Source organism: Achromobacter colocynthidis, assembly GCF_057334535.1.
The window spans coordinates 47,491-102,781 of record NZ_JBHFIZ010000013.1; the positions used below are offsets into that span (position 1 = coordinate 47,491).

Here is a 55,291-nt window from a genome sequence, read left to right on the forward strand (position 1 = left end):
CGCCCGCCCCGTCAAGGGCGAAACGCGGGGCGCGCCGGATTCATCGCGGCGTCACGCGCACCGCGGTGAGCAAGCCTATCACGCAAAGCGTGGCCTGCTCACCGTCATAGGCGTGCACTTCAACCTGGCAGATGGACAAACGCTTGCCAGGCTTGACGACGCGGCCGCTGGCCACATAGCGGTCGCCCTTGGCGGGCGCCAGGAAGTTCATCTTGAACTCCGAGGTCAGCACGTCTTCGCCCGGCCCAAACAGCGTGTAGGCGGCATAACCGCCCGCGCTGTCGGCGATCGTGGTGGAAATGCCGGCGTGCAGAAAGCCGTTTTGCTGGCAGAGATCAGCCCGGTAAGGCAGCACGATGTCCACCCTGCCCGGCTCCACCACGTCCAGCGCGGCGCCCAGCAAGCGCATGACGCTTTGCCGGTCGAAGCTGGCCTTGACCCGCGCGGCGGGGTCAGTCGGCGCCTGGGGTTCGCTCATTGTTGTGCGCTCATCTCAGTCTTGCTCGCGCTTGACCAGGTTGACGATGCTGGAGAAGTCCAGCTTGCCCGAGCCGCCCGAGCTGTGCAGCGAATACAGGTTGCGCGCCAGTTCTCCCAGCGGAATGGACGCGCGTGCCGACAGCGCCGCTTCAGCGGCCAGGCCCAGGTCCTTCAACATCAGGTCCACGCCGAAGCCGCCGGCATAGCCCTTGGAGGCGGGTGCGTGATCCATTACGCCCGGCCACGGGTTGTAGAGTTCGGTGGCCCAGTTGCGGCCCGAGCTCTTGGCGATGATGTCGGACAGCACCTTCGGATCCAGCCCGTTGGCCACGCCCAGCGCCAGCGCTTCGGACGTACCGGCCATCAGAATGCCCAAGAGCATGTTGTTGCAGATCTTGGCCACTTGGCCCGCGCCCGCCGGGCCGGCGTGGAAAATGTTCTTGCCCATTTTCTCGAGCACGGGGCGCGCGCGCGCCAGCGCTTCCGCCTGCCCGCCAACGATGAAGGTCAACGTACCCGCTGCCGCGCCGCCGGTGCCACCCGAGACGGGCGCGTCGATCATGGTGATGCCGCGCACCTCGGCAGCCTGCGCCACCTTGCGCGCCGAATCCGGCGCGATGGTGCTGCATTCGATGACCAGCGCGCTGGACGAGATCTTGCCCAGCAGGTCTTCGCCCAGGTACAGCCCTTCCACGTGCTTGCTGGCCGGCAGCATGGACACGACGACGTCGGCGCCCTTGACGGCTTCCGACGCCGAAGCGGCGGCGCGCGCACCGGCATCGGTCAACAACTTGACGGCTGCCGGGACCAGGTCAAAGACGGTGAGGTCATGGCCGGCCTTGACCAGATTCAATGCCATGGGCGCGCCCATGTTGCCCAAACCGATAAACGCGATACTGCTCATGATGTTTTGTCTCCTGTTGCTATTGCTATAGGTATGGATTCATCGTGACCTGCATGACGGGTGCCGGGGCTATATGCGTCAGCGCCCTTCCTGGCCCAGATCGGCCAACGGATGCGCCTCGCCCTCGGGCCAGGGTTCTTCGAAAAACTTCTGTACCCAGGCGTCGGTGGCCATATCCATGACGGCGGGATTCCAGCGTGGATTCTTGTCCTTGTCGATCAGCAAGGCGCGAATGCCTTCGGCGAAATCGCCATGGGCGGTGCATGCCAGCGCGGCGATGTACTCGGTACGGAACACGTCGTCCAGCGAGCGCAGACGCGTACGTTGCTGCAAGGCGAAAGCCAGGCGCACCGAACCCGGCGAACCGGCCAGCATGGTGGATGCCGCGCGCGCCAGCCAGGGGTCGGCGTGATCTTTCAGCAGCGCCAGTTCTTCGTAGATCTCGTCCAGGCGGTTGCCGTTGCACAGGTTGTTGATCAGGAAGGAATGCTGGCGCAGATGGCCGGGGTCCAGCGGCGTCTGCGGCTCCAGCGCGGGCAACGCGCGGCGCAGCAGTCCGTCATTGATAGACCGCGGCGCCAAGGCTTCTTCCGATGCGCCCGCCGCCAGCCCGGCCCAGGGCTGCTCTTCCAGCGACGCCAGCAACTTGGGCCAGTCCGCGTGATTCAGGCGGAAGTCCGCCAGGCCCGCGAAGAAGGCGTCTGCCGTATTCATCTGGGCGCCGGTCAGCGCCAGGAACAGGCCAATGCGGCCCGGCATGCGGTTCAGCAGCCAACTGCCGCCCACGTCCGGAAACAGGCCGATCGACACTTCCGGCATCGCCAACCGCGAACTTTCGCTGACCACGCGATGGCTGGCGCCCATCATCAAACCGATGCCGCCGCCCATGACGATGCCATGGCCCCAGCACAGCACGGGCTTCGGGTAGGTATGGATGCGGTAGTCCAGGCGGTACTCGTGCTCGAAGAAGCGGCGCGCGTAGGCGTTGCTCCAGCCACTCTTGCCGGGGTTCTCGCCCATGCTGCGGTACAGGCCGTGCAGGTCGCCGCCCGCGCAGAACGCCTTTTCGCCAGCGCCTTGCAACACCACCAGCGCCACGCCGGGGTCTCGCGCCCATTCGTCCAGGCGCGCCGCCAGCAAGTCCACCATTTCCAGCGACAAGCCGTTCAGCGTCTGCGGCGCGTTCAGCGTTGCAATGCCGAACCGCACGCCATTCGTGGCGCTTCTCTCTTCGAACAACACCGGTGCATTCATCTTATGTCGGCTCCTTTTTCCAACAATTGGCGGGCAATGATCACGCGCATGATCTCGTTGGTGCCCTCCAGAATCTGATGAACGCGAGTATCGCGCACCAAGCGCTCCAAGGGATAGTCCTTCAAGTAGCCGTAGCCGCCGTGTATCTGTTGCGCATCCAGGCAGATCTGAAAGCCCATGTCGGTGGCGAAGCGCTTGGCCATGGCGCAATAGGTGGCCGCATCCGGCGCGCCGGCATCCAGCTTGCACGCGGCCAGGCGCACCATCTGGCGTGCCGCGACCAGGTGGGTAGCCATGTCCGCCAGCTTGAATTGCAGGGCCTGGAATTCCGCCAGGCGGCGGTTGAACTGGCGGCGTTCGTCCATGTAGCGGCGCGCGGCGTCCAGCGCGCCCTGGGCCGCGCCCACCGAGCAGGTGCCGATATTGATGCGGCCGCCGTCCAGCCCTTTCATGGCGATCTTGAAGCCTTCGCCTTCCTGGCCCAGCAGGTTGCCGGCCGGCACGCGCACGTTCTCGAACGTGATGGGGCGCGTGGACTGGCTGTTCCAGCCCATTTTTTCTTCCTTGCGACCGTAGCTGATACCCGGGGTGTCGGCGGGCACCGCGAATGCGCTGATGCCGCTTGCGCCTTCGCCGCCGGTACGCGCCATGACCACCAGCAGGTCGGTGTCGCCCCCGCCCGAAATAAAGGCCTTGGCGCCGTTCAGCACGTAATCGTCACCATCGCGCTGCGCGCGCGTGGACAGGGACGCGGCGTCGGACCCCGCGCCGGGTTCGGTCAGGCAGTACGACGCCAGTTTCTGGCCGCTGGCCAACAACGGGCCCCAGGCCTCGCGCAAGGCGGGTTGCCCCCATTTGCCGACCATCCAGGTCGCCATGTTGTGGATGGTCAGGAAGGCCGTGGTCGACGGGTCCACCGCGGCCATTTCCTCGAACACCAGGGTGGCGTCCAGGCGCGGCAGGCCCAGGCCGCCGATGTCTTCGCTGGCATAGATGGCGCAAAAGCCCATCTCGCCCGCCCGCGCGAAGGCCTCGCAGGGAAAGATGCCCTCGGCGTCCCAGCGCGCGGCATGGGGGGCCAGTTCACCCTCTGCGTAGTCGCGGGCGGCCTGCGCAAACGCGCGCTGCTCGTCGGTCAGTTCCAAGTCCACAGCCTGTCTCCTGATGGTGTCGGTGTTATCTGTTGGCGTTGCGGGTGGTCTCGTGAACGCCCGCCGGTCGATTTTGGCATGACGTTAACGTAAACGTAAATATGAAACCGCGTTTATGTTACGCCCGATGGCCGGGCGGGATTTGTCTTATTGATGACAATGTCAGCCAGGGCGGACCGCCCACGCGCGTGGGCAGCGCCGGGCCAATTACAGCAGCCCGATTACAGCAAGCCGGCAGGCCGCACCCGGCCGTTCTTGGCCGTCTTGGCGCGCCGGTGTTCGGCGCGGCGGCGGCGCGATTCCTTCGGGTCGAAGCTCAGGCCGCGATAGATTTCAACGCGGTCCCCCTCGGCCAACCTGGACTGCGGTTCGGTGGCCTTGCCGAAAAACCCCACGCCCCGCTCCCAGGGCTGCACCACGGGAAACGCCTGCGCGAACCCGCTGGCCGCCAACGCGTCGGACACGGTGGCGCCCTCGGGCACGCGCAGTTCGCGCAGCCACACGTGGCCCGGCAAGGCATAGCAGACGCTGACGTTGATCAGCGCGGCCACGGAGGGCTCATTCGCCATACTTGGCCTGCGCCCGCTTGGTGAAGGAATCAATGAAGCTGGTGGCGATACGGTTGAAGACGGGCCCCACCACCATTTCCAGCGCACGGTTCGAAAATGCGTACTCCATGGTGAACAGGACCTTGCAGGCGTCTTCCGCCAAGGGTTGGAATTCCCAATGCCCGATCAGGCTGGAAAAAGGCCCATCCACCAGTTCCAGGTCGATCCGGTCGGGATAGACGTGGGTGTTGCGCGTGGTGAAGCGCTGCTTCATGCCCGCAAAACTGATCAGGATAGAGGCCTGCATGCCGTGTTCATCGCGGCTTTGCACCTCGGCCCCGCCGCACCACGGCATGAACTCGGGGTACTTCTCCACGTCGGCAACCAGGTCGAACATCTGGGCGGCGCTGTAAGGCACCAGGACGGATCGTTGTACTTTGTGCATCGACTATCGCAAATGGCTAGAATGGCAAGATTTTACCGGCACCGCGCACCATGAGCCTAATGAGGCGCTTCGCAGCGAGCAAATTGGCGTTATCAGCAAAAAAGGCGTTATGAGCATTATCGACAACCGCAAGGCCTCGCACGACTATTTCATTGAAGACCGCTACGAAGCCGGCCTTGTCCTGCAAGGCTGGGAAGTCAAAGCGATCCGTGACGGCCGCGTGCAGCTAAAGGAAAGCTACGTCATCGTACGCGATGGCGAACTGTACCTGCTGGGCATGCACGTCAGCCCGCTGCCCACCGCCTCCACCCATATCCACCCCGACGCCATGCGCACGCGCAAGCTGCTGCTCAAGGCCGAGGAAATCAGCAAGCTCATCGGCAAGGTCGAGCAGCGCGGCTACACGCTGGTGCCGCTGAACCTGCACTACAAGAACGGGCGCATCAAGCTGGACTTCGCGCTGGGCCGTGGCAAGAAGCTGTTCGACAAGCGCGATACCGCGCGCGAAAAAGACTGGCAGCGTGAAAAAGAACGCATCATGAAGCACGACACGCGCGCCCCGCGTAAAGACAAAGACGATTGAACCAGTCAGGTTGAACGAGGGCGGTTGAACGAGTCCGCCTCAACAAGGGCGTTTGAACCAGGGCGATCGGTTCAGGCCGCCGCCGGCAAACGGTCGGCCGGCTCGCCCGGCCCGACGATGCGGTTGCGCCCCGCCTCCTTGGCTCTATAAAGCTTGCGGTCGGCGCGTTCAAAAAACACCTGCAAGTTTTCGCCGGGCACCCATTCGGCCACGCCCGCACTGAACGTATAGGAAATGGTGCTGCCGCCATGCGCGCAAGGCGTGCGCCGCACGGAATCCAGCAGCCGGGCCGCCACGTCCATGACCGCGTCACCGCGCATGTCCGGAAACAACACGCCGAACTCCTCGCCGCCCACGCGGCCGACATGGTCACCCGTGCGCAACGTGGCTGTGGCCAGCAAGCCGAAATGGCGCAGCACGGCGTCGCCCGCCACGTGGCCATGCGTGTCGTTGATGCGCTTGAAATAATCGACATCCAGCAGCAGCAAGGTCAAGGGACGGCGCGTGCGCAGCGCCTGCGCGCAATAGCGCTCGGCCTGCATCCACCACGCCTTGCGCGACATCAACCCCGTCAGGAAGTCCGTGTTCGCCTCTTGCTCGCGGTCCGCCAGCATGCGGTCGTGGATGATCATGATGGTGCCCAACGTCAGGCAAGGCATGATCAGCACGCCCAGAGTCAGGAAGGCGATGTTCCAGGCGCTGGGTTCCAGCAACGGCAGCGGCAGCGCCAGGTCCAGCAGATAGACCGCGGCCCGCAACGCGCAAAGCGCCGCGGAAATAACCGACACCGCCCACACGAAGCGGTAGCTGTAGCGAGAACGGTGCGACGGCATGTTGCGCTGGACCGTGACGGCCACCGCCAGCAGAAAGCCCATTTGCAGCAGCGACATCACCACGATGCGTGGCCCGACCCGCCAATCCACATAGGTGTAGGCCAGCAACACCACCAGCGCCAGCAGGCAAGCCAGCGTCATCAGGTGCTTGGGCACGCTTAAGCCCAACAGCCGCCGCACGCCCGAGTAATACGAGAACAACGCAAGCCCGACCGCCGCGTTCGGCACCACCACCGACAACCACCAGGGCGCCGACGTGTTCTGAAGCGCAAACGTAAAAAACGCCAACAGCGTGAGCAAGTTGGCGCGTATGGTTTCGCGGATGCCGGCCATGCCGCTGCGAGCCAGCGACCCCAGCACGCAGAGCGATAGCACCCCCGCCAGTGCTGCTATCAAAAGCAAATTAACGGGAGCGATCATGGGCGGCGCGCCGCGAAGCGCGGGGTCAGGTGTTGCGCGTGGCTTTCACGATGGTCATGGCCGAGGCGATCATGCCGCCCACGTCCGACATATTGGCCGGCAGGATCAGCGTGTTGCCTTCCTTAGCCACATTGGCGAACGCTTCGACGTAGCGCTCGGCCACCTTCAGGTTGACGGCTTCCATGCCGCCCGGCTGACGCACGGCGTCGGCCACCTGCGTAATCGCCTTGGCGGTGGCTTCGGCAATGGCCAGCACCGCGGCGGCCTCACCTTGCGCCTGGTTGATCTGCGCCTGCTTCTCGCCTTCCGAACGGGCGATGGCGGCTTCGCGTTCGCCGGTGGCGATGTTGATCTGTTCCTGGCGGCGGCCTTCCGAGGCCGCGATCAGCGCGCGCTTTTCACGTTCGGCGGTAATTTGCGCCTGCATCGAACGCAGGATCTCGTTGGGCGGCGTCAAGTCCTTGATCTCGTAGCGCAGCACCTTCACGCCCCAGTTCAGCGCGGCTTCGTCCAGCGACGACACGATGTTGCTGTTGATGGAATCGCGCTCTTCAAAGGTGCGGTCCAGTTCCATCTTGCCGATGACCGAACGCAAGGTGGTTTGCGCCAACTGCGTGATGGCCGAGATGTAGTTCGACGAACCGTACGACGCGCGCATCGGGTCGGTCACCTGGAAGTACAGCACGCCATCCACCTGCAATTGCGTGTTGTCGCGCGTGATGCAAACCTGGCTGGGCACGTCCAGCGGAATTTCCTTCAGCGAATGCTTGTAGGACACGCGCTCGATGAAGGGGATGACAAAGCCCGCGCCGGGCGACAGTACGCGGTCGAACTTACCCAGGCGCTCGACCACCCAAGCATGCTGTTGGGGCACGATGGCAATCGACTTGATGACGATCAGGACCGCCAGCGCGACAACAACGAGCAGGACGATAGTGGATGTATCGATCATGATTTGGAACCTCTTCTGGAGTAAATGCGATGGCGCTCCGGCCGGTGACCTGGAACGCCTTGCGGACCGCGCATGGCGCGATCCGGTTCTACCTAGCCGTACCCGGCGCGCCCAGGGGCGTCAGCACCAGGGTCGAGCCGCGCAGTTCGGTAATGATGTATTCGCCGGCGGTGGGCGTTTGCCCCGGCGCCAGTTCGGCCTGCCAATGGGCGCCGCGATACCAGACGCGGGTGGTGCCGTGTTCGGACCAGGACTCCACCGAAACCGTCTGGCCGATATCCAGATTCACGTCGGCGTTGCGCGCGGAATTGACTTCACGTTTTTTCAGCACACGCGTCTTGCGCAACACCAGCAAGCCCAGCAGCAACACCACGCCGCACGCCACCAATTGCCATTCCAGGCCACTGCCGAACCAGGCGGCGGCCCCGGCGGCTGCCAGGCCCAAGGCCACCAGCAGCAGATAGAAAGTACCCGTCGCCAATTCCCCAATAAGGGCCAGCGCGGCCAGTCCCAGCCAGATCCACATAGTTGTAATGCCGCCCGAAAGGATGAGTCGTGTGCGGATTGTACGTATTTCCGGGACGCAACGGTAAGGCAGCCGCCATCAAGAAAGTTTGCGCTGGATTATGATGTGCCCTGACGCGCCGATCCCACCCGGATTGCCCGCGTCGGCCTATTCCAAGCACACCTATCCATGACCGCTGCAATATCCCCTGCCCTGCCCGTCTTGATCCTGCACACCGGCGATCCGGAAGACATGCTTAAAAGCCAGTTCGGCGGCTATGCCGAACAATTGAAAGAAGCGGCCGGACTGGCCGCCGACGCCGTCGAAATCGTCTCCGTACACGAGGGCCAGCGGCCCCAGCCCCCCGCCCACTACCGCGCCGCGCTGATCACGGGTTCGCCCGCCATGGTCACGGACAAGGAACCCTGGAGCGAAGACACCGCCGCCTGGCTGCGCGACGCCGCTGCCGCTGAACTACCCATGTTCGGCGTGTGCTACGGCCACCAGTTGCTGGCGTATGCGCTGGGCGGCAAGGTGGGCTACAACCCGGCGGGCCGCGAAGTCGGCACGCAAACCGTCGAACTGCTGCCCACCGCCTCCGGCGACAAGCTGCTGGCCGGCCTGCCCCGCACCTTCCCCGCGCAAATGCTGCATGCCCAGACCGTGCTGCAACCGCCCCCCGGCTCGGCCGTGCTGGCTCGCTCGGACCTGGACGAGCACCAGATGATCCGCATCGGCCGCAACGTCTTTTCCACCCAGTTCCATCCCGAATTCGGCCCTGATTTTGTGCGCGCCCACCTGGACCGCTACAGTCGCCGTTACGCCGCTGAAAACCTGGACATGCCCGACTTGACGGCAAACGTGCGTGCGACCCCCGTGGCGGGCGGGCTGCTGCGCCGTTTCCTGGACGCCTACGCGCCCGCCTGAACGGCCGCGCGCAACATCCGGAGTGCGGGGCTGGACGGCACCTGAGACCATGAACCTAAAGCGCAATCCATTACGCGCATGTCAGGAGTCATCGATGAGCCCCGCCGCAGCCCCCTCGAGCACACAGCAAGCCACCGCCGCCTTGTTAAGCAAGCAACACGCCAGCGTGGTCGAACGCGCCTGCCGCGCCCTGGAGGCCGAGCAGCCGCCCGACCTGACCACGCTGGCCGAACAGGCCGGCATGAGCCGCTTTCACTTTCACCGCGTCTTCAAGGCGGCCACGGGGATTACGCCCAAGGCCTACGCCAACGCGCTGCGCGCCGCCCGGGCGCGCCAACAACTGGAAAGCAGCGCCAGCGTCACCGACGCCATGTACGACGCCGGCTTCAACTCCAGCGGACGGTTCTACGAAGCCGCCCCCGCCATCCTGGGCATGACCCCCACCGCCTTTCGAAAGAACGGCGCGGGCATCGACATCCGTTTCGCCGTGGCGCAATGTTCGCTGGGCGCGCTGTTGGTGGCGGCCACGGGCACGGGCATCTGCGACATATCGCTGGACGCCGACCCCGAACAATTGGTTCGCAACCTGCAAGACCGCTTCAAGGCCGCGCGCCTGATCGGCGCGGACGCTGAATTTGAAACCTGGGTGGCCGCCGTGGTGAGCTTCGTCGAAGACCCGTCGCGCGGGCTGGACCTGCCGCTGGACGTGCGCGGCACCGCCTTTCAGCGCCGTGTGTGGGAAGCGCTGCGCGACATTCCGGTGGGCACGACGGCCACGTACACGCAGGTGGCCGAACGCATCGGCGCGCCCCGCGCCGTACGCGCGGTGGCCCGCGCCTGCGCCACCAACAACATCGCCCTGGCCATTCCGTGCCACCGCGTGGTGCGCACCGACGGGTCGATGGCGGGTTACCGCTGGGGCATCGACCGCAAGCGCGAATTGATCGCGCGTGAATTGAAAGCGGCCTAGTACACGCCCGCTCTTCGCGCCCCGTTCTCCGCGCCCACAAGCAAAAACCCCGCGTCCTGATCGGACGCGGGGTTTTTTGTTGGAACCGCCAGCCGCTTATTGCTTGGCCAGGCGCTGCCAGGTGTCGACAACGGTATCCGGGTTGAGCGACATCGACAGGATGCCCTCGTCCTTCAACCATTGCGCGAAGTCCGGGTGGTCGCTGGGGCCTTGGCCGCAGATACCCACGTACTTGTTGGCGGCAAGGCAAGCCTTGATCGCGCGGCGCAGCATGAACTTCACGGCTTCGTCGCGTTCGTCGAAGTCGGCGGCCAAGAGCTCCATGCCGGAATCGCGGTCCAGACCCAGGGTGAGCTGGGTCATGTCGTTGGAACCGATCGAGAAGCCGTCGAAGAATTGCAGGAATTCGTCGGCCAGGATGGCGTTGGACGGCACTTCGCACATCATGATCAGCTTCAGGCCATTTTCACCGCGAGCCAGGCCGTGCTTGGCCAGCAGGTTCACAACCTTTTCGGCCTGACCCAGCGTGCGCACGAACGGCACCATGATTTCAACGTTGGTCAGGCCCATGTCGTCGCGGACCTTCTTCAGCGCTTCGCATTCCATGCGGAAGCACTCGGCGAAGTCCTCGGCGATGTAGCGCGATGCGCCACGGAAGCCCAGCATGGGGTTCTCTTCCTCGGGCTCGTAGCGCGAACCGCCCACCAGCTTGCGGTATTCGTTGGACTTGAAGTCCGACATGCGCACGATGACCGGCTTGGGGTAGAACGCGGCGGCAATCGTCGCCACGCCTTCCGCCATCTTCTCGACGAAGAACGCACGCGGGCTGGCGTGCCCACGGGCGGCCGATTCCACGGCCTTCTTCAGTTCGCCGTCCACGTTCGGGTAGTCCAGGACTGCCTTCGGGTGGATGCCGATGTTGTTGTTGATGATGAATTCCAGGCGCGCCAGACCGACGCCGCCGTTTGGAATCTGCGCGAAGTCGAACGCCAGTTGCGGGTTGCCCACGTTCATCATGATCTTCAGATCGATGGCGGGCATTTCGCCGCGGCGCACTTCTTCCACTTCGGTTTCGATCAGGCCGTCATAGATGCGGCCTTCGTCGCCTTCCGCGCAAGACACGGTCACGGCCTGGCCTTCCTTCAGCAGGTCGGTGGCGTTACCGCAACCCACCACCGCCGGAATGCCCAGTTCGCGCGCGATGATCGCGGCGTGGCAGGTACGCCCGCCACGGTTCGTCACGATGGCCGCGGCACGCTTCATCACGGGTTCCCAGTTGGGATCCGTCATGTCGGTGACCAGCACGTCGCCCGGCTGGACCTTGTCCATGTCGGAGATGTCGCCCACGACGCGGACGGGGCCGGCGCCGATCTTCTGGCCGATTGCGCGGCCGGTGATCAGGACCTGGCCGGTAGCCTTCAGGCGGTAGCGTTGCTGCACATCGTTCACGCCCTGCTGCGACTTCACCGTTTCCGGGCGCGCTTGCAGGATGTAGATCTTGCCGTCGACACCATCACGGCCCCATTCGATGTCCATCGGGCGCTTGTAGTGCTGTTCGATGATGACGGCGTAGCGGGCCAGTTCATTGACCTCGTCGTCGGTCAGCGAATAGCGGTTGCGCTCGGACACGGGCACGTCCACGGTACGCACGGCGCGGCCTTCCGGACGCTCGGGGTCGAATTCCATCTTGATCAGCTTGGAGCCGATGCGGCGGCCAACGATGGGGAACTTGCCTTGGGCCAGCGTGGGCTTGAAGACGTAGAACTCGTCGGGGTTGACCGCGCCTTGCACCACGGTTTCGCCCAGGCCGTACGACGACGTGATGAACACGACGTCTTCAAAGCCGGATTCGGTGTCGATGGTGAACATGACGCCGGCGCTGCCCTTGTCGGAACGCACCATGCGCTGGATGCCGGCCGACAGGGCCACATCGGCGTGGGCGTAGCCCTTGTGCACGCGATAGGAGATGGCGCGGTCGTTGTACAGCGACGCGAACACGTGGCGGATCTTGTCCAGCACGTCGTCGATGCCCACGACGTTCAGGAAGGTTTCCTGCTGGCCGGCGAAGGACGCGTCGGGCAGGTCTTCCGCCGTGGCGGACGAGCGCACGGCAAACGAGCCCTTGCCGTCAGCGTCGAGCTTGGCAAAGGCTGCACGGATTTGTGCTTCGAATTCAGCCGAGAACGGCGCTTCGACGATCCATTGGCGGATCTGCGCGCCGGCGTTGGCCAGCTCGCGCACGTCTTCGGGGTTCAGCGTGGTCAGGCGTTCAGCAATGCGCTGATCCAGGCCCGAGGCCTTCAGGAAATCGCGGAAGGCGTCGGCGGTCGTGGCAAAGCCGCCCGGTACGCGGACACCCGCGCCAGACAGCTGGCTGATCATTTCGCCTAGTGATGCGTTCTTGCCTCCTACCGAGTCCACGTCCGTCATGCGGAGCTGCTCGAACAAAACAACATACGACATTGAAGTCACCTTTTACAATGGAATGAAAGCGAGTTAGGTCAAAGCACGAATCGGCGGAAATTTCCGCTTTTTCACACGCTGACCAAACTGGCCTTGGACCGCCCTTGGGGTGACTTATAGGGGCCTGATTGTACTCGGTGGAGTACCCTCGGCTATCTGACTGGTTGGAATTTTTTACACATGACATCTACCCCGATCGCACGCACGGTATACATCGTTTCCGACAGTACCGGCATCACCGCCGAGACCTTCAGCCAGTCGGTGCTGTCGCAGTTCGAAGAGGTGGAATTCAAGCCTATCCGACTGCCTTTTGTCGACACGCTTGAGAAGGCGGCCGAGGTCGCCATGCGCATCGACCGCAGCGCGCTTGAAGCCGGCGTGCCGCCCATTGTGTTCAGCACCTTGGTCAACCCCGAGATCCTGGCGCGTGTTCGCCAGGCGAACGGCATTTTCATGGACCTGTTCGGTACCTTCGTCAGCCATATTGAACAGGCGCTGGGCTTGAAGTCCAGCCATTCCATCGGCCGCTCGCACATGCAGGCCAATTCGGAAAAATACCGCAACCGCATCGACGCCATCAACTTCAGCCTGGCGCATGACGACGGCCAGTTCGTCAATCAACTGGACCAGGCCGACGTCATTCTGGTGGGCGTGTCCCGCTGTGGCAAGACGCCCACCAGCCTGTACCTGGCCATGCAATACGCCATCAAGGCGGCCAACTTCCCGCTGACGCCCGATGACTTCGAGCGCGGCACCCTGCCCTCGACCATCGCGCCGCACCGCGGCAAGCTGTTTGGGCTGTCCATCCAGCCCGAACGCCTGGCCGAAGTCCGCAACGAACGCCGCCCCAACAGCCGCTATTCGCAACTTGAGCAGTGCCGTTACGAAGTGGCGGAAGCTGAACGGATGATGCGCCGCGAAGGCATTTCGTGGCTGTCCAGCACCACCAAGTCGATCGAAGAGATCGCCACGACGGTGCTGCAGGAAGTGGGGCTGGATCGGGGCTGAACGGGTGAGCGGGCTGCCCGCTCATCGCCTTACAGGCCTGGCACTCGCTCGGGGCTGGCGGCCCCCCAATAGTGCAGGCCGCGCATTTCGTTTTCCGCCAATTCGGGCGGATCAACCAAGTGCATCGACAAATTGCCCACGGCTCCCGTGGCGCCATACACCTCGGCCATGACCCGGATATAGCGCGTCTGGCCGGGGTCCAGCATGAAGCTCACGCCGTCGCCGGTCCAGTACAGGTTGGTGACGACGTAGCTGCCGGCAGGCCGATCAACAAAGAAAAAGGCGCCCGGCTTGTTGCGCCCGACCACTTCGCCATTGACGCGCATCTTCTGCTGCGCGGCTGCCAGATTGGTCGGCTGCGGCTGATAGAAATAGATGCGGCCATTACCCTGCGCGATAGGCGGGATGCTGCCTTGCAGCGCTTCGTACTTGCCCCCGGCGCAACCCGCCAGCACGGTCACGATGGCGGCTGCCGCCAAGCCCTTGAACCACGATTTCATTGACGCATCTCCACGGGCAAAGTCACAGGACGGGTAAGCGGCAGGTATGCGCTTTCGCCCGGCAAGTAAAAACCGAGCAGTCGGCCGGACGAGGCAACCAGATAGGCCTCGCCCTGACGCCGGGTTTGAATCGTGAACAAGCCGTCCTGGGCGCGGTAGACGTCGCCCTGCGGCAAGGCGCCCACACGGCGCCATTGCGAGCCCGACCGCAGCGTTACGCTGCTTTCGTTTGGCAACGACGCAATGACCATCCTGGACAGTTGAATCGTGTAGACGGGGTCTGCCGCCGCCACGGGAACCATGCCGATCTTCTGCGTGCTGACCGACATGCATCCCGCCAGCGCGACGACGCAAGACGCCAGCATCAAGCCTTGCGCCCCACGCGCAAAGCGCGCACGAAATCTATGAAACAGCGATGACGCCATAGCCACCTCGGATTTGCAAAGCGTGAAGTATATGAGTACGACAGACTTTTACAAAACATGCCGCCTCGCGACAGTTTCCGTAACGGCGGTGCGGGATGGCGCCTTGTCAGCGCGCCTGGTCAGCGCGCCTTATCAACGGCCTGGGGCGGCCAACGCCTGACGACGTTGCTCGAACAGGCACACGGCGGCGGCCGCGCCAACATTCAGCGACTCCACGGCGTCCATGTGATGCGGGATGCAGACTTTAAGGCTGGCCGCGGCCAGCAGCGCTGGCGCCACGCCTTGGCCTTCATGCCCGAAGACCCATGCGCACCGTTGCGGCAGGCTTCCTGAATACAGGTTTTGCGCGCCGTCCAGGGCCGTGGCCACCAAGGGCACCCGCAACTGCGCAAGCAGATCGGTCAGATCAACGTGCTCGTGAATAGACAGCGAAAAATGGGCGCCCTGCCCGCTGCGCAAGACTTTCGGCGACCAGGCGGCGGCCGTGCCGGTTGCCAGGAACACGCGCTTCACACCGGCGGCCGCACAGGTGCGCAACAAGGTGCCGACGTTGCCGGGGTCCTGGATACGATCGAACAGCACACAGTTTTCTTCCACGGTGGCCGGCATGTCCAGAATGGGCGGGGTCACCAGAAACGCCACGCCCTGCCCGCTTTCCACACTGGCCAAGGACTGCATCAGCCGAGCATCCAGGGCCAGGCAGCGCGACTCGGGCACGGCAGCCGCAAGCGCGGCGATGTCGGGCTGGGACAGGCGATCAACGTCGAAAATTGCTTGATCGGGCGCGCCATGGTGCTGCAACCAGGCTTGGCACAGGTGCACGCCATCAAGCAGGACGGGCGCGCCGCGCTTGCCTGCCGTACCGGCCAGCTTGGCCAGGGCCTTGACGGCTGGGTTCTCGCGAGAACTGATGTGCTTCATGACACCAGGCCGAATGCCTTGATGGGCGCGAAACTGCGCCGATGTTCGGCGCAGGGGCCATGTTCACGCAGCATCTGCAAGTGCAGCGCGGTGCCGTAGCCCTTGTGCTGGTCGAACGCATATTGGGGATACAAGCTATGCAGGCGCAGCAGATCGGCGTCGCGCGCCGTCTTGGCCAGAATGGACGCCGCCGAAATGGCGGGCACCAGCGCATCGCCCTTGATGACGGTTTGTACCGTGCAGCCCAGCTTGGGCGCCTGGTTGCCATCCACCAGCGCAAGCTGCGCCGGTATGGACAGCCCCTGCACTGCCCGCTGCATCGCCAGCATGGTGGCGCGCAGAATATTCAGGGTGTCGATCTCTTCTACGCTGGCGCTGGCAACGCACCAGGCCAAGGCGTATTCCTGGATCTCAAGCGCCAGGGCTTCGCGGGTGGCCGCCTTGAGCACCTTGGAATCCGCCAGCCCGTCGATGGGGCGCGCGGGGTTCAGGATCACCGCCGCCGCATAGACGGCGCCCGCCAAGGGGCCACGGCCCGCCTCGTCAACGCCGGCCGTCACCATGGCGGGCTGCACCGGGGCCGCGAACAGGTCAGGCTGCTCCACCCGCCACCTCCAGGATCGCCTGGGCAGCCAGGGCCGGCGTATCGCGCAGCAATTCCTGGTGCATGGCGGTAAAGCGGGCCTCAACACGGGCAATCAACGCATCGTCGGTCAACGACGCCCACGTCGCCTCCGCCAGTTTTTCCGGCGTGGCATCGTCTTGCAGCAATTCGGGTACCGCGAAGTCGCGCAGCAGCACGTTGGGCAGGCCCACCCAAGGCAGATATGGCCGTTGCTGCCCCGACTTCCAGGTCATGATGCGGCGCATCCACGGCGACAACACGTAGGAAATCACCATGGGCCGCTTGTACAGCGCCGTTTCCAGCGTGGCGGTGCCGCTGGCCACCAACACGGCATTGGCCGCTTCCATGACGGACCACGCCACCGGCGCCTTGCGATCGCCGCCAGCGCCGTGCAGATCATCAGCGGTAATGCAGCGCAAGCCGGGCACCGGGTGCTCGGCCAGAATCGCCTGGAATTCGGCGCGCCGCTGGTCGTTGACCATGGGCACGACGCATTGCAAGGCAGGATCTTTTTTCAGCAGCAATTGCGCCGCTTGAAGAAAGCGCGGCGCCAGCAGGCGGATCTCGGATGACCGGCTACCCGGCAGGATCGCCAGCACGCGCGCGTTCGGATCGATGCCCAGGCGGGCGCGCGCGGCGGCGCGGTCCGGCTGCATGGGAATGGCGCCGGCAAGCGGATGGCCCACATAGGTCACCGGAATGTTTTCCTTCCGGTAGATCTCTTCCTCGAACGGGAACAGCACCAGCATGTGCGACACCGACTCGCGGATCTTGTGGATGCGCTCGTAGCGCCACGCCCAGATGGACGGCCCCACGAAATGCACCGTGGGCGTACCGGCCAGACGCAGTTGATGCTCCAGCCGCAAATTGAAATCAGGCGCGTCGATGCCCACGAACACCTTGGGCGGCTCGGCCAGCCAGCGTCGTTTGACGTCGCGATAAGTGGACAGCAAGCTGGGCAGGCGCTTCAGTGCATCGACGTAGCCGAACACGGTCAGCGCATGCATGGGATGCCAGGTATCGAATTCGCGCGCCTGCATCTGCGGCCCGCCTATGCCTTCGCAGCGCACGCCAGCGTCACGCGCTTGCAGACCGGCAATGATACGACCGGCCAGCAAGTCGCCCGAAGGCTCGCCGGCCACCATGCCGATCCGCGTGTTCATGGACGAATGATGCCGCGCGACGCGACTTCCAGAAAATCAAGCATCGTTTGCAGGTGCTCGGCCGCTTCGGGAATTTCTTGTTGGCGCTTGTGCAATTCGGCACGCGCGGCGTCCAGCGGCAAACCCCGGCGATAGATGATCTTGTAGGCTTCGCGCAGTGCCGAAATCATCACCGGCGTGAACCCGCGACGCTTCAGGCCTTCGACGTTGACGCCCACCGGCCGGCACGGATTGCCCGCTGCCAGCACGAACGGCGGCGAATCCTGCATCAGCGAGCTGTTGCCGCCGGTCATCGTGTGGGCACCCACGCGCGCGAACTGGTGCACGCCGGTCAGGCCACCGATGATGGCCCAATCGCCCACATGCACGTGTCCGCCCAACTGCACCGAGTTGGCCAGGATCGTGTGGCTGCCCACGTGGCAATCGTGTGCAACGTGCACGTATGCCATGATCCAGTTGTCACTGCCCAGCGTCGTCTCACCGCCATCCTGCACGGTGCCCGTGTTCAGCGTGACAAATTCGCGCACGGTATTGCGGTCACCGATCGTCAAGCGCGTTTTTTCGCCCGCATACTTCTTGTCTTGCGGCATGCCGCCGATCGAGCAGTAGCGATAAAAGCGGTTGTCGCGCCCGATGGTGGTCACACCATCAATCATGCAGTACGGACCAATTTCGGTCCCGGCGCCGATGGTGACGTCTGGCCCCACCACGGCGAACGGGCCGATCACGGCGCTCGGGTCGATTTTTGCCGCCGGGTCAACGACCGCGGTAGGGTGGATGTTTCCTGCCATTTACTCTTCCAGGCTACGAATCGCGCACATCAGTTTGGCGGACGCCACTTCTTGTCCATCAACCGTTGCACGCGCAGCGTACTTACAGATGCTGCGGCTCAGGCGTTCGGCTTCGACTTCAATGCGCAGTTGATCGCCAGGCACCACGGGGCGGCGGAAGCGCGCGCCATCGACGCCGACCAGGTAGTAGGCGGTCTTGGAGCTATCGCACTTGAGCCCGCCGTTTTCGTCGGTAAACGAGAACAGCGCCGAGGCTTGGGCCATGGCTTCCACGATGAGCACGCCCGGCATCACCGGATGGTGGGGAAAGTGGCCGTTGAAAAACGGTTCATTGATCGAGACATTCTTGATGGCGACGATAGACTTGCCGGGCACCATTTCAACGACACGATCAATCAGCAGCATCGGATAACGATGCGGCAGCCTCTCCATGATCCCCTTGATGTCGAGTTCCATTTTTCTATGCTTTCCTGCGAGATGAAATTATTTTGGCGCGTGCACGCCGAGGCGGCAATCGCGCCCCTTAATCTTTTTCCAGCGTGCGCACGCGGCGGCGCAGTTGCGCCAACTGTTGTATCACGGCGGCGTTGCGCTGCCATTCTCCATGCTCGGCATACGGGAACACGCCCGTATAGCGGCCTGGCTTGTTAATGCTGGAGGTGACCGCCGTGCCACCTGAAATGTGCACGTCGTCGCCCAAGGTCAAATGGCCGGATAGCATCGCGGCGCCGCCGATGGTGCAGCGTTCGCCGATGGTCGTGGACCCCGCGATGCCGACGCATGCCGCTACCGCGGTGTGCGCGCCGATGCGCACGTTGTGCGCCACCATGATCTGGTTGTCCAGCTTGACGCCATCGGACACCACGGTGTCGTCCAGGGCTCCCCGGTCGATGGTGGTGTTGGCCCCGATTTCGACATCGTTACCCACGGACACGCCACCCAACTGGGGAATCTTGCCCCAAGCGCCCTGCCCCAGCGTCGGGTCCGGCGCAAAGCCAAAACCGTCCGCGCCCAGCACGGCGCCGCTGTGGATGATGGCCCGTTCGCCAACCTTCACGCCTTCGTAAAGGGTGACGTGTGCGTGCAGGCGGCTGCCCGCGCCAATGGACGAACCCACCCCAACAACGCAGCCTGGCCCAAGAATGGTGTCGCGACCGATGCGCGCACCCGCTTCCACCACGCAATTGGGGCCAATACGCACACCCTCTTCGAGGACGGCATCAGGCGCCACAACGGCGGAAGGATGCGTGGACCCCGGCAGCGCCGGCCGACGCGCGGCGTCGAACCATTGCGCCACGCGGGCGTACAGCAGATAGGGATGTTTGCAGACCACCAGCGCAAAGGGAGGCCGAACGGCCCCCTCGGCTTCCAGCGCTTCGGCCACGTCTGCCGAGACGATGACCGCCCCCGCCTGCGTGGACCCCAGTTGACTCTGGTAGCGCGGGTTGGCCAGGAAAGTAATTTCCTGGCTACCAGCCGAAGACAAGGTCCCGATACCGCGGACCTTGAAGGGTTCTACGCCGGGAGGCGCGCTGATGCGCCAGTCCATACCCTGGGTATTGGCGGCGCTCAACAGTGCTTCAAGGGTCGGCGCGCGAGCAAGATCCAGTAAAACCGGCATGGTGCGACGGGTACTGCTTACTTGCCCAGGCTCTGAATCACCTTGTCGGTGATGTCGATGCGCGGGTTGACCGTCACGGCGTCCTGGATGATCAGGTCGTAGCTTTCTTGCTCGGCGATGCGCTTGATGGCCTCGTTGGCCTTCGTGACGATGCCCGAGAATTCTTCATTGCGACGGCGATTGAAGTCTTCCTGGAATTCACGACGCTTGCGTTGCAGGTCGGTATCCAGGTTGGACAGTTCGCGCTGGCGCTTCACACGATCCGACTCCGACAGAACCGGCGCGTCCTTGTCGAACTTCTCGGCTTGCGAACGCAGGCTGTTGTTCAGGCGCTGGAGTTCGTCGTCGCGCTTCTTGAATTCGGCTTCGATCTTGCTTTGCGCCGTCTTGGCCGGACCCGATTCACGCAGAATCCGTTCAGTGTTGACGAAGCCGATCTTGGTGTTTTGAGCCTGCGCGGGAATCGCAGCAGCCGAACCGAGAATGAGCGCACCCACCAGGGCAATGGAGCCGCCCAGCTTGCCACGGCGCTTGGCGCGCGGCGTATTCGATGATTTAAGTGCGAAATCAGACATCATGAAAATCTCACCTTCCGTAAGGCAAAGCCAAAGTGTGTATTGTGCCACTAAACAGCAAGGGAGCCGGCCCATGGGGCCCCTCCCTTGTTTTCAAGCGTAACGGCGCGCTTAGAATCCGGTACCGATCTGGAACTGGAAGCTTTGCTTGTCGTCGCCCTGCTTGGAGTTAAGCGGACGGGCGTAAGACAACTGCAACGGCCCCATCGGCGACTGCCACGACAGGCCGATACCTGCCGAGAAACGCCAGCCGCAAGGATCTTCGACCTCGGTATTGTCGCGGCCGCGGGTGCAGCTCAGACCACTGCCGGCAGCAACCTGGCCCGCGTCGCTGAAGATGAACCAGCGCAGCGTACGGTCCTTGCTGGCGCCCGGGAACGGCAGATACAACTGGGCGTTGGCCACGATACGGCGCGTGCCGCCCAGATAGTCGCCCGTGAGCGTATCGCGCGGACCCAGCGACGACCCTTCGTAGCCGCGAACGGTGCCGATACCGCCGGCATAGACGTTCTTGATGACCGGGTAGTCCTTGCTGCCGTAGCTGCGGCCCCAATCCACCATGCCGTTCAAGGCCAGCGTGTAGGAACCGCCCAAGGGCACGAAGTACTGCTGCTGACCCGTCAGCATGGTGTATTGCAGGTCCACCGTGGACACGTCGGCCTTCAGGCGCGTGTACGAACCGCTCGTGGGCGCCAGGGCGCTGTCTCGGGTGTCCTTGGACCAGCCGGTGCTGAAGATGACCGAGTTGGTCGAATCGCCGTACTGCCCCACGAAGTCCTTGTAGGCCTGCGGCGAATTCGTGAACAGGTCGATCTGGTTGTGCTCGAAGTTCGCGCCCAGGAAGATCCGGTCGTACTCGGAAATCGGAATACCGAAGTTCATGCCCAGGCCGATGGCCTTGACGCGGTAGTCACCGTCGTTGTTGTTCCAGGGCTCGGTCACGCGGTAGTACGCGGACGTGGTGCGGCTGATGCCGTCCTTGGTCCAGTACGGATCGGTGTGCGACAGCACGATCGCGCGGTTCGTCTTGCTGGTGTTCAACTGCAGCGTCAGGTTGGTGCCGCTGCCGAATACGTTGTCTTCGCTGATACCGGCCGACAGAATCGCCTTTTCAGACGAGCCGTAGCCCACGCCCAGGTTGATCATGCCGGTAGGCTTTTCCTTCACGTCGACGTTCACGTCGACCTGGTCGGGCGAGCCCGGAACCGGATCGGTCTTGACGTTGACGTCGCTGAAGTAGCCCAGGCGGTCGACACGGTCGCGCGAGGTCTTGATGTCTTTCGCGTCATACCAGGCGGCTTCCTGCTGGCGCATTTCGCGGCGCACGACTTCGTCGCGCGTGCGGGTGTTGCCGCCGATCTGGATGCGGCGCACATAAACACGGCGGCTCGGATCGACGTAGAACGTCAGGTCGGCTTCGTGCTTGGCGCGATCCAGTTGCGGGTTCGGGTTGACGTTGGCAAACGCGTAGCCCAGTTCACCCAGGTAATCGGTAATGGCCTTGGCGGAATCGTTGGCCTTGGCGGCCGAGAAGGTCTCGTCCGGCTTGACCTGCACCAGCGCGTTGATTTCCTTGTCCAGGCCCAGCAGGTTGCCGGCCAGCTTCACGCTGCGCACCTTGTAGGGCTCGCCTTCGTGAACGGTAATCGTGATGCGGATATCTTTGCGGTCGGGTGAAATCGTGACCTGCGGGGGCTCGACCGAGAACTCCAGGTAACCCTGGTCCAGGTAGAACGAGCGCAGGCGTTCCAGATCGCCTTCGAGCTTTTCGCGGGAATACTTGTCGGTATCGGTGTACCAGGTCAGCCAGCCCGGCGTCGTCAGCTTGAATTCGTCGAGCAGATCGCTTTCCGAAAAAGCCTTGTTGCCGACGAAGCGGATTTCCTGGATGCGGGCGACATCGCCTTCGAACACGTCGAAGCTCACGCCAACGCGGTTGCGCGGCAACGGCGTCACGGTGGACGTGACTTCAACGCCGTACTTGCCCTTGGACAGGTATTGCTGCTTCAGTTCGTATTCCGCGCGCTCAAGCATGGAGCGGTCGAAAATGCGGCCTTCGGCAAAACCGACCTGCCCCAACGACGTGGTGATCGCCTTGGAGTCGAATTCGCGCATGCCGTTGAAATTGACGGAGGCGATGGTCGGCCGTTCCTGCACCACGACCACAACCACGTTGTTGTCCGTCTGGATCTGGACGTCGGTGAAAAAGCCCGTGCCGTAAAGGCGGCGGATGGCCTCGGTCGCTTCTTCTTCGGTGAATTTCTCGCCCACTTTCACGGGGAGATAACCGAAGACGGTGCCGGCGTCAGTCCGTTGAATCCCTTCTACGCGGATATCCCGCACGACAAAAGGGTCGAAGGCTTGGGCCATGGCCGGCAGCATTAATGCGGCGATGAGACCCGGCAGTACACCCTTTTTGTGATGAAACATCCGGCGAAAAGACATCCTTGACTATCCTCGGTCGTGCAAATGGCGGGGGATTTTATGCTAAATCGCGATTAGGTGAATAAACGCGTGAAATCGTTAAACAGCGCAAGCCCCATAAGGCCTGCCAATAAACCTATGCCGGCGCGCTGTCCAATATCGATCCACCTCGCTGGCGGCGGGCTACCCCGCACAATTTCGACGAGATAGTACAGCAGATGGCCGCCATCAAGCATAGGAATGGGAAGCAAATTTAATACACCCAAGCTGATACTGATCAACGCAATATAGGCGATATACGCAACAATGCCGATTCTGGCGGTCTGGCCGGCATAGTCCGCGATAGTGACCGGACCGCTGACATTGCGCCACGAGACATCGCCCGTAACCATGCGGCCCATCATGCGCAGCGAAAACCAGGCCGTGTCCCAGGTGCGCACCGCACCCAGCCACACGCTTTCGAACAAGCCATAGCGCACGGTCACCATGGGCACGTCGCCGCCCAACTGGACGCCCAGCCGGCCGATTTCCTGGCCGTTCACCACTTCGGGGCGCGGCGTGACATTCAGCGAAATATTGGCGCCATCGCGCAGCAAGGTCAGCGTCAGCGTCTGGCCGGCGCTTTGCTGGATCTGCTTGATGACCGAGCCCGTTTCCGGCGTGGGTTGGCCGTTGATGGCGACGATGGTGTCACCGGTGCGCAGCCCGGCTGCCTGGCCTTCGCCGCCGTCGTTGACGGCGCGCACGCCAGGCTTGGGCTGAGCCAGGCGGATACCGGCCGCGGCAAGCGGGTCGCCGGCGGAAGGGTCCATGGCGTTGGGCGGCAAGTTCAGTTCACGTTGCTGGACCGAGCCCGACGGGGTGCTGACTTCAACCAGCGCGCGGCCACCGGTGGACAGGACGTCCATCAGGCGCCAGCGCGCGTCCGACCACGACGCGACTTCCTGGCCATCAATGGCAAGGATGCGGTCGCCAGCCAGCAGGCCGGCCTGCGCGGCAGGCGATTCAGCGGTGGGTTGGGCGATGATGGCCTGCGGTTCGTCCGTACCGGCCATGTTCAGCCCGGCATACAGGAAGACCGCAAGGATCAGGTTGAATAGCGGGCCGGCCGCGACGATGGCGATGCGCTGGCCAACCGGCTTGTTGTTGAATGCGCTGGCGGCCTCGGCCGGCGTGGCGCCGGCGGGCGCTTCGTCTTGCATCTTGACGTAGCCGCCCAGCGGCAAGGCGGACACGGCCCATTCCGTGCCATGCTTGTCCGTGCGGCGCAGAATGACCTTGCCGAACCCCAACGAGAAACGCAGCACTTTCACGCCGCACAGGCGGGCCACCCAATAGTGTCCCAGCTCATGGAAGGTGATCAGTGAGCCAAGCGCTACCGCAAAGGCCAGCAGGGTGAAAAGCATGGGGATCGGGATCTAGGGAATCAGAAGCAAGCGGGGCCAGCCGTCAGGCCAGCCCAAGGTTACCTGCGAAGGTGCGCGCATCAGCGTCCAGCGCCAGCACTTCGTCAAGACTGTTGAGCGTAACAGATGCTTGCCCCGCCTGCCACTCCAGGGTGGCTTCGATCACGCGCGCGATCCAGGTGTAGGGAAGACGGCCGTCCAAAAACGCCGCAACGGCGACTTCATTGGCGGCGTTGAGCGCAACGCAGGCGCCCTGCCCGGCCCGCAAGGCGTCAAAGGACAAGGCCAGACAAGGAAACCGAGCCAGATCGGGCTTTTCGAAATCCAGGCGACCCAGGCGGGTCAGATCCAACGGCCCGACGCCGCTTTCCAGACGTTCAGGAAAGCCCAGCCCGTAGGCAATGGGGGTACGCATGTCGGGCTGGCCCAACTGTGCCAGCACGGAGCCATCGTCGTACTCAACCATGGAATGCACGACGCTTTGCGGGTGCACCACTACTTCGATTCGGTCGGCGGGCATGGCGAACAGCCAATGCGCCTCGATCACTTCCAGCCCCTTGTTGAGCATGGTCGCCGAGTCCACCGAGATCTTGCGGCCCATGCTCCAGTTCGGGTGGGCGCAGGCTTGAGCGGGGGTCACATCGTGCAGGTCTTCGAGATCGCGCCCGCGGAACGGGCCACCGGAGGCCGTTAGCAACAGGCGGCGTACGCCCGGCGCGGGCGCGTCAGGCGCCTGGGCCCGCCCGCCGTGAGGCAGACACTGGAAAATGGCATTGTGTTCGCTATCGATGGGAAGCAGTTCCGCGCCGTTGTCGCGCACGGCCCGCATGAAGAGCGAGCCCGCGGCGACCAGCGCTTCCTTGTTGGCCAGCAACACGCGCTTGCCGCTACGCGCGGCGGCAAGCGCGGCGGGTAAGCCGGCCGCGCCCACGATGGCCGCCATGACCGAATCGCACTGCGGGTCCGCCGCCGTATCGGCCAGCGCCTGCGCGCCCACACGGATGTCGGGCATGGGCTGCGCGCCCGTCCAGGCGGCGATGAATCGCTTGCGGGCGGCCGCATCCGGCACCACGACCACGGCGGCGCGGCTGGCCAGGGCCTGCTCAGCCAGACGCTCCATCCGGCTGTGGGCGGACAGCGCGTAAACCCCCAGGCGTTCAGGGTGGCGGGCAATCACATCCAGCGTGCTTTCACCGATCGATCCGGTCGACCCGAGCACGACGACGCGTTGAAAAACCGTCAAAACAGCACTCCAGACAAAATTAGCGCAAACGGCGCGACGGGAAGAATCGCGTCGATTCGGTCATACACCCCACCGTGGCCGGGCAGCAGCGTGCTGGAATCCTTGCGACCCGCGCGGCGCTTGAGCAGCGATTCGAACAGGTCGCCCACGATGGACACCACGCCCAGCAACGCGGCAATGGGCAAGGCCAGCCAGAAGCTCCAGCGCTCCACCAGCGCGTGGCCAAACGAGCCGGCCCACAAGCTGGACAGCCCGATCCAGACCACCGCGCCCAGCACTCCGGCAATGGCGCCTTCGATGGTCTTGCCCGGACTGACCCTAGGGGCGAGCTTACGCTTACCGAAGGCGCGGCCGGCGAAATACGCGGCAATATCAGCCACCCAGACCAGCGCCAGCAGCGACACCACAAAGCCCGCGCCGCGCGCGACAAACATCTGCGCCAGCACGGCCCAGGCGGCAAAGGCGGCGGGTACGGAAAAGACGGACCAACCCAGGCTGGCGGGCGGCGCATCGGAACGGCCGCGAATCACGGCGGTAACGCCGCCGAACAGCCAGACGGCGGCGACGGCGGGCACCACATAGCGCAGCACCCAGGCCGGATCGCGCCAACCCACGCCACCACCGGCAAGCCAGGCCGAGGCAAGCGCCAGCATGCCGGCGAACAGCAGCACGGCGACGCCGATGGAAATCAAGGGGGACGGAGGCTGGGGCAGCGTCAGGCGCAGCCATTCCCAGTTGGCGCAGGCGGCGGCCAAGGCCAGCAAGGCGACAAACCACCAGGGGTTGGCGCTGATCATCGCGGCGGCCAGAATGGCCAACAGAATGACGGCGGTAACGATACGCTGGCCCAACATATGACGGTCTCCTCGTGTGCTGCTCTGGAAAGACGCGCTTGTCGCCGTCTGCTTACTGCGCGCCGCTTTCGTTGACTTGCGCGCTGGTGCGGCCGAAGCGGCGTTCGCGGGTGCGATACCAGTCAAAAGCCGCTTGCAGCTCGGCGGCGCCAAAATCCGGCCAATAGCGGTCCGTGAAGTAGAACTCCGCGTAAGCCATCTGCCAGATCAGGAAATTGGAAATGCGCTGCTCACCGCCGGTGCGGATGAACAGATCGGGCTCGGGCGCCCACGACATCGACAGATGCCGAGCCAGGCGCTCTTCATTGACTTGCTCGGGGTGGGACGCAAGCTCGGGTTCGGCTGCCAGCATCGCGCGGGTGGCCTGAAGAATGTCCCAGCGTCCGCCGTAGTTGGCGGCAACCGTCAGATGCAGGCGGTCGTTGTGCGCGGTACGTGCCTGCGCGGCCATGATCAGCTCTTGCAGGCGGGGTTCGAAGGCGCTCAGGTCGCCAATGACATGCAAGCGCACGCCCTGCTCGTCCAGCTTGCCGATCTCGCGCTCCAGCGCCTGCACGAACAGGCGCATCAACAGCGAGACTTCTTCGGCGGGCCGGCGCCAGTTTTCGGAACTGAAGGCGAACAACGTCAGGTAGCGCACCCCGGCGCGCCCACAGGCCTCGACCACGCGACGCACGGCCTGCACGCCCTTGGCATGGCCGGCAGTGCGAGGCAGCAGCCGCCGCGTAGCCCATCGCCCGTTGCCATCCATGATGATGGCGACGTGTTCGGGTATGTCGCGAGTATCGGGAACCGCCTGGGTCGAACTGGTTGCCATGGGTGTGGGGCTGCGCGGAAGGCCGGCGAAAATCAGAAATACGGGAGAAAAACCTGCGCCGTCGTTCCATTGCTGCATAGCGGTGCTGCGAAGCAATGGTAAGGACGGCGCATAGGCAAGAAAATCCTGACGCCGGGGAAAACGGGCTATCCGTCTACCCCGAAACAATCACGGATTATACGGTCATGATTTCTGCTTCTTTCTGGACGACCATCTTGTCGATGTCCGTCACGGCACGATCGGTCAGCTTTTGGACATCGTCCTGGGCGCGACGCTCGTCGTCCTCGGAGATCTCCTTGTCCTTGACCAGCTTCTTCAACGCTTCGTTCGCTTCACGGCGCAGGTTGCGCACGGCGATCTTGGCGTCTTCGCCTTCGCTGCGCACGACCTTGGTCAGGTCACGGCGGCGCTCTTCGGTCAGGGCGGGCATCGGCACGCGGATGGTGTCGCCCATCGAGATCGGGTTCAGACCCAGATCCGATTCACGGATAGCCTTTTCAATCGGGCCGGCCATTTGCTTTTCGTAGGGCTGCACGCTGATGGTGCGGGCGTCCACGAGGTTGACGTTGGCGACCTGACCGACCGGCACGGGCGAACCGTAGTAGTCGACCTGTACGTGGTCCAGGATGCCGGTGTGGGCGCGGCCCGTCCGGATCTTGCCCAGGTTGATCTTGAGCGTATCAAGCGACTTGGCCATCCTGGCTTCGGCGGATTTGCGGATTTCTGCTGCGCTCATGGAATTTCCTTTTCTTTAAACGTGTACCAACGTGCCTTCGTCTTCGCCGCTGACCACTCGCTTGAGCGCGCCGGACTTATTGATCGAAAACACTTTGATCGGCAGTTTCTGGTCACGGCACAACGCGAAGGCCGTGGCGTCCATGACTTCCAGACGGCGCACGATCGCTTCATCGAAGCTGATGCGCGAATAGCGCGTCGCGGTGGGATCCTTGTTGGGATCCGCACTGTAGATGCCGTCCACTTTGGTGGCTTTCAACACGATCTCCGCGCCGATTTCGGCGCCACGCAAGGCGGCGGCGGTGTCGGTCGTGAAGAAGGGGTTGCCCGTGCCCGCCGCGAAGATGACGACCTTGCCCTCTTCGAGGTAGCGCAAAGCCTTCGGGCGGATGTAGGGTTCGACGACCTGATCGATGTTCAGGGCGGATTGTACGCGGGTGTCGATACCCTTGTGCTTGAGTGCGTCTTGCAACGCAAGCGCGTTCATGATGGTGGCCATCATGCCCATGTAGTCGGCGGTGGCGCGGTCCATGCCCTGCGCACCCGGGGCGACGCCACGGAAAATGTTACCTCCGCCAATGACGATGGCCAGTTCGACGCCGGTGGCGGCGACTTCGGCGATCTCATCGGTCATGCGGACGATGGTGGAACGGTTGATGCCAAAAGCATCCTCGCCCATCAGCGCCTCGCCGGAAAGTTTGAGAAGAACCCGTTTGTATGCTCTGCTGCTCATAGGTGATATCCCGAAGAACAATCCGACGAAAGTGTAAGACAAGAATGAGGGAACCCCCTCAATGCCGCGGATTCGCCCTCTGCCCAGGAGGTTTTCCCCCATGGACCGGCCCCGCGGCGTAAAAAGGCCGGACTAGAATTTAATCTAGTGCCGGCCTTTAAGCACTACCCCTGACGGTTAGGCTGCGCCGGCGGCGGCAGCGGCAACCTCAGCGGCAAAGTCGCTGGTCTTCTTCTCGATACCTTCGCCGACAACAAACAGCACGAACTTGCTGATCGAAGCGCCATTGGCCTTCAGATGCTGTTCGACCGTGTGCTTGTCGTTCTTGACGAAAGGTTGCGACAGCAGGGTCACTTCCTTCAAGAACTTGGCGACCGAACCTTCAACCATCTTGGCGACGATGTCAGCCGGCTTGCCGGATTCGGCAGCCTTCTGCTCGGCAACCGAGCGCTCGGCGGCGATGTCGGCCGGGTTCACGCCGTCGGCGTTCAGGGCCTTGGGCTTGGTGGCGGCGATGTGCATCGCCAGGTCCTTGCCCACTTCCTCGGCGCCGGAGTATTCCACCAGCACGCCGATCTTGCCGCCGTGCACGTAGCTTGCCAGCGCGTTCGGCGTCTCGATGCGCTCGAAACGGCGGATCGAGATGTTTTCGCCGATCTTGCCGATCAGGGCGGTACGGGTCGTTTCAACGGTGCCTTCACCGAACGGCAGGGCCGACAGAGCGGCGACGTCGGCCGGGTTCTGCGTGGCGACCAGTTCAGCCAGCTTGTTCACGAAGCCGACGAAGTCGTCGTTCTTGGCGACGAAGTCGGTTTCGCAGTTGATTTCAACGACGGCGCCTTGCTTGGCATCGGCGGAGATGAACAGACCGATCAGGCCTTCGGCGGTGACGCGGGCAGCGGCCTTGCTGGCCTTGTTGCCCAGCTTGACGCGCAGGATTTCCTCGGCGCGAACCAGGTCGCCTTCGGCTTCCGTCAAGGCCTTCTTGCACTCCATCATGGGCGCGTCGGTCTTCTCGCGCAGTTCCTTGACCAGGGCAGCGGTAATTTCAGCCATGTTTGCTCCAAATTTTGCTAAGACACGCCCCGGCTCGCCGGGGCAGTGATTTGATTCGATGGGACGCCCGCCAGTGGCGGGCCAGGAAGATGGGAGCCCACCTTCGCAGTGCCGGCGAGGCGGGAGCGGTTCTGTTTCAAAAGCCGCTCCCGGACACTAACCGCCGGACATGACAGCAGGCTTAGGCCTGGTTGTCCTGCACTTCGACGAACTCTTCCTGACCTTCACCCAGCTCTTCGACCAGACCGTTCATGTTCTGTTCGCGGCCTTCCAGCACGGCGTCGGCGATGCCCTTGGCGTACAGCGCGATGGCCTTGGCCGAGTCATCGTTACCCGGGATGACGTAGTCGATGCCGTCGGGCGAGTGGTTGGTGTCAACCACGGCGACCACGGGGATACCCAGCGTCTTGGCTTCGGCGATGGCAATCTTGTGGTAGCCGACGTCGATGACGAACATGGCGTCAGGCAGACCGTTCATGTCCTTGATGCCGCCGATCGACTTGTTCAGCTTGTCCAGTTCGCGTTGGAACAGCAGGCCTTCCTTCTTGATCATGCGCTCGGCGCCGCCTTCGGCAACGACGACTTCCATGTCCTTCAGGCGCTTGACCGAGGTCTTGACCGTCTTGAAGTTGGTCAGCATGCCGCCGAGCCAGCGGGCGTCGACGAAGGGCATGCCGCAACGAGCGGCTTCGGAGGCGACCAGCTCGCGAGCAGCGCGCTTGGTGCCGACAAACAGGATGTTGCCGCCGCGAGCAGCCAACTGCTTCACGAACTTGGTGGCTTCCTGGTACTTATCAACCGTCTTTTCCAGGTTGATGATGTGAATCTTGTTGCGGTGACCGAAGATGTACGGAGCCATCTTGGGGTTCCAGTAACGGGTTTGGTGACCAAAGTGGACACCCGCTTCCAGCATTTCGCGCATCAAAGACATGTAATTCTCCAAGGGTTGATTTCTTGCGCCGCACCTGCATCAGCCTCTGGCTGACACCCTGGGTGGTGAGACGCGCGATTTCCCGCAACACGCGGGATGGACAAAATTTTAACCGGGCCGACCGATCACTGCCGCAATAAAACTACTGCTTCCGCGATAAACCCAGACGACCGACACAACAGGAACCCTGCACCGCACACTTGCTCATGCTTGTTCTACACAAGCAGGCGCTGAGCCAGACACTCCAGGAGATTCCTGGAAGTTTCCGGGGTTCAGCGCACCCGGACTTGTTTTGTTGGCAGCGAAATCCAGCTCTTCACATTCAGGCTTGACGCCCTCTTGCGCATCAGGCCACCAGGGCATTTCTTCAAAAAACCCGAAGGTTTTCAAGAACTTAATCTGGCGCCCATACCGAACCTGCATCGCCGCTCAAAAACATGACCGGGCTTACAAGCACGCCGTGCCCCAGCTTTGTTGGCCTTGACTGATCCACACAAATCCTGCCCGTACCTTAAAACTCCGCGTGCTCTTTTCAGTACCTGGCAACCTGCCCGATTTCGCTCCACAACCTTCGCTTGCGGTGAAACTTCAGGGCTTGCTACCGATCTCATGAAAAGTCCACTCGGGGCACAAAGAGACTGGCGAAATCCATGTGGTCCGTTTTCGACCACCTTTGCCAGGATCGGCTCTTGCCGTAACCCGATTGCTCCCCAAAATTTTAGGGAAGCCTATAATTCTACTATTCTTTCAAGCAGACATTCAAGCGAGAGATCGTCAAGTTACTCCATGGGCACAATTACCAATCCGGCCGACCTGGCCAAGATGCGCGCCGCCTGCCAGGACGCCGCCAAAGTTCTCGATTTCATCACTCCCTACGTGAAGCCGGGTGTCACCACCGGAGAGCTGGACCGCCTCTGCCTGGAATACCTGACTGACGAATTGAAGGTCAAGTCCGCCACGGTGGGCTACGCCCCGCCCGGCTACCCGCCCTTCACCGGCGCCATCTGTACGTCGGTGAACCACCAGGTCTGCCACGGCATTCCGGGCGACAAGGTGCTGAAAAACGGGGACTCGCTCAATATCGACGTCACCATCATCAAGGATGGCTGGTTCGGCGACACCAGCCGCATGTACGCCGTGGGCGAACAGTCCATCTTGTCGCGCCGCCTGACCGAGATCACCTTCGAATGCATGTGGAAGGGAATCCAGCAGGTGAAGAACGGCGCCACCCTGGGCGACGTGGGCAACGCCATCCAGAAGCATGCGGAATCCAACGGCTTTTCGGTGGTGCGCGAATTCTGCGGCCACGGCATCGGCCAGCGTTTTCATGAAGATCCGCAGGTGCTGCATTATGGCAAGCCCGGGACGGGCGTGAAATTGGTGACGGGTATGTTGTTCACCATCGAACCCATGATCAACGCCGGCCGCCGCGAAATTCGCCAGCTTGCCGATGGCTGGACGGTCGTGACCCGCGACCACAGCCTGTCGGCGCAGTGGGAACATGCCGTCTGCGTCACCGATACCGGCTATGAAGTGCTGACGCTGTCGCCCGGCATGCCGCAACCGCCGGCTTTCATCAAAGAGCCCATCGTCATTCCCGCCGTGTAAGGCTCCGCCGCCCGCCCATGACCGCCGAATTCCTCAGTTCCCTGCGTGAACGCATTCAGCAAGCCCGACGCGCCGCGGTAACCCAGTTCCGCGAACACGAGCGGCCGGACACGTTGCTGTCCGAATTGCGGCGCATCGTGGACGCCGCGCTGCGCGACCTGGTCAAGCATTGCCCGCTGCCCTTGGGCGCCACGCTGGCGGCGGTGGGCGGTTATGGCCGGGGCGAGCTGTATCCGCATTCCGACGTCGATCTGCTGATTCTGCTGCCGCACGCCCCCACGCCCGAAGAGGAATCGGCCATTGAACGGCTGGTGGCCTCGTTGTGGGACCTGGGCCTGGAGCCGGGCCACAGCGTACGCACTATTGAAGACTGCGAACGCGAGGCCGATGCCGACATCACCGTGGAAACGGCGCTGCTGGAATCGCGCTGGCTGGCGGGCAGCCGCATCCTGATGCGCAAGTTCGACGCCGCCACGAAGTCGCGGCTGGATCCCCGCGCCTTCTTCCGCGCCAAGCGGGTCGAGATGCAGCAGCGCCATGCGCGCTATCACGACACGCCCTACGCGCTGGAACCGAATTGCAAGGAATCGCCCGGCGGCTTGCGCGACCTGCAAGTCATTCTATGGATGGCGCGTGCCGCGGGCTTCGGCAATAGCTGGCGCTCGGTGGCGCAAGCGGGCTTGCTGACGTCTTCCGAAGCGCGCGACCTGCGCAAGGCGGAACAGGCCTTCAAGCGCTTGCGCATTGAACTGCACCTGCTGTCGAAGCGCCGAGAAGACCGCGTGCTGTTCGATCTGCAACCGGCGCTGGCCGAGGTCTACGGCATCCACGCCACCGCCACCCGGCGCGGCAGCGAACTGCTGATGCAGCGCTATTACTGGGCTGCGCGCCTGGTGACGCAGTTGAACGGCATTCTGGTGCAGAACATCGAAGAGCGGCTGTTCCCCCGCCCCGATAGCGATGCGCGCGACATCGACGACGACTTCCGCAACCTGCGCGACCGCCTGGACATCATTCGCGACGACGGCTTCGAACGTAATCCCACCCTGCTGCTGCGCGCCTTCCTGGTGATGCAGCAACACCCCGAGCTCACCGGCATGTCGGCGCGCACGCTGCGCGCCATCTGGCATTCGCGCCATCGCATCGACGCGCAGTTCCGCCGCAACCCGGTCAACCGCAAGCTGTTCTTGCAGATCCTGCAGCAGCCGCGCGGCATCGTGCACGAGCTGCGCCGCATGACCATGCTGAACATCCTGCCCCGCTACCTGCCGGTGTTCCGCCGCATCGTGGGCCAGATGCAGCACGACCTGTTCCACGCCTACACGGTGGACCAGCACACGCTGGCCGTGGTGCGCAACCTGCGCCGCTTCACCATGCCCGAGCACGCCCAGGAATACCCGTTGGCCAGCCAATTGATTGCAGGGCTGGACCGACACTGGCTGCTATACGTGGCGGCGCTGTTTCACGACATCGCCAAGGGCCGGGGCGGCGACCACTCCGAACTGGGCGCCCGCGAAGTGCGCAAGTTCGCGCAAGACCACGGCATGGATCCCGAAGACGCCAAGCTGGTGGAGTTCCTGGTGCGCCAGCATTTGCTGATGTCGGCCGTGGCGCAAAAGCGCGACTTGTCCGACCCGGCGGTGGTGCAGGAATTTGCCGCCACCGTCAAAGACGAACGCCATCTGACGGCGCTCTATCTGCTGACGGTGGCCGACATCCGCGGCACCAGCCCCAAGGTCTGGAACGCCTGGAAGGGCAAGCTGCTGGAAGACCTGTACAAGCTGACCCTGGCCGCGCTGGGCGGCGCCCATGCGGACGCCCACACGGTGCTGACCGAGCGCAAGGAAGAAGCGGCCCGCCTGACGCGCCGGGCCGGCCTGCGCGACGACGCCCGCGAAGCCTTCTGGAACCAGTTGGACGTGGCCTACTTCCTGCGCCACGACGCCTCGGACATCGCCTGGCACACGCGCCACCTGTATCACCAGGTGGCGCCTACGCAGGCGGTGGTCAGGGCGCGCCCCACCGAGCAAGGCGAAGGCCTGCAGATCATGGTCTACACGCGCGACGCGCCGGACCTGTTCGTGGCGATCTGCGGGTACTTCGACGCCAAGAACCTGTCCATTCAGGACGCGCGCATCCACACCACGCGCCACGGCTGGGCGCTGGACAGCTTTATCGTGCTGCTGCCCGAAGGCGCCAGCGATCTGCGCGCCCAGGCCACGCTGGTGGAACACGAACTGGCCGAGCGCCTGAAAGACCCGCACGCGGCCGCCCAGGCGCAGCCCAGCCGTGGCGGTTACTACGGCCGCAACCGGCAGTCGCGTGTGTCGCGCGTGTTCCCGGTCATGCCGCAAGCCGAGCTGCAGCCGGACGAGCGCAGCACGTCGTGGCGCCTGTCCGTTACCGCCACTGACCGCCCCGGCCTGCTGCACGCACTGGCGCGCGTATTCGCCCAGCACGAGATCAACCTGCTGATGGCCAAGATCATGACGCTGGGCGACCGCGTGGAAGACGTGTTCATCGTGGATGGCTCGGCGCTGGCGCGCCCCCGCATCCAGATGCAGTTTGAACGCGACATCCTTGACGCGCTGGCCGGCGACGAGGCGCAACAACGGGTGGCCTGATCGCGTGGCTTGATTGGGTGGCTTGAATGGGTGGATTGACCGGGTGGATTGACCGGGTGGCTTGATCAGGGGCTCCTGATCGGGCCGCCCGATCAGGTCACCAACCCTCGCCCGAAGCGCATACAATCCGGGTTTTCGGCCAGGCGATACCCGCTCCCATGCAGCTCAACGACTATCTGCGCGTCTTCGGTGGCAGCTTCTTTTTTGCGCTGGCCACGCTGCTGCCCTTTTTGAACCCCCCCGCCATTGCGCCCATCTTCCTGTCGCTGACCGAGGGCGCCTCGTCGGCCACGCGCGTGGTGCTGGCCAAACGGGTGGCGGTCAACGTCTGCCTGATGCTGATCGTGGCCATGGTGGCCGGCAACGTGCTGCTCAGCTTCTTCGGCATTTCCTTGTCGATCGTGCGCGTGGGCGGCGGCATGCTGGTGATTGCCAGCGCCTGGCGGCTGGTGAATTCGCCCGACGCCGACACCGAGCGCGTGGCGCGCATGGCCGAATCGTTCACCCCCGAAATGGCGAAGGCGCGCGCGTTCTACCCGCTGACGTTTCCCATCAGTTGCGGCCCCGGTTCCATTGCCGCGGCCATCACCGTGGGCGTGTCCTTGCGCGACCAGAACCACGTGCTGAGCCTGGTGCGGCTGGGCGGTTCCATCCCGGGCATCATCGCGGTGTCCCTGACCCTTTATGTCTGCCTGCGCTTCGCCGCGCAGATGCTGCACCGTCTGGGCGACAACGGCACGGCCGTGTTCATGCGCTTGTCGGCGTTCATCATGCTGTGCCTGGGCGTGCAGATCTTCTGGGAAGGCGCGCGCGACCTGATGCTGGGTTTGTTGACGCAGGTGATGCAACCAATTCCGGTTCCCAAGGCCTAAGCGTTGGCCGGGCCGCGCGCCCGCATCGATCAATCTCAAAACAAGTTAAAAATGACTACCCGCTCTGAACGCCTGCTTCGCCTGATTGCCCTGCTTTGCTTCGGCGCCGTTGGCGTTGCCCTGATTTCCCAACACGTCTTCGACATGCCGCCCTGCGCGTGGTGCGTGCTGCAACGCTTGATCTACCTGGTGATTGGCGTGGTGGCGCTGGTTGGTGGCTTTGGCGGCGGCCGGGTGCTGACTCGCATCGCCGGCGCGCTGGCGGCACTGCTGTCGCTGTCCGGCGTGGTGGCGGCCTGGTACCAATACAGCGTGGCGGCCAACATGCTGTCGTGCGACCAGACGTTTGCCGACCGCTTCATGACCGGCATCGGCCTGGAAGGCAACGTACCGTGGCTGTTCGGCATTTTCGCCACCTGCATGGACGCCAAGGTGCCGGTGCTGGGCATCGAATATGCCTTGTGGAGCCTGGCGCTCTTCGTGGTCTTGTTCTTCATGGCGCTGCCCGTCGTCTTCGGCCGCGCCCGAGCCTGAATCCAAACGCGGACGCGCGCCTGACAACACCGCGCCGGTTGCGCCGCTTAAGGCGGCGCGGCCACGCGGAGGTCTACTCAAGCTGTGACTACCCTGAAATACCTGACCGGCTATCCGGAACCCCTGCTCGTCCAGGCCCAAACGCTGCTTGAGCGCGGCAAGCTGGGCGCCGCCCTGCTGTCGCGTTACCCGGATGGCCCGCACGATGTCCGCACCGACCGCGCGCTGTACCAGTACGTGACGGACCTGAAGAACACCTATCTGCGCAACGGCGACCTGATCAATAAAGTTGCCTACGACAGCAAGATCCATGTGATTCAGCATGCCCTGGGCCAGCACACCTACATCTCGCGCGTGCAGGGCGGCAAGCTGCGCGCCAAGCACGAGATCCGGGTGGCGACGCTGTTCAAGACCGTGCCGGCCGAATTCCTGAAGATGATCACCGTGCACGAGTTGGCGCATCTGAAAGAGAAGGACCACAACAAGGCCTTCTACAACCTGTGCCTGCGCATGGAACCGCACTATCACCAATACGAATTCGACCTGCGGCTCTACCTGACGCACCTGGAGGCCACGCGCGAATCTTTGTGGGCGCCCAAGGGCTGACTGGCCGCCGCCCCTGCGTGAATCTTCGGTATGATGGCCCCGCGCGCGATGCCTCGCACGCCATCGAACTTACGCCGAATCCGGCCACGTCCCCACTACCATGACGCTTTCGTCCAACATGACCGAGGGCGCCGCCCTGCTGGCGCAACTGCGCGCCGTGGTCGGCCCCGCCCATGTACTGACCAGCGATTCGGCCACGCGCCGCTTTTGCAGGGGCCATCGCACCGGCGAAGGCAAAGTCCTTGCCGTGGTGCGGCCGGGCACGTTGTTGGAACAGTGGCGCGTGTTGCAGGCCGTGGTGCAATCCGGCCGCATCGTCATCATGCAGGCGGCCAACACGGGGCTGACCGGGGGCTCTACGCCAGACGGCGATCACTACGACCGCGACATCGTCCTGATCAACACGCTGCGCATTCCGGGCATTCAGCTTATCCGCGATGGCAAGCAGGTGGTTTGCCTGCCCGGCGCCACGCTGGATCGCCTGGAACAGGCGCTGGCGCCGCTGGGGCGTGAGCCGCATTCGGTGATCGGGTCGTCTTGCATCGGCGCGTCCGTGTTGGGCGGGGTGTGCAATAACTCGGGCGGCGCCTTGATGCGGCGCGGCCCTGCCTACACCGAACTGGCCCTGTACGCGCGCGTGGACGACGACGGCTCGTTAAGCCTGGTGAACCACTTGGGCATTGAACTGGGCGCAACGCCCGAAGACATCCTGACCCGCTTGCAGGCCGGGCAATATGGCCCGGCCGACATCCGCGATGACGCGGGCGCCGCGTCGGATCCGCGCTATGCGCAGCACGTGCGCCAAATCGACGAACCCACGCCGGCCCGCTTCAATGCGGACCCGTCGCGCCTGTTCGAGGCCTCGGGTTCCGCCGGCCGCGTCTGCCTGTTCGCCGTGCGCCTGGATACGTTTGAACGCGAACCCAGCACCGTCTTTTATATCGGCAGCAACCAACCCGACGATCTGACGGCCGTGCGCCGGCAATTGTTGGCCGAGCTGCCGCGCCTGCCCATCGCGGGTGAATACATTCATCGCGACGCCTTCGATATCGGCGCGCGCTACGGCAAGGACGTGTTCTTGCTGATCGAAAAGCTGGGCACGGCGCGCGTGCCGCAAGCGTTTGCCATCAAGAGCCGAGTCGATGGCATTTTCGAGCGCTTGGGGCTGCACGGCCTGGCCGACCGCTTGATCCAGGCCGCCACGGCGTTGTGGCCCCAGCACCTGCCGCGCCGCATGCGCGACTATCGTGATCGCTACGAACACCATTTGCTGCTGCGCGTGTCCAACGACACCGCCGACGCCACGCGCGCGTTCCTGCAACGGCATTTTGACGGACGCGCCGATGCAGCGTTCTTTGAATGCAACGCCGACGAAGGTCGCAAAGCCTTTCTGCATCGCTTCGCCATCGCGGGCGCGGCGATTCGCTATCGCGACACCCACCGCTCATCGGTCGAAGACATTGTGCCGCTGGATATCGCGCTGCGCCGCAACGACCGCGACTGGGTTGAAACGCTGCCCGCCGACATGGAACGCGACATCGTCCACAAGCTCTACTACGGCCATTTCTTCTGCCACGTGTTCCACCAGGACTACATCGTGCGCAAAGGCGTGGACCCGATCGCGATGGAACATCGCATGTGGGCATTGCTGGACGCGCGCCAGGCGGAATATCCGGCCGAACACAATGTGGGCCACTTATATGTCGCCAAGCCGGCACTGGCCGCGTTTTACCGGGACCTGGATCCCACCAACACGTTCAATCCCGGCATCGGGCATACCTCGAAGCTGCTGAACTGGGGCGCGTGCTGCGGGCAACAAGGCATGCCGGCCGCATATGGTGTCCGGGCCGACAGCTTTCAGACTGACGGCAACGAGGGCCCCGACGCCAGGTAGCGGGGGCAAGCAAACCCAGGCGTGCATAAAAAAATGCCGTTCACGCAAGTGAACGGCATTTTTACTGAGGCCCTACCCGACTGGATCAGGCGTCGTTGGCGGCGTAGCCCATGTTGAATTGCAGGCCGCTTGCGCCTTCGTCCTGACCGGGCTCGGCGCGCGACTGGCCCAGGCGCGCCAGGTATTCGGCGGTGATGTCGCCCGTGATGTATTCGCCATCAAAGCACGAGGCTTCGAAGCGCGACATCTTGGGGTTCAGGTCACGCACCGATTGCTGCATGTCGGACAGATCTTGATAGATCAGCGAGTCAGCGCCGATCGCGCGGGCGATTTCCTCGTCGCTACGGCCGGTGGCGATCAGTTCCGATTGCGTGGGCATGTCGATGCCGTACACGTTCGGGAAGCGGACCGGAGGCGCGGCGGACGCGAAGTACACCTTGTTGGCGCCGGCGGCGCGCGCCATGTCGACGATTTCGCGGCTGGTGGTGCCGCGCACGATGGAGTCATCGACCAGCAGCACGTTCTTGCCCTTGAACTCCATGCCGATGGCATTGAGCTTCTGGCGCACGGACTTACGGCGCACGGCTTGGCCCGGCATGATGAAGGTGCGGCCCACGTAGCGGTTCTTGATGAGCCCTTCGCGGTAATCCAGGTTCAGGCGGGCAGCCAACTGCATGGCGGCGGGACGCGAGGAATCCGGAATCGGCATGACGACGTCGATGTCGCCCAGGCGCATGTTGCGCGCAACCTTGTCGGCCAGGTATTCACCCATGCGCAGGCGGGCGTCGTAAACCGACACGCCGTCGATCAGCGAATCCGGACGCGCGAAGTACACGTATTCGAAAATGCAGGGCACCAGTTGCGGGTTGTCGGCGCACTGGCGGCTGACGAAGCGGCCGTCCAGGTCGACGAACACGGCTTCGCCGGGCTCGACGTCGCGCACGAAGACAAAGCCGCTGCCTTCCAGCGCCACGGATTCCGAGGCCACCATCCATTCCACGCCTTCGTCGGTTTCCATGCGGCCGATACACAACGGGCGAATGCCGTTGGGGTCGCGGAACGCCAGCAGGCCGTAACCGGAAATCTGCGCCACCACGGCATAGGCGCCACGCACGCGCTTATGCACGGCCGACACCGCGCGGAAGATGGCGTCGTCGTCTAGCGACACACCATTGGCCGACGATTGCAGTTCGTGCGCCAGCACGTTCAGCAGCACTTCGGAATCGGAATTCGTGTTGATGTGGCGGCGGTCGACGCGGTACAGCGATTCACGCAGTTCACGCCAGTTGGTCAGGTTGCCGTTGTGGGCGAACATGATGCCGAACGGGGCGTTGACGTAGAACGGCTGGGCCTCTTCCTCGCTGGCGCTGGAGCCCGCGGTGGGGTAGCGGACCTGGCCGACGCCGGACGTACCGGGCAACGAACGCATGTTGCGCGTACGGAAGACGTCGCGCACCAGGCCGTGAGCCTTGTACATATTGAATTGGTTGCCTTGCGACGTCGCGATGCCCGCGGCGTCCTGCCCGCGATGCTGCAACAGCAGCAAGCTGTCATAGAGCAGCTGGTTGACCGGCCCGCGCCCGATGACCCCTACGATTCCACACATGGTGAGATTTCCTGGTTGATTTGAAGCTAATCAATACGGCAGCCAAGTCGCCAAAGACGGCGGCAGCCACGTTTTGATATGTTTGATGGCCTCGATGGCCGAATGCGAAAACATGGCGTCCTTCCACCACGGCTCTTGGGGCAGCGGCGTGTAGCCGGCAGCAGCCACCAACGCCAGCACAATCACCAGACCACGGGCCAGCCCGAACATACCGCCCAGGCCGTGATCGGCGGGGCTGAGTCCGGTACTGCGGATCAAGGCGGCTAGCGTCATGTTGACCAAACCCACACCGAGCAGCACTAGGATGAACACCACGGCGTATGAGACTCCCATGCGCAGCAGCGTCGTTTCAATATAGGGCTCAAGCCACGTATACACCGTGGGGCCCCACCATATCGCGGCTACGAAAGCCAGCAGATAGGCGACCAGCGACAGCACCTCTTTGAGCAGGCCGCGCACCAGGCCCAGCACACCCGAGACCGCCAGGATGGCCAGCACGACGAAGTCGAAGCCGGTCACTATTGGGCGGCAATAAAACCATTGTCATAGCCCAAGGTGCGCAACCGCGCCTGGGCCGCCTGCGCCGCCTCGCGCGAGGGGAACGGCCCCACACGCAGACGGTACTGCTGTTTGCCTCCGATGGAGGCTTGTTCCACAAAGGCGTTGGTGACGCCGGCCTGATGCAGCTTGCCGCGACGCGATTGAGCGTCTTCCGACGTGGTGTAGGCCGCAATCTGCAATACGAAATTGCCCTTGGCGGCAGGCTTGGGTGCCGGCGCGGCGGCGGCCGGCGCGGCACGCCCTTCCAGCAGCGCCAAGGCGCGCGCGCCGTCGTCGGAGCGCGTGTCGGGCTTGGGGGCCGGCTTGGCTTCGGGCTTGGCTTCGGGCTTGGGCTTGGGTTCAGGCTTGGGCGCCACGAGCGGCGGCGTCACCTGCACGGTGGTTGTGTGCGGGGCTGCCGATTCGGGCGGCGCGGAAGCCGTGGGCGGGGTCGACGGCGTGGACGTCACGGGCGGCGGCGTGGGCACCGTGGAATCCGCCGGGGTGGTGCCGTTGCCCGCAACCGCCGGACCCGTCGCGGTGCCGCCCGCCTGGGGCGCGGCTTGCGGGTCGCTTACCTGGGGTTGGAACGGGGTGTTGCGTTCTGGCACGCGGATGGGAATGTTGTCGGCAACCGGTTCGGGCTGCGAATCAAGCACCATGGGCAGAATGATGACTGCCGCCAGCACCAAGGCGACGGCGCCTGCCAACCTGCGCCGCGCGCGGCCGCGCAGCTCCGCAGCCTGAACCTCGCTAGGCACTGCCGCCCGTTTAGAGGGCGGCGCCTGGTCGGCAGGATCCTTGCGATTGAAAAAACCCATGGAAGAGAATTCCTTGCGGCAATGTGGCGGCGGGCCGCCATGACCCGTTTTTGCCTATGCCTTGCGACCCAGTGCCTGCAAAACCGAGGCCACGGTGAGAAACGACCCAAACACGACGATTCTATCATTCTCGACCGCCCGTTCGCGCGCCTCGGCATAGGCCTGGGCGGGATTTTCGAAGGCGGTGATGCTAGGGCTTTCAGCCCCGGCGGGCGATGGCGGCAAGGCAGCGGCGACCTTGTCGGCCAGCGCCTGGCCCGACATGCCACGCGGCCCGGGCAGGCCCGCGCAATACCAGTGGTCGATGCGGGTGCCCAGCTTGGCCACGACACCAGCCAGATCCTTGTCGTTCAGCATGCCGAACACCGCGTGGGTGTACGGATGGAACCCCATGTTGTCCAGGTTCTGCGCCAGCACGGCCGCGGCATGCGGGTTGTGGGCCACGTCCAGGATCACCGTGGGCTGGCCCGGCAGGATCTGGAAGCGGCCCGGCAGCGAGGCTTGCAGCAGCCCCAGGCGCACGGCCTGTTGCTGCACCGGCAAACGATCGCGCACGGATTCCAGCGCGGCCAACGCGGCCGACGCATTCAACAACTGGTTGGCGCCGCGCAGGGCCGGATAGGCCAGCGCGCTGCGGCGCTGTTCGCGCCCGCCGTACGCCCACTGCTGGCGGTCGCCGGAATAGTTGTAGTCGCGGCTGAACAGCCAGAGATCCGCGCCGATTTTTTCCACGTGATCCAGCAGCGATTGCGGCGGAACCGGGTCGCTGCAGATGGCGGGGCGGCCGGCGCGGTAGATATGGGCTTTTTCGAAGCCGATTTTCTCGCGGGTATCGCCCAGCCAGTCGGTGTGGTCGAGGTCAACGCTGGTGACGATGGCGCAATCGGCGTCGACGATATTGACCGCGTCCAGGCGGCCGCCCAAACCGACTTCCAGCACGACCGCATCCAGGCGCGATTGCGAAAACAGGCGCAAGATGGCCAGCGTGGTGAATTCAAAGTACGTCAGCGAAACTTCGCCGCGCGCCGCTTCGACGGCCTGGAATTGGGCGATCAGGTCGGCGTCCGAGGCGATCTGGCCGTTGACGCGGGCACGTTCGTTGAAGTCAATCAGGTGCGGCGACGTATACAGCCCCACCTTGTATCCGGCCGCCAGCAAAATGGCTTCCAACATGGCACAGGTGGAGCCCTTGCCGTTGGTGCCGCCCACGACGAACTTCACGCCCGACAGTTCAAGCCCCATGCGCGCGGCCACTTCGCGCACGCGGTCCAGGCCCATGTCGATCGCCGTGGCGTGGATGGATTCCAGGTATTGCAACCAATCAGACAGGGTGGCGGAGGCGTCAGGAGGACAAACGGAAGACATGGCGGGCCGTGAAAGAAGATCAGCGCCGGATTTTAGCAGTCCGCGCACGGTGTTTTCCCTAATCCCCTAGAGCGCGACACGGTATCCCGCCCGAAAAAGCGCTTGCCGATGTTTTTCGCATACGTGAAAATGAATTTACGTATGAAAATTTAGATGGATGAACATGACGCAAGCAAATTCCCCCAGCTGGCTGGTCCGCGAAGCCGAGGTGCCCGGCTATCACCCCGCCAATCACACCGGCACCTTGAACCGCCGCCTGATCGGGCCCGATACCGTGGGCTCGCGCGGCGTGGAAGTGCTGCTGGGCGTCATCGAGAAAGGCCAAGGCGCGCTGCCGCATGCGCATCCGGGCATCGAGCAGGTCTGCTACCTGCTGTCGGGTACCGCCCGCGCCCAGGTGGCCGACGAGTCGGCCGACATGGTCGCAGGCGACTGCTGTTATTTCCCGCCCGACGTGCCCCACGTTTTTACCGTGACCAGCGACGAGCCGGCCAGGCTGCTGGTGATCTACACCCCTCCGTATGAAGAATCCCCCGATCGCGTGATCCGGGACTTTCCGGCGCCACCGCCTGCCGCCTGACACCAGGCGGCAACAGGCAGCGGACGCAGAGCCGCGCCTGAATTTCCTATAAAACTGGAGACAACCCCATGCACCCTTTCCGTTTGCTAAGCGCCGCCGTGGTCAGCGGCGCGGCCTTGATGGCCGCCCCCGTCGGGCACGCGGCGTCCGACTATCCCAACAAGCCCATCACCCTGATCGTGCCCTTCCCGGCCGGCTCGGGCACCGACGCGGTCGGCCGGATATTCGGGTCTGAACTGTCGGCCATCCTGGGCCAGCAGATCGTTGTTGAAAACAAGCCGGGCGCCAACGCCACCATCGCGGCCAGCTATGTGGCCCGTGCCAAGCCGGACGGCTACACGCTGTTTGTCACCACCAACACCTCGCACTCGGCCGCGCCCTGGCTGATGAAGAATGTGTCCTATGACCCGGTCAAGGATTTCACCCCGATCGCGCGCGGCGGCAACCTGCCCTTCATCCTGGTGGTGAACCCCAAGCGCCCTTGGAAGAACGTCAGCGAACTGGTGGCCGACGCCAAGAAAAACCCGGGCCGCATCACCTATGCCAGCGGCAACAGCACCGGCATCGTCGCCGGCGCCACGCTGGCCAACCGCGCCGGCATCGACATCCTGCACGTACCTTACAAAGGCACCCCGCAAGGCTTGACCGATGTGGTGGGCGGCCAGGTGGACTTCATGTTCACCGACCTGACTTCCGGCCTGCCCTTCGTGCAGTCGGGCCAATTGCGCGCCCTGGCCGTGTCCACCGCCGAACGCAGCGCCATCGTGCGCGACCTGCCCTCCATGGCCGAAGCCGGCGTGAAGGACTTTGACCTGAATTCCTGGAACGGCTATTTCGGCCCGGCCGGCCTGCCGCCGGAAGTGGTGGCGAAGCTGAACGCCGCCATCAACCAGGTCGTGGCCAAGCCCGAGGTCAAGAAGCGCCTGGCGGGCTTGGGTTTTGACGCCTTTTCCAGCACCCCCGAAGCGTTCGCGCAGTTCGTCAGCGACCAGCGCACGCTGTGGGGCAAGCTGATCAAAGATGCAGGAATCGAACAGCAATGACCACGCCCTCCACCCCTGAGGCCACGCCGGCCGGCCCGCTGACCGGCGTGCGCATCCTGGACCTGAGTTCGGTCGTGATGGGTCCCTACGCCACGCAGACCCTGGCGGATCTGGGCGCCGACGTGATCAAGGTGGAATCGCCCGCGGGCGACAACATGCGGGCCGTGGGGCCGATGCGCAATCCCGGCATGGGCCACCTGTATCTGCACCTGAACCGCAACAAGCGGTCCATCGTGCTGGACCTGAAGACGCCCGAGGGGCTGGAGGCTTGCCTGAAGCTGGCCGAAAGCTGCGACGCCCTGCTCTACAACATCCGGCCCCAGGCAATGGCCCGGCTGGGCCTGTCCTACGAAACCGTGGCGGCGCGCAACCCGCGCATCGTCTATTTGGGCGCCTACGGGTTTGGCGAGGCCGGGCCGTACGCCGGCCGGCCCGCCTATGACGACCTGATCCAGGGGCAGACCGGCATCGCCGCGCTGTCGGCCCAGCAAAGCGGCGACGTGCCCCGCTACGCGCCGCTGACGCTGGCCGACCGGGCGGTGGGCCTGCACGTGGCCATTGCCCTGGTGTCGGCGGTGCTGCACGCCAAGACGTCGGGGCGCGGCCAGCAGGTGGAAATCCCCATGTTTGAAGGCATGGCCCACCTGGTGCTGGGCGATCACCTGGGTGGCGCGACGTTCGAGCCGCCCATGGGCCCGACCGGCTATGCCCGCCTGCTGGCGCCGCATCGCCGACCGTACGCCACGGCTGATGGCTACCTTTGCCTGCTGATCTACAACGACAAGCACTGGCGCAACTTCTTTACCCTGATCGATAAGCCCGAATTGGCCGAAGATCCGCGCTTTTGCACGCACGGTGCGCGCGCCGCGCATATTGGTGAGGTCTACGCCTACGTGGCCGACGTGATCCGCACGCGCCCCACGCAGGAGTGGCTGGACGCCCTGGCCCGCGCGGACATCCCCGCGTCGCAGCTCTACACGGTGGACGACCTGCTGGTGGACGAGCACCTGACCGCCACCGACTTCATCCGCCACGTGGATCACCCCAGCGAAGGCCCCCTGCGCACCCCCGCGCCGCTGGGCCAGTACCAAGGCACGCCCACGTCCCTGCGACGGCCCGCCCCCAGGCTGGGCGAGCACAGCCGCGAGGTGCTGGCCCAAGCCGGCTACGACGACGCCCGGATCGACGCGCTGGTCGCCCGCGGCATTACCCAGGATGGAAACCACTGATGGACTTTGCCTTCACCCCTGAGCAGTTGGCGCTGCGCGACGCCGTTTCGCGCATCTGCGACCGCTACCCCGACGAATACTGGCTGGAACGCGACCGCGAAGGCGGCTTTCCCGAGCCGCTGCACGCCGATCTGGCGCGCGACGGCTGGTTGGGCATTGCGATGCCGCCGGAATACGGCGGCGCGGGCCTGGGCATGACCGAAGCCGCGCTGATGATGCAGACCATCGCCGCGTCCGGCGCGGGCTTTACCGGCGCGTCCGCCGTGCACATGAACATCTTCGGCCTGAACCCCGTGGTGGTGTTCGGCACCGACGAGCAGCGCGGCCGGTGGCTGGAACCGCTGATCGCCGGCCGCGAAAAGGCCTGCTTCGCCGTGACCGAGCCCGATGCCGGACTGGACACCACCAAGCTGTCGACGCGCGCGGTGCGCCAGGGTGACGAATACGTGGTGCACGGCCGCAAGATCTGGATATCGACGGCGCAGGTCGCCACCAAGATGCTGCTGCTGGCGCGCACCACCCCGCTGTCCGAGGTGGCCAAGCCTACCCAGGGCCTGTCCCTGTTCTATACCGATCTGGACCGCGAGAAGATCGAAGTGCGCGAAATCGAGAAAATGGGCCGCAAGGCCGTGGACTCGAACATGCTGTTCATTGATGGTTTGCGCATTCCGGCGGCCGACCGCATCGGCGAAGAAGGACGCGGGTTTGAATACATCCTGCACGGGCTGAACCCCGAACGCATCCTGATCGCGGCGGAAGCCGTGGGCATCGGCCGCGCCGCACTGGACCGGGCGGTGAAATATGCCGGGGAACGCACCGTGTTCGGCCGCCCCATCGGCCAGAATCAGGGCATCCAGCACCCGCTTGCGCAAGCCTGGATGCAGTTGGAAGCCGCCGACCTCATGGTGTTCAAGGCCGCCAGCCTGTACGACGCCGGCCTGCCCTGCGGCCCGTATGCCAATACGGCCAAGTACCTGGCGGCCGAAGCCGGCTACAACGCCTGCCAAACCGCCGTGATGACGCTGGGCGGGATGGGCTACGCCAAGGAATACCACGTTGAACGGTTGCTGCGCGAAAGCTTCATTCCGCGTATCGCGCCCGTCAGCCCGCAGCTGATCATGTGCTTCATCGCGGAAAAGGTGCTGGGCCTGCCGAAGTCGTACTGACGGGGCCTACTGACGGGGGCCCACTGCCGGGGCCTAATGACAGGCCCTGTTGACGGCGCGCCGGGCGCAACGCCCGGCCGGGGGCCCATTCAGGCTTGCTGTTCCAGGGCGGTGCACGCCGCCCGCAAGATGCGCGCATAGGCCTCTTGCTGCGGCTCGATCCGGTAGATCGGGCCGCCCACCGAAATCGCATAGTGCTCGCCCGACAGGGTGACGGGCCAGGCGATGGCGCCCACGTCGGCGATCGATTCCCCACTGTTCATGAACCAACCGCGCTGGCGCGACCGTTGCAGGTCATCTTCCAGCGCTTGCGGCGTGACCAGCGTGCGCTCGTTGTAGCGTGTCATCGGCATGTCGGACAGCAGGCTCTGGCGCGCAGGGGCATCCATCAGCGACACCAACGCCTTACCCAGCGAATTTGCGTGTACGTCCTTGAACTCGCCGGCAACGGGCGCGTATCGGATGGTATGTGGGGAATCCAGCACATCCAGATAGACCACGCGCCCGTCCTGGGTGAGCTTGGCGAACACGACCGTTTCGCGGGTAGCGTCACGCAATTCCGACAGGCTGGGGTAGACGCGATCCAAAACGGGGTCGGCGCGCGCAATGCGCTGCGCCATGGCAAGCAAGCGACCCGTGGGGTAATAGCCCTGGCGCCGGCCGGTTTCATACAGGTAGCCCAGGCCCGTCAGCGTGCGGATCAGCGCCAGGCAACTGGACACCGGCACATCCAGCAACCGCGCGAGCTCCGACAAGGGCAGCGCGCGCTTCTCGCGGGCAAAGGTTTCGATGATTTCGATAACTCGCAGCGCCGTCTTGACACTCATTGCCCGATCCAAACTGATTAGCACGTGAAATATCCGTCTATGCCGGGGGCTAAAGTTCCCTGCAAAGGTGCCGTAATCGTAGCTGAGAATTCCCTGAAAACAGCGCGTTCCTCCGAGACGCCCACATCGCCGCTGGAGTGATCATGGCCGTAACCCCCCTAGCCCCCGCTACGTTCGCACCCGCTGCGCCCGTGCAGGCGCCCATCGCAGCCGAGCCGGCTGTGAGCGTGACGCCCGCCGCCGCCGCCACGAACAGCGGCGCCTCCGACAGCGCCACGTCGGATCAATCAGATTCGCAGAAGCTGCCGCTGGACAAGGCGCTGGACGAAATCAACGACCAGATGAAGGCGTGGTCGACGCAATTGCAGTTCGAAATCGATCCGAATGTGCATCAGGTGGTCGTGTCGGTCGTGGATGCGGAGTCGGGCGATGTCATCCGCACGATCCCCAGCGAAACGGTACTCAAAATCGCCAAAATGATCGTGAACATGCAAGGCAACGGCATTAAAACCACTGCATGACCTGACCCTTAAAACAGTGTTCTTCAACTGTTTTGGCGCCTATGCGTGAGGGAAACCCCGAATTAGGCCCGCCTTATGCCCTTACCCGGCCAATCGCCGGCACCCTATTTTTGTCAGAATCGCTTCGCTAGGAAGGAAATCACATGGCTTCTATCACCAACCTTGGGTCCGTGTCCGGCTTGCCGCTGGAAAAGATCCTGTCGGACCTGCAAGACGCCGAGACGAAAAAGCTTTCGGTCTACACGACCCGTGCGGAAAGCTATCAAACCCGTATCGACGCCTACTCGCAGCTTCAAAGCGCGTTGGAAGCCCTGCAGTCTTCGGCCGCCGTGCTGGGCAAGACTGAAACGATGGCTGCCATCAAGGGCAGCGTCACCGGCGGTTCCGCCCTGACGGCCACGGTGGCCGCTGAAGGCGCGGTTGCCGGCCAGTACACCATCGAAGTGAAGAACCTGGCGCGGGCGCAAAGCCTGCAATCGTCGGCGGTGGCCGACCGTACCGCCAAGAACGGCGCCACGGGCACCTTCGAAATTGAATTGGCCGACGGCACCAAGCGCACGGTTGACCTGAAGGACGACACGTCCTTGAACGGCATCGTCAAGGCCATCAACGCCGACGACAAGACCGGCCTGCGCGCCACCGTCATCAACGATGGCAACGGCAACAACTACCTGATGCTGACCTCGCGCGAAACGGGCGAAAAAGCAGCGGTGAAGTCCATCACGGTCAACGGCGACCAAAAGTTGAAGGACATCCTGACGTTCAGCACGGACGCCAACGGCGCAACCTCCGGCATGAAAGACACCGCCGGGCAGGACGCCGAAGTCATCATCAACGGCATCCCGGTCAAGAGCGGTTCGAACAACATTTCGACCGCCATCGACGGCATTACGCTGAACCTGGCCGAAAAGACCGAAACCGACAAGCCCATCACCCTGAAACTGGAAGCCGATACCTCGGTGGCCAGCAAGGCGGTGCAGGACTTCGTCACCAAGTACAAGACGCTGCAAACCACGATCAAGAACCTGACCGCGTTCGACGCCTCGGCAGCCACCAACCAGCCGCTGACGGGCGACGGCACCACGCGCTCGATCCAGTCGGCCCTGTCCGGCGCCTTGCAAAGCGTGCTGGGTGGCGGCACGCTACGCTCGCTGGCCGACCTGGGCATCACCACCGATGCCACCGCCCGCGAACTGAAGCTGGACACGACCAAGCTCACCAAGGCCCTGACCGAGAACCCCGCCGACGTCACCAAGTTGTTGACGGGCGAAAACGGCCTGGCGAAGAACATCGACGCCGCGCTCAAGGATGTGCTGGGTTCGACCGGCTCCTTGAAGACGCGCCAAGACGGCTTGGCCAAGTCGATCACCGCGTTGACCGCGCAGCAGGCGCGCGCCAAGGCATCGAGCGATGCTGAAATTGAGCGGATGCGCACGCAGTTCGTTGCGCTGGACACCTTCTACATGCAGATGCAAAGTACGGGTAGCTATCTGACCCAGCAGTTTGAGGCCATGAACAAGTCGAAGTAACCAACTTAATAGAAGATGCATTAAATGACGTATGCCGCCCGACGGCCCTCAGGGTCTTATTCTGTTCGTTCCTACGCCGATATCGGCCTGGAAACGCAAGTCCTGGGCGCAAGCCCGGAGCGGCTGATCACTCTGCTTTATCTGGGAGCGCGGGCGGCCATCGGGCAGGCGCGCATCCATTTGAACGAAGGCCGCATCGCTGAACGCGGCGCGGCCATCTCGAAAGCGATCAAAATTGTCGATGAAGGCCTGAAAACGGGGCTGAACATGGAGGCCGGCGGCGACATCGCCGCCAACCTCGCCCTGCTTTACGACTACATCATCCGTACGCTGCTGACAGCGAACCTGAAGGCGGATGTCGAGCAGCTTGATATTGCCGACCGGCTGCTGGCCGATCTGGCCGAAGCTTGGCAGACTTCCATCGACCGGCCGGCTGGCGGCATGGAGCCGTAATGGCCCGAACCATGCCCTTAGCCAGCCTGAGAACGCCCGAGATTTCCATGACGTCCCTGACCCAGTCCCTTCCCGCCATCCTGGAGCACTACCAGGAGATCGCTCTCATCACGGGGGAAATGCTGACCGCCGCCAAGGCAGGCGACTGGGACTTGGCCATGGTCCATGGCCAGCAATACTGCGAGCGTGTCGAGCTCCTGCGCCAAACGGAACAAAAAGAGCCACTGGACGAAGCCGGCCGCGCCATGAAGTACGACCTGCTCGTGCGGATTCTGGAAAACGATGCGCTGACGCGCGACCTGGCTATCCCGCAACTGGCCCGCCTGGGTGAGCTGCTGGGACGCATGAAGCGCCAGCAGACGCTGCTGTCGGCCTACGGATATCAGGCGCCTGAAGAATGAGCGTCGGTCCCGCCGCACTCGGTAATGTCCTGGTGCAGCGGTTGGACGCCGTGCTTGGCACGACGATGTCCGCCGCGAACGCCAATCAGGTGTCGGGCGCACGGCCAGACGCCGTCAGCCAGCCCGGAGGCCCGGAAAAGCCCGGGTCGTCGGACGGCTCCACCCGCGATCCCCGGCAAGGCATACAAACTGGCGGCGCCCGAGGCGACCGCCAGAATGCCGTTGTTGACGCCACGACGGCCGCCGCGCTGGCGCTGGCCGCGCGCGGGCTGGTCACCAGCAGCGACACCACCGCCTCCGCCCCGACCACGCTGGGCACCACCGCCCGGACGATTCTTGCCTTGCTGGCCCAGTTCCCCGAAGCCGCGCCTGCCGTCCAGGGGCGCGCGCCGCTCTGGAACGCCAACGGCGGCGCGGCCGGACAAGCCCCCGCGCAAACCGCCCCGCAGCCCGCGCCCGGTGCTGGCCAACCCCCGCCGGCCGGCCAAGCCGCCGCCGCTGGACAGCCCCCGGCCCCCGCGCCCACGTTGCCTGCCGCACCGACCACCGCCGCTGCAACCGCAGCCGCCGCGACCAGCGCGGATGCCGCCGCTGGCGCCAAGCTGACGCGGCCCGCCGGCCAGGCGGATGCCCACGCGGCACGCGGCGCAGATGCCGCCGCGCATGCCTCGCTGGCGGCAGGCGGCCCGACCGCCCGCCTATTGGGCCAGGCGCTGCGCCAAGCCCTGCAAACCAGCGGCTTGTTCTATGAATCGCATTTGACCGACATGGTGTTTGGCCGCACCAACCCCGCCGCGCTCCAGGAAGAGCCGCAGGCCAGGATGAGCCGCGACACCGCCCAGCAAAACGCCACGGCGGCGCGCAGCCGTTCGGACGCATCAAGTACCGCGCGCACCGGTGGCGGCGCCGAGGCAACGTCGGGCAGCGGCTCGCCCGCGCCCGGCACGCCCGTGACCGGCATCCACCAGGACCTGACCGTGCTGGTGCGCCAGCAGTTGGACGTGCTGGCCAACCAATCCCTGGCCTGGCAAGGCGAAGCCTGGCCCGGCACGCCGATGGAATGGGAAGTGGAACGCGACCCCTACGGTGGCGACCCCGACTCGGCCACGCCCACCTGGGCCACCCGGCTCAAGCTCGACCTGCCCCGCCTGGGGCTGGTGGATGCGCGGCTGAACCTGGCGGGCGACCAGATCGTATTGCAATTGGTCGCGCCGCTGGCCGCCGCCGAAATCAATGATGCGTCCGACCAACTGCGCTCGCGCCTTCTGGCCGCGGGCTTGACCTTGAGCAATCTGGCGGTCAGCGTGACGGAGCCGCGCCCTGTCATGCCGACCGATTTCTGATGAGCAATACCCCCAATTCCCAGGGCATCGGCCCCGCCGATGGCCCCAACGCCAACCGCAACGCCGCCGTCGCCATTTCCTATGACGATAAGGACGGCGCACCGCGCGTGGTGGCCAAGGGCTACGGCCAACTGGCCGACACCATCGTGCGCGCCGCCGAAGAGAACGGCCTGTATGTGCACGAATCGCGTGAATTGGTCGGCCTGCTCATGCAGGTGGACCTGGATGCACATATTCCTCCCCAACTGTACGTAGCAGTGGCAGAATTGCTGGCCTGGCTGTATCGCCTGGAATCGCGCGAGCTTCCCCAAGCGGCGCCGCCCGCCTGACCTCACTCTCTAAGGACCACCATCGTGTTGGATGCCAGCGACCCGGAATTCCTGCTGACCCGGCCGGAAGACATGCGTTCCGCCCTGTTCGAGCTGACGCACCCCGACAGCCACATCCTGGTGCGCGACGCCGCCGACCGTGAAATGGCGGTGCTGGTGCTGGGCGCCGACAAGCAAACCCGCCAGTTCTTCTGGCGGCCGCGCGACTACGCCGGCGCCGACTTCGAGCAGTCCGACAACATGGGTCTTTTGAGCGGCACGACTTTCCATTTCCACGCCACCGCCTATGGCGGCGTGCAGATCCGCTTTCGCGTGCAGCGCCCCGAAGTCATTCACTTCGACGACGGCAGCGCAGCGCTGATGTCGCCCTTTCCGGATCGCCTGGCCCGCATCCAGCGGCGCAAGATGTTTCGCGCCTCGCTCATCACGGGTGCCGGCCAATGCCAGGCCAGTTGGCAGCCCGATGCCAAGACCAAGCCCTTTCAATTCACGGTGCGCGATATTTCGGTTGACGGCGTGGGGCTGCGGGCCGCGCTTGCCGTGCCCGCCTTGCCGGAACGCGGCACGGTGATGGAAGACGTGCAGTTGGATTTTGGTGAACTGGGCAAGCTCAGTGCCAACCTGGAAGTGCGCAACATCTACCCCATTTCCGGCCAACCGATGATTCAGCCCGACAGTCCGGACGACGCCGCGCCCCGGCACGTGTCGCTAACAGGCGAACCGCCGATGAGCCACGTGGGCGCCGTGTTCTTGAATCTGGATGCGCGCCAGGAAAACTGGTTGCAGAAAGTGGTGTGGCGCCTGGAGAAAGGCGCGCAGCGCAACTAAGGCAAAACTACCTGCAACGCAAAGCGAAGCCCCAATGCAAAAAGGCCTTTCCAATGGAAAGGCCTTTTTTCAGATCGACGCCCTTACACGGCCATCGACGATATTTCCTTGTAGGCGGCAACCAGCTTGTTGCGCACCTGCACCGCCGTCTGAAAGCCTAGGCTGGCCTTCTGCATGTCGATGATCACATCGTTCAGCGAAATATCGGGCGCGCCCATTTCAAAGGCCTTCGCCTGCGCCGACGACGCGTTCTGAGCCGCGGTCACGCGGCGGATCGAGCGCTGCAACTCGGCGGCGAAGCCGTCGGGCTGGCCCACCGATTCCCCCGCGGCGAGATTGCCGGTTTCCGCCTTGCTCACGACGGTGCGCATCTGCTGGAGCATGCCTTCGATGCCGTTCAAGCCTGATACAGCCATTACCTGATTCCTTGCTGGTTGGGCATATCGCCAATGTTGCCGCAGAGCGTAACGCTGATCGCGCGCGCCCATAGCCGTTAAAAACCGCCAAAAAACCCGACATTTCCTCGAATGCCGTCAACCGGGGCCACATCGGCTGTCCTTCCATCGACATAGAGGATAAGTAACGCCAAAAACCTGCTGTTTTCATCGATTGGGATTGTCGACCCAAGGGCAATAATCCAGGCTCTCCCCAGACCAGAAGCACGTTGCATGTGTAATCTGCCCTACCAAGACATGAAGACTTTTTCCTTGCGCCGCGTAGCCAGCGGGAGCCATCGATGAATCAGCAGGCCACTCTGAGCTCGTCGCTGCTGGCGAAGTTCCCTGTGCTGGAAAAGGTCCGCGCACTGCCCAAGCCTATCTTGCTTGGCGCGGCCGCCGCCGTCATCGCGCTGATCGTCGCCACGGTGATGTGGAGCAGCGAACCCCAGTACAAGGTGCTGTTCTCGAACCTGGATGACCGCGACGGCGGCGCCATCGTGACGGCGCTGGGTTCCATGAACGTGCCCCACCGCTACAACGAAAACGGCACCGCGCTGCTGGTGCCGGCCGACCGCGTCTACGACGCGCGCTTGCAGTTGGCCTCGCAAGGCCTGCCGCGTGGCGGCTCCGTCGGCTTCGAGCTGATGGACAACGCCCGTTTCGGCGCCAGCCAATTCTCTGAACAGATCAACTACCAGCGCGGCCTTGAAGGCGAACTGGCCCGTTCGATCGAAGCCATGAACACGGTGCAGCACGCCCGCGTTCACCTGGCCATGCCGCGCCAGTCGCTGTTCGTGCGCGAACGCCAGGCGCCCACGGCCTCGGTGCTGCTGAACGTGTACCCCGGCCGCAGCCTGAGCGACGCGCAAGTGTCGGCGATCTCCTGGCTGGTGGCTTCCAGCGTGCCCGAGCTGACCGCCGAAAGCGTGTCCATCGTTGACCAGAACGGCCGGCTGCTGTCGGCCCCGCTGGGCGAAGGCCGTGGCATGGACGCCGACCAGATGCGCTTTGTGCGCGAAGTGGAACAGCGCACCGTTGAACGCATCCTGACGATCTTGAATCCGCTGGTCGGCCCGGGCAACGTCCACGCCCAAGCCAGCGCCGATGTCGACTTCGCCCGCCGCGAAGAAACCTCCGAGGTCTACCGCCCAAACCAGGAACCTGGCCAGGCCGCCGTGCGCAGCCAGCAAACCAGCGATTCCACGCAGCGCGGCGTGAACCCCGCGCAAGGCGTGCCCGGCGCGCTGTCCAACCAGGCCCCGCCCAACGCACAGGCCCCGCTGACGAACCCGCCCGCGCAGCCGCCGCAACCGCCGGCCAATGCTCAGCAACAACAGCAACAGCAGCAACAACAGCAACAGCAGCAGACCGGCACCCAGGCGGCCACCGCCAACCTGAACGAACGCCGCGACGCCACCACCAACTATGAAGTGGACCGCACCATCAGCCACATCAAGCAACCGGTGGGCAACGTCAAGCGCCTGTCGGTCGCCGTGGTGGTGAATTACGTGCGCGACAAGGACGGCGAGCCGCAAGCCCTGCCGCCCGAAGAATTGAACAAGCTGACCAACCTGGTTCGCGAAGCCATGGGCTATTCCGAAACGCGGGGCGACTCGCTGAACCTGGTCAACAGCCAGTTCAATGATGGCCCGCCGCCGCTGCCGATGTGGCGCGACCCGGAAATGATCGCCCTGTTCAAGACCATTCTTGCGTGGCTGGTGGGTCTGGTGCTTGCCCTGTGGCTGTACCGCAAGGTGCGTCGCTCGGTCACCGAATACCTGTACCCGCCGGTGGATCCGGAAATGGCTGAAGCCGAGCGCCAGGAAGCGGCTCGCGAAGCCCAGGACGTGGCCCGCGCCAAGGAAGTCA

General features: G+C 64.0%; 56 protein-coding genes (1 of these 56 cut by a window edge). 22 read left to right on the forward strand and 34 right to left on the reverse strand.

Going from position 1 to position 55,291, the window contains the following annotated elements; all coding sequences use genetic code 11:
- Positions 1-40 precede the first annotated feature (40 nt).
- The 6 genes from ACE04A_RS05225 to ACE04A_RS05250 all read right to left on the reverse strand — a co-directional run bounded on the left by ACE04A_RS05225 (position 41) and on the right by ACE04A_RS05250 (position 4,782).
- Positions 41-478, reverse strand: a complete 438-nt coding sequence (locus ACE04A_RS05225; protein WP_279996903.1) for a PaaI family thioesterase — start codon at positions 476-478, stop codon at positions 41-43.
- 15 nt (positions 479-493) lie between these two features.
- Complete coding sequence (gene mmsB / locus ACE04A_RS05230; RefSeq protein WP_485819912.1) at positions 494-1,384, reverse strand: 3-hydroxyisobutyrate dehydrogenase; 891 nt, start codon at positions 1,382-1,384, stop codon at positions 494-496.
- Between the two features lie 78 nt (positions 1,385-1,462).
- Positions 1,463-2,638, reverse strand: coding sequence for an enoyl-CoA hydratase/isomerase family protein (locus ACE04A_RS05235; RefSeq protein WP_485819913.1), 1,176 nt, complete (start codon positions 2,636-2,638; stop codon positions 1,463-1,465).
- Positions 2,635-3,789: an acyl-CoA dehydrogenase family protein gene (locus tag ACE04A_RS05240; RefSeq protein WP_485819914.1), complete on the reverse strand. Its 1,155-nt coding sequence runs from the start codon at positions 3,787-3,789 to the stop codon at positions 2,635-2,637. The genes ACE04A_RS05235 and ACE04A_RS05240 overlap by 4 nt, the downstream gene beginning before the upstream one ends.
- Before the next feature lie 221 nt (positions 3,790-4,010).
- On the reverse strand, positions 4,011-4,358 hold the full coding sequence (locus ACE04A_RS05245; RefSeq protein ID WP_485819915.1) for an RnfH family protein: 348 nt from the start codon (positions 4,356-4,358) through the stop codon (positions 4,011-4,013).
- A complete protein-coding gene (locus ACE04A_RS05250; RefSeq protein WP_100855494.1) occupies positions 4,348-4,782 on the reverse strand; it encodes a type II toxin-antitoxin system RatA family toxin in 435 nt (144 codons plus the stop codon). The genes ACE04A_RS05245 and ACE04A_RS05250 overlap by 11 nt, the downstream gene beginning before the upstream one ends.
- Positions 4,783-4,891: 109 nt before the next feature.
- Here ACE04A_RS05250 and smpB point away from each other — a divergent pair, with 109 nt between their 5' ends.
- A complete protein-coding gene (gene smpB, locus ACE04A_RS05255; protein ID WP_006219123.1) occupies positions 4,892-5,365 on the forward strand; it encodes an SsrA-binding protein SmpB in 474 nt (157 codons plus the stop codon).
- A gap of 71 nt (positions 5,366-5,436) precedes the next feature.
- On the opposite strand, the gene ACE04A_RS05260 is transcribed toward smpB, so the two are convergent.
- The 3 genes from ACE04A_RS05260 to ACE04A_RS05270 all read right to left on the reverse strand — a co-directional run bounded on the left by ACE04A_RS05260 (position 5,437) and on the right by ACE04A_RS05270 (position 8,096).
- Positions 5,437-6,618 (reverse strand): GGDEF domain-containing protein, encoded by a 1,182-nt coding sequence (locus ACE04A_RS05260; RefSeq protein ID WP_438859156.1) that lies wholly within the window; start codon positions 6,616-6,618, stop codon positions 5,437-5,439.
- A 25-nt stretch (positions 6,619-6,643) separates the two neighbouring features.
- Positions 6,644-7,570 (reverse strand): SPFH domain-containing protein, encoded by a 927-nt coding sequence (locus tag ACE04A_RS05265; protein WP_100855492.1) that lies wholly within the window; start codon positions 7,568-7,570, stop codon positions 6,644-6,646.
- An 88-nt stretch (positions 7,571-7,658) separates the two neighbouring features.
- Positions 7,659-8,096, reverse strand: a complete 438-nt coding sequence (locus ACE04A_RS05270; protein WP_279996900.1) for an NfeD family protein — start codon at positions 8,094-8,096, stop codon at positions 7,659-7,661.
- A 168-nt stretch (positions 8,097-8,264) separates the two neighbouring features.
- Here ACE04A_RS05270 and ACE04A_RS05275 point away from each other — a divergent pair, with 168 nt between their 5' ends.
- Complete coding sequence (locus ACE04A_RS05275) at positions 8,265-9,002, forward strand: glutamine amidotransferase (RefSeq protein WP_100855490.1); 738 nt, start codon at positions 8,265-8,267, stop codon at positions 9,000-9,002.
- 94 nt (positions 9,003-9,096) lie between these two features.
- Complete coding sequence (locus ACE04A_RS05280) at positions 9,097-9,972, forward strand: bifunctional transcriptional activator/DNA repair enzyme AdaA (protein WP_259248330.1); 876 nt, start codon at positions 9,097-9,099, stop codon at positions 9,970-9,972.
- Positions 9,973-10,068: 96 nt separating this feature from the next.
- Here the strand turns inward: ACE04A_RS05280 and ppsA are convergent, their stop codons facing one another.
- Positions 10,069-12,435, reverse strand: a complete 2,367-nt coding sequence (ppsA, locus tag ACE04A_RS05285) for a phosphoenolpyruvate synthase (RefSeq protein WP_050446543.1) — start codon at positions 12,433-12,435, stop codon at positions 10,069-10,071.
- Positions 12,436-12,615: 180 nt separating this feature from the next.
- On the opposite strand from ppsA, the gene ppsR reads away from it, so the two are divergent.
- Positions 12,616-13,443, forward strand: coding sequence for a posphoenolpyruvate synthetase regulatory kinase/phosphorylase PpsR (gene ppsR, locus ACE04A_RS05290; RefSeq protein ID WP_100855487.1), 828 nt, complete (start codon positions 12,616-12,618; stop codon positions 13,441-13,443).
- A gap of 29 nt (positions 13,444-13,472) precedes the next feature.
- Here ppsR and ACE04A_RS05295 read toward each other — a convergent pair whose 3' ends face one another.
- From ACE04A_RS05295 to rpsB, 18 genes are all read right to left on the reverse strand, one after another.
- On the reverse strand, positions 13,473-13,943 hold the full coding sequence (locus tag ACE04A_RS05295) for a DUF2846 domain-containing protein (protein WP_259248340.1): 471 nt from the start codon (positions 13,941-13,943) through the stop codon (positions 13,473-13,475).
- Positions 13,940-14,368, reverse strand: coding sequence for a hypothetical protein (locus tag ACE04A_RS05300; RefSeq protein ID WP_448715794.1), 429 nt, complete (start codon positions 14,366-14,368; stop codon positions 13,940-13,942). Before ACE04A_RS05300 ends, ACE04A_RS05295 begins: the two co-directional genes overlap by 4 nt.
- 132 nt (positions 14,369-14,500) lie before the next feature.
- Positions 14,501-15,289 (reverse strand): TrmH family RNA methyltransferase, encoded by a 789-nt coding sequence (locus tag ACE04A_RS05305; RefSeq protein WP_448715793.1) that lies wholly within the window; start codon positions 15,287-15,289, stop codon positions 14,501-14,503.
- Complete coding sequence (gene rnhB / locus ACE04A_RS05310) at positions 15,286-15,894, reverse strand: ribonuclease HII (protein ID WP_404976316.1); 609 nt, start codon at positions 15,892-15,894, stop codon at positions 15,286-15,288. The genes ACE04A_RS05305 and rnhB overlap by 4 nt, the downstream gene beginning before the upstream one ends.
- Positions 15,881-17,077, reverse strand: a complete 1,197-nt coding sequence (lpxB, locus tag ACE04A_RS05315) for a lipid-A-disaccharide synthase (RefSeq protein ID WP_485819916.1) — start codon at positions 17,075-17,077, stop codon at positions 15,881-15,883. The genes rnhB and lpxB overlap by 14 nt, the downstream gene beginning before the upstream one ends.
- Positions 17,074-17,868 carry an acyl-ACP--UDP-N-acetylglucosamine O-acyltransferase gene (lpxA, locus tag ACE04A_RS05320; protein WP_259248356.1) on the reverse strand — a complete coding sequence of 265 codons (795 nt, stop codon included), beginning with the start codon at positions 17,866-17,868 and terminating at the stop codon, positions 17,074-17,076. The genes lpxB and lpxA overlap by 4 nt, the downstream gene beginning before the upstream one ends.
- A complete protein-coding gene (fabZ, locus tag ACE04A_RS05325; RefSeq protein ID WP_006219108.1) occupies positions 17,869-18,324 on the reverse strand; it encodes a 3-hydroxyacyl-ACP dehydratase FabZ in 456 nt (151 codons plus the stop codon).
- Positions 18,325-18,391: 67 nt separating this feature from the next.
- Complete coding sequence (gene lpxD, locus ACE04A_RS05330) at positions 18,392-19,489, reverse strand: UDP-3-O-(3-hydroxymyristoyl)glucosamine N-acyltransferase (RefSeq protein ID WP_259248375.1); 1,098 nt, start codon at positions 19,487-19,489, stop codon at positions 18,392-18,394.
- Positions 19,490-19,506: 17 nt separating this feature from the next.
- Positions 19,507-20,067, reverse strand: coding sequence for an OmpH/Skp family outer membrane protein (locus ACE04A_RS05335; protein WP_046807180.1), 561 nt, complete (start codon positions 20,065-20,067; stop codon positions 19,507-19,509).
- Positions 20,068-20,175: 108 nt separating this feature from the next.
- On the reverse strand, positions 20,176-22,509 hold the full coding sequence (bamA, locus tag ACE04A_RS05340; protein WP_259248383.1) for an outer membrane protein assembly factor BamA: 2,334 nt from the start codon (positions 22,507-22,509) through the stop codon (positions 20,176-20,178).
- A gap of 53 nt (positions 22,510-22,562) precedes the next feature.
- Complete coding sequence (gene rseP, locus ACE04A_RS05345) at positions 22,563-23,894, reverse strand: RIP metalloprotease RseP (protein WP_259248388.1); 1,332 nt, start codon at positions 23,892-23,894, stop codon at positions 22,563-22,565.
- Between the two features lie 43 nt (positions 23,895-23,937).
- The gene (locus ACE04A_RS05350) at positions 23,938-25,137 is read right to left on the reverse strand and encodes a 1-deoxy-D-xylulose-5-phosphate reductoisomerase (RefSeq protein ID WP_259248394.1); all 1,200 of its coding nucleotides are present in this window, start codon (positions 25,135-25,137) and stop codon (positions 23,938-23,940) included.
- On the reverse strand, positions 25,134-25,991 hold the full coding sequence (locus ACE04A_RS05355; RefSeq protein WP_259248395.1) for a phosphatidate cytidylyltransferase: 858 nt from the start codon (positions 25,989-25,991) through the stop codon (positions 25,134-25,136). The genes ACE04A_RS05350 and ACE04A_RS05355 overlap by 4 nt, the downstream gene beginning before the upstream one ends.
- Before the next feature lie 52 nt (positions 25,992-26,043).
- Entirely contained in the window at positions 26,044-26,808 is a 765-nt protein-coding gene (gene uppS / locus ACE04A_RS05360; RefSeq protein ID WP_259248403.1) for a polyprenyl diphosphate synthase, read from the reverse strand.
- 175 nt (positions 26,809-26,983) lie between these two features.
- The gene (frr, locus tag ACE04A_RS05365; protein WP_100855474.1) at positions 26,984-27,544 is read right to left on the reverse strand and encodes a ribosome recycling factor; all 561 of its coding nucleotides are present in this window, start codon (positions 27,542-27,544) and stop codon (positions 26,984-26,986) included.
- A gap of 15 nt (positions 27,545-27,559) precedes the next feature.
- Positions 27,560-28,276 (reverse strand): UMP kinase, encoded by a 717-nt coding sequence (gene pyrH / locus ACE04A_RS05370; protein WP_046807187.1) that lies wholly within the window; start codon positions 28,274-28,276, stop codon positions 27,560-27,562.
- Between the two features lie 177 nt (positions 28,277-28,453).
- Positions 28,454-29,332, reverse strand: coding sequence for a translation elongation factor Ts (gene tsf / locus ACE04A_RS05375; RefSeq protein WP_050446559.1), 879 nt, complete (start codon positions 29,330-29,332; stop codon positions 28,454-28,456).
- Between the two features lie 181 nt (positions 29,333-29,513).
- Positions 29,514-30,263 (reverse strand): 30S ribosomal protein S2, encoded by a 750-nt coding sequence (rpsB, locus tag ACE04A_RS05380; protein ID WP_259248421.1) that lies wholly within the window; start codon positions 30,261-30,263, stop codon positions 29,514-29,516.
- Between the two features lie 786 nt (positions 30,264-31,049).
- Between rpsB and map the strand changes: the two genes are divergently transcribed.
- The 6 genes from map (at position 31,050) to dld (ending at position 38,401) form a co-directional block, all read left to right on the forward strand.
- Positions 31,050-31,871, forward strand: coding sequence for a type I methionyl aminopeptidase (gene map / locus ACE04A_RS05385; protein ID WP_259248423.1), 822 nt, complete (start codon positions 31,050-31,052; stop codon positions 31,869-31,871).
- A gap of 17 nt (positions 31,872-31,888) precedes the next feature.
- Positions 31,889-34,495 (forward strand): [protein-PII] uridylyltransferase, encoded by a 2,607-nt coding sequence (locus ACE04A_RS05390; RefSeq protein WP_279996894.1) that lies wholly within the window; start codon positions 31,889-31,891, stop codon positions 34,493-34,495.
- Between the two features lie 158 nt (positions 34,496-34,653).
- On the forward strand, positions 34,654-35,367 hold the full coding sequence (locus tag ACE04A_RS05395) for a MarC family protein (RefSeq protein ID WP_050446563.1): 714 nt from the start codon (positions 34,654-34,656) through the stop codon (positions 35,365-35,367).
- A gap of 51 nt (positions 35,368-35,418) precedes the next feature.
- Positions 35,419-35,901 (forward strand): disulfide bond formation protein B, encoded by a 483-nt coding sequence (locus ACE04A_RS05400; protein ID WP_259248433.1) that lies wholly within the window; start codon positions 35,419-35,421, stop codon positions 35,899-35,901.
- Between the two features lie 84 nt (positions 35,902-35,985).
- A complete protein-coding gene (locus tag ACE04A_RS05405) occupies positions 35,986-36,507 on the forward strand; it encodes a M48 metallopeptidase family protein (RefSeq protein WP_100855470.1) in 522 nt (173 codons plus the stop codon).
- 100 nt (positions 36,508-36,607) lie between these two features.
- Entirely contained in the window at positions 36,608-38,401 is a 1,794-nt protein-coding gene (dld, locus tag ACE04A_RS05410) for a D-lactate dehydrogenase (protein WP_448715791.1), read from the forward strand.
- Positions 38,402-38,486: 85 nt separating this feature from the next.
- Here dld and purF read toward each other — a convergent pair whose 3' ends face one another.
- The 4 genes from purF to folC are packed head-to-tail and all read right to left on the reverse strand — an operon-like array spanning position 38,487 to position 42,733.
- Positions 38,487-40,007 (reverse strand): amidophosphoribosyltransferase, encoded by a 1,521-nt coding sequence (gene purF, locus ACE04A_RS05415; protein ID WP_100855469.1) that lies wholly within the window; start codon positions 40,005-40,007, stop codon positions 38,487-38,489.
- A 30-nt stretch (positions 40,008-40,037) separates the two neighbouring features.
- On the reverse strand, positions 40,038-40,526 hold the full coding sequence (locus ACE04A_RS05420; RefSeq protein ID WP_088588337.1) for a CvpA family protein: 489 nt from the start codon (positions 40,524-40,526) through the stop codon (positions 40,038-40,040).
- Entirely contained in the window at positions 40,526-41,368 is an 843-nt protein-coding gene (locus tag ACE04A_RS05425; RefSeq protein ID WP_448715790.1) for an SPOR domain-containing protein, read from the reverse strand. The genes ACE04A_RS05420 and ACE04A_RS05425 overlap by 1 nt, the downstream gene beginning before the upstream one ends.
- 54 nt (positions 41,369-41,422) lie before the next feature.
- Positions 41,423-42,733 carry a bifunctional tetrahydrofolate synthase/dihydrofolate synthase gene (gene folC, locus ACE04A_RS05430; protein WP_448715789.1) on the reverse strand — a complete coding sequence of 437 codons (1,311 nt, stop codon included), beginning with the start codon at positions 42,731-42,733 and terminating at the stop codon, positions 41,423-41,425.
- A 163-nt stretch (positions 42,734-42,896) separates the two neighbouring features.
- Between folC and ACE04A_RS05435 the strand changes: the two genes are divergently transcribed.
- The 4 genes from ACE04A_RS05435 (at position 42,897) to ACE04A_RS05450 (ending at position 46,751) form a co-directional block, all read left to right on the forward strand.
- The gene (locus ACE04A_RS05435) at positions 42,897-43,313 is read left to right on the forward strand and encodes a cupin domain-containing protein (RefSeq protein WP_259248437.1); all 417 of its coding nucleotides are present in this window, start codon (positions 42,897-42,899) and stop codon (positions 43,311-43,313) included.
- A gap of 68 nt (positions 43,314-43,381) precedes the next feature.
- A complete protein-coding gene (locus tag ACE04A_RS05440; RefSeq protein ID WP_485819917.1) occupies positions 43,382-44,356 on the forward strand; it encodes a Bug family tripartite tricarboxylate transporter substrate binding protein in 975 nt (324 codons plus the stop codon).
- Entirely contained in the window at positions 44,353-45,585 is a 1,233-nt protein-coding gene (locus ACE04A_RS05445; protein ID WP_259248439.1) for a CaiB/BaiF CoA transferase family protein, read from the forward strand. The genes ACE04A_RS05440 and ACE04A_RS05445 overlap by 4 nt, the downstream gene beginning before the upstream one ends.
- Positions 45,585-46,751, forward strand: a complete 1,167-nt coding sequence (locus ACE04A_RS05450; RefSeq protein WP_259248441.1) for an acyl-CoA dehydrogenase family protein — start codon at positions 45,585-45,587, stop codon at positions 46,749-46,751. The genes ACE04A_RS05445 and ACE04A_RS05450 overlap by 1 nt, the downstream gene beginning before the upstream one ends.
- A gap of 89 nt (positions 46,752-46,840) precedes the next feature.
- Here the strand turns inward: ACE04A_RS05450 and ACE04A_RS05455 are convergent, their stop codons facing one another.
- Positions 46,841-47,578 carry an IclR family transcriptional regulator gene (locus ACE04A_RS05455; protein ID WP_447988659.1) on the reverse strand — a complete coding sequence of 246 codons (738 nt, stop codon included), beginning with the start codon at positions 47,576-47,578 and terminating at the stop codon, positions 46,841-46,843.
- Between the two features lie 143 nt (positions 47,579-47,721).
- Between ACE04A_RS05455 and ACE04A_RS05460 the strand changes: the two genes are divergently transcribed.
- The 7 genes from ACE04A_RS05460 (at position 47,722) to ACE04A_RS05490 (ending at position 52,982) form a co-directional block, all read left to right on the forward strand.
- Positions 47,722-48,099 (forward strand): flagellar protein FlaG, encoded by a 378-nt coding sequence (locus ACE04A_RS05460; RefSeq protein WP_279996890.1) that lies wholly within the window; start codon positions 47,722-47,724, stop codon positions 48,097-48,099.
- 143 nt (positions 48,100-48,242) lie between these two features.
- Positions 48,243-49,628, forward strand: coding sequence for a flagellar filament capping protein FliD (gene fliD / locus ACE04A_RS05465; RefSeq protein ID WP_448715786.1), 1,386 nt, complete (start codon positions 48,243-48,245; stop codon positions 49,626-49,628).
- A 24-nt stretch (positions 49,629-49,652) separates the two neighbouring features.
- A complete protein-coding gene (fliS, locus tag ACE04A_RS05470) occupies positions 49,653-50,081 on the forward strand; it encodes a flagellar export chaperone FliS (protein WP_050446577.1) in 429 nt (142 codons plus the stop codon).
- A gap of 47 nt (positions 50,082-50,128) precedes the next feature.
- The gene (locus tag ACE04A_RS05475; RefSeq protein ID WP_259248450.1) at positions 50,129-50,482 is read left to right on the forward strand and encodes a flagellar protein FliT; all 354 of its coding nucleotides are present in this window, start codon (positions 50,129-50,131) and stop codon (positions 50,480-50,482) included.
- Positions 50,479-51,825: a flagellar hook-length control protein FliK gene (gene fliK / locus ACE04A_RS05480; protein ID WP_485819918.1), complete on the forward strand. Its 1,347-nt coding sequence runs from the start codon at positions 50,479-50,481 to the stop codon at positions 51,823-51,825. Before ACE04A_RS05475 ends, fliK begins: the two co-directional genes overlap by 4 nt.
- Entirely contained in the window at positions 51,825-52,154 is a 330-nt protein-coding gene (locus ACE04A_RS05485) for an EscU/YscU/HrcU family type III secretion system export apparatus switch protein (protein ID WP_448717969.1), read from the forward strand. Before fliK ends, ACE04A_RS05485 begins: the two co-directional genes overlap by 1 nt.
- A 24-nt stretch (positions 52,155-52,178) precedes the next feature.
- The gene (locus ACE04A_RS05490) at positions 52,179-52,982 is read left to right on the forward strand and encodes a flagellar brake protein (RefSeq protein ID WP_448717968.1); all 804 of its coding nucleotides are present in this window, start codon (positions 52,179-52,181) and stop codon (positions 52,980-52,982) included.
- An 83-nt stretch (positions 52,983-53,065) separates the two neighbouring features.
- Here ACE04A_RS05490 and fliE read toward each other — a convergent pair whose 3' ends face one another.
- Positions 53,066-53,398, reverse strand: a complete 333-nt coding sequence (fliE, locus tag ACE04A_RS05495; RefSeq protein ID WP_100855459.1) for a flagellar hook-basal body complex protein FliE — start codon at positions 53,396-53,398, stop codon at positions 53,066-53,068.
- Between the two features lie 320 nt (positions 53,399-53,718).
- Between fliE and fliF the strand changes: the two genes are divergently transcribed.
- Positions 53,719-55,291: the 5' portion of a flagellar basal-body MS-ring/collar protein FliF gene (gene fliF, locus ACE04A_RS05500; RefSeq protein ID WP_448717967.1), read on the forward strand. 104 nt of this gene lie beyond the right edge of the window; 1,573 of the gene's 1,677 nt are visible here — the first part of the coding sequence; its start codon is at positions 53,719-53,721; its stop codon lies off the right edge, out of view.

What these genes read in the sequence shown, in the direction of transcription:
- fliK (WP_485819918.1), top strand. Translation starts at nt 50,479, where the DNA reads ATGAGCGTCGGTCCCGCCGCACTCGGTAATGTCCTGGTGCAGCGGTTG.
- bamA (WP_259248383.1), bottom strand. Translation starts at nt 22,509, where the DNA reads ATGTCTTTTCGCCGGATGTTTCATCACAAAAAGGGTGTACTGCCGGGT.
- tsf (WP_050446559.1), bottom strand. Translation starts at nt 29,332, where the DNA reads ATGGCTGAAATTACCGCTGCCCTGGTCAAGGAACTGCGCGAGAAGACC.
- ACE04A_RS05235 (WP_485819913.1), bottom strand. Translation starts at nt 2,638, where the DNA reads ATGAATGCACCGGTGTTGTTCGAAGAGAGAAGCGCCACGAATGGCGTG.
- ACE04A_RS05425 (WP_448715790.1), bottom strand. Translation starts at nt 41,368, where the DNA reads ATGGGTTTTTTCAATCGCAAGGATCCTGCCGACCAGGCGCCGCCCTCT.
- ppsR (WP_100855487.1), top strand. Translation starts at nt 12,616, where the DNA reads ATGACATCTACCCCGATCGCACGCACGGTATACATCGTTTCCGACAGT.
- ACE04A_RS05225 (WP_279996903.1), bottom strand. Translation starts at nt 478, where the DNA reads ATGAGCGAACCCCAGGCGCCGACTGACCCCGCCGCGCGGGTCAAGGCC.
- ACE04A_RS05260 (WP_438859156.1), bottom strand. Translation starts at nt 6,618, where the DNA reads ATGATCGCTCCCGTTAATTTGCTTTTGATAGCAGCACTGGCGGGGGTG.
- lpxD (WP_259248375.1), bottom strand. Translation starts at nt 19,489, where the DNA reads ATGCCGGTTTTACTGGATCTTGCTCGCGCGCCGACCCTTGAAGCACTG.
- mmsB (WP_485819912.1), bottom strand. Translation starts at nt 1,384, where the DNA reads ATGAGCAGTATCGCGTTTATCGGTTTGGGCAACATGGGCGCGCCCATG.
- frr (WP_100855474.1), bottom strand. Translation starts at nt 27,544, where the DNA reads ATGAGCGCAGCAGAAATCCGCAAATCCGCCGAAGCCAGGATGGCCAAG.
- lpxA (WP_259248356.1), bottom strand. Translation starts at nt 17,868, where the DNA reads ATGGCAGGAAACATCCACCCTACCGCGGTCGTTGACCCGGCGGCAAAA.
- lpxB (WP_485819916.1), bottom strand. Translation starts at nt 17,077, where the DNA reads ATGAACACGCGGATCGGCATGGTGGCCGGCGAGCCTTCGGGCGACTTG.
- ACE04A_RS05475 (WP_259248450.1), top strand. Translation starts at nt 50,129, where the DNA reads ATGACGTCCCTGACCCAGTCCCTTCCCGCCATCCTGGAGCACTACCAG.
- ACE04A_RS05335 (WP_046807180.1), bottom strand. Translation starts at nt 20,067, where the DNA reads ATGATGTCTGATTTCGCACTTAAATCATCGAATACGCCGCGCGCCAAG.
- ACE04A_RS05280 (WP_259248330.1), top strand. Translation starts at nt 9,097, where the DNA reads ATGAGCCCCGCCGCAGCCCCCTCGAGCACACAGCAAGCCACCGCCGCC.
- ACE04A_RS05440 (WP_485819917.1), top strand. Translation starts at nt 43,382, where the DNA reads ATGCACCCTTTCCGTTTGCTAAGCGCCGCCGTGGTCAGCGGCGCGGCC.
- purF (WP_100855469.1), bottom strand. Translation starts at nt 40,007, where the DNA reads ATGTGTGGAATCGTAGGGGTCATCGGGCGCGGGCCGGTCAACCAGCTG.
- ACE04A_RS05270 (WP_279996900.1), bottom strand. Translation starts at nt 8,096, where the DNA reads ATGTGGATCTGGCTGGGACTGGCCGCGCTGGCCCTTATTGGGGAATTG.
- ACE04A_RS05435 (WP_259248437.1), top strand. Translation starts at nt 42,897, where the DNA reads ATGACGCAAGCAAATTCCCCCAGCTGGCTGGTCCGCGAAGCCGAGGTG.
- ACE04A_RS05450 (WP_259248441.1), top strand. Translation starts at nt 45,585, where the DNA reads ATGGACTTTGCCTTCACCCCTGAGCAGTTGGCGCTGCGCGACGCCGTT.
- dld (WP_448715791.1), top strand. Translation starts at nt 36,608, where the DNA reads ATGACGCTTTCGTCCAACATGACCGAGGGCGCCGCCCTGCTGGCGCAA.
- fliD (WP_448715786.1), top strand. Translation starts at nt 48,243, where the DNA reads ATGGCTTCTATCACCAACCTTGGGTCCGTGTCCGGCTTGCCGCTGGAA.
- smpB (WP_006219123.1), top strand. Translation starts at nt 4,892, where the DNA reads ATGAGCATTATCGACAACCGCAAGGCCTCGCACGACTATTTCATTGAA.
- ACE04A_RS05295 (WP_259248340.1), bottom strand. Translation starts at nt 13,943, where the DNA reads ATGAAATCGTGGTTCAAGGGCTTGGCGGCAGCCGCCATCGTGACCGTG.
- ACE04A_RS05275 (WP_100855490.1), top strand. Translation starts at nt 8,265, where the DNA reads ATGACCGCTGCAATATCCCCTGCCCTGCCCGTCTTGATCCTGCACACC.
- ACE04A_RS05485 (WP_448717969.1), top strand. Translation starts at nt 51,825, where the DNA reads ATGAGCAATACCCCCAATTCCCAGGGCATCGGCCCCGCCGATGGCCCC.
- rseP (WP_259248388.1), bottom strand. Translation starts at nt 23,894, where the DNA reads ATGCTTTTCACCCTGCTGGCCTTTGCGGTAGCGCTTGGCTCACTGATC.
- ACE04A_RS05305 (WP_448715793.1), bottom strand. Translation starts at nt 15,289, where the DNA reads ATGAAGCACATCAGTTCTCGCGAGAACCCAGCCGTCAAGGCCCTGGCC.
- ACE04A_RS05390 (WP_279996894.1), top strand. Translation starts at nt 31,889, where the DNA reads ATGACCGCCGAATTCCTCAGTTCCCTGCGTGAACGCATTCAGCAAGCC.
- ppsA (WP_050446543.1), bottom strand. Translation starts at nt 12,435, where the DNA reads ATGTCGTATGTTGTTTTGTTCGAGCAGCTCCGCATGACGGACGTGGAC.
- ACE04A_RS05355 (WP_259248395.1), bottom strand. Translation starts at nt 25,991, where the DNA reads ATGTTGGGCCAGCGTATCGTTACCGCCGTCATTCTGTTGGCCATTCTG.
- uppS (WP_259248403.1), bottom strand. Translation starts at nt 26,808, where the DNA reads ATGGCAACCAGTTCGACCCAGGCGGTTCCCGATACTCGCGACATACCC.
- ACE04A_RS05395 (WP_050446563.1), top strand. Translation starts at nt 34,654, where the DNA reads ATGCAGCTCAACGACTATCTGCGCGTCTTCGGTGGCAGCTTCTTTTTT.
- map (WP_259248423.1), top strand. Translation starts at nt 31,050, where the DNA reads ATGGGCACAATTACCAATCCGGCCGACCTGGCCAAGATGCGCGCCGCC.
- ACE04A_RS05265 (WP_100855492.1), bottom strand. Translation starts at nt 7,570, where the DNA reads ATGATCGATACATCCACTATCGTCCTGCTCGTTGTTGTCGCGCTGGCG.
- ACE04A_RS05460 (WP_279996890.1), top strand. Translation starts at nt 47,722, where the DNA reads ATGGCCGTAACCCCCCTAGCCCCCGCTACGTTCGCACCCGCTGCGCCC.
- ACE04A_RS05250 (WP_100855494.1), bottom strand. Translation starts at nt 4,782, where the DNA reads ATGCACAAAGTACAACGATCCGTCCTGGTGCCTTACAGCGCCGCCCAG.
- rpsB (WP_259248421.1), bottom strand. Translation starts at nt 30,263, where the DNA reads ATGTCTTTGATGCGCGAAATGCTGGAAGCGGGTGTCCACTTTGGTCAC.
- ACE04A_RS05455 (WP_447988659.1), bottom strand. Translation starts at nt 47,578, where the DNA reads ATGAGTGTCAAGACGGCGCTGCGAGTTATCGAAATCATCGAAACCTTT.
- ACE04A_RS05400 (WP_259248433.1), top strand. Translation starts at nt 35,419, where the DNA reads ATGACTACCCGCTCTGAACGCCTGCTTCGCCTGATTGCCCTGCTTTGC.
- fliS (WP_050446577.1), top strand. Translation starts at nt 49,653, where the DNA reads ATGACGTATGCCGCCCGACGGCCCTCAGGGTCTTATTCTGTTCGTTCC.
- fliE (WP_100855459.1), bottom strand. Translation starts at nt 53,398, where the DNA reads ATGGCTGTATCAGGCTTGAACGGCATCGAAGGCATGCTCCAGCAGATG.
- ACE04A_RS05445 (WP_259248439.1), top strand. Translation starts at nt 44,353, where the DNA reads ATGACCACGCCCTCCACCCCTGAGGCCACGCCGGCCGGCCCGCTGACC.
- ACE04A_RS05300 (WP_448715794.1), bottom strand. Translation starts at nt 14,368, where the DNA reads ATGGCGTCATCGCTGTTTCATAGATTTCGTGCGCGCTTTGCGCGTGGG.
- fabZ (WP_006219108.1), bottom strand. Translation starts at nt 18,324, where the DNA reads ATGGAACTCGACATCAAGGGGATCATGGAGAGGCTGCCGCATCGTTAT.
- pyrH (WP_046807187.1), bottom strand. Translation starts at nt 28,276, where the DNA reads ATGAGCAGCAGAGCATACAAACGGGTTCTTCTCAAACTTTCCGGCGAG.
- folC (WP_448715789.1), bottom strand. Translation starts at nt 42,733, where the DNA reads ATGTCTTCCGTTTGTCCTCCTGACGCCTCCGCCACCCTGTCTGATTGG.
- ACE04A_RS05245 (WP_485819915.1), bottom strand. Translation starts at nt 4,358, where the DNA reads ATGGCGAATGAGCCCTCCGTGGCCGCGCTGATCAACGTCAGCGTCTGC.